Annotated in this window: 51 protein-coding genes and 1 tRNA gene (1 of these 52 running past the window's edge); 27 read left to right on the forward strand and 25 right to left on the reverse strand. The window is 65.1% G+C overall.

All coding sequences use genetic code 11. The annotated features are described in order from the left end of the window. Window positions 1-139: 139 nt before the first annotated feature. On the reverse strand, window positions 140-1,093 hold the full coding sequence (locus AC6LJ2_RS10165) for an MBL fold metallo-hydrolase (RefSeq protein WP_263909670.1): 954 nt from the start codon (window positions 1,091-1,093) through the stop codon (window positions 140-142). Window positions 1,094-1,353: 260 nt separating this feature from the next. Continuing rightward, on the reverse strand, window positions 1,354-2,181 hold the full coding sequence (gene mutM / locus AC6LJ2_RS10170) for a bifunctional DNA-formamidopyrimidine glycosylase/DNA-(apurinic or apyrimidinic site) lyase (RefSeq protein WP_263909672.1): 828 nt from the start codon (window positions 2,179-2,181) through the stop codon (window positions 1,354-1,356). Between mutM and AC6LJ2_RS10175 the strand changes: the two genes are divergently transcribed. Both AC6LJ2_RS10175 and lolB read left to right on the forward strand, forming a co-directional pair. Next, window positions 2,180-4,066 (forward strand): tetratricopeptide repeat protein, encoded by a 1,887-nt coding sequence (locus tag AC6LJ2_RS10175; protein WP_498151304.1) that lies wholly within the window; start codon window positions 2,180-2,182, stop codon window positions 4,064-4,066. The two genes, mutM and AC6LJ2_RS10175, sit on opposite strands and share 2 nt — an antisense overlap. Then, on the forward strand, window positions 4,063-4,665 hold the full coding sequence (gene lolB, locus AC6LJ2_RS10180) for a lipoprotein insertase outer membrane protein LolB (protein ID WP_498151305.1): 603 nt from the start codon (window positions 4,063-4,065) through the stop codon (window positions 4,663-4,665). Before AC6LJ2_RS10175 ends, lolB begins: the two co-directional genes overlap by 4 nt. An 86-nt stretch (window positions 4,666-4,751) precedes the next feature. On the opposite strand, the gene AC6LJ2_RS10185 is transcribed toward lolB, so the two are convergent. Further along, window positions 4,752-4,976: a hypothetical protein gene (locus AC6LJ2_RS10185; RefSeq protein WP_498151334.1), complete on the reverse strand. Its 225-nt coding sequence runs from the start codon at window positions 4,974-4,976 to the stop codon at window positions 4,752-4,754. Here AC6LJ2_RS10185 and AC6LJ2_RS10190 point away from each other — a divergent pair. The 15 genes from AC6LJ2_RS10190 to AC6LJ2_RS10260 all read left to right on the forward strand — a co-directional run bounded on the left by AC6LJ2_RS10190 (window position 4,918) and on the right by AC6LJ2_RS10260 (window position 24,593). Then, window positions 4,918-6,516 (forward strand): methyl-accepting chemotaxis protein, encoded by a 1,599-nt coding sequence (locus tag AC6LJ2_RS10190; RefSeq protein WP_498151306.1) that lies wholly within the window; start codon window positions 4,918-4,920, stop codon window positions 6,514-6,516. The genes AC6LJ2_RS10185 and AC6LJ2_RS10190 overlap by 59 nt on opposite strands. Window positions 6,517-6,584: 68 nt before the next feature. Next, entirely contained in the window at window positions 6,585-7,502 is a 918-nt protein-coding gene (gene ispE, locus AC6LJ2_RS10195) for a 4-(cytidine 5'-diphospho)-2-C-methyl-D-erythritol kinase (RefSeq protein WP_263909679.1), read from the forward strand. Window position 7,503: 1 nt separating this feature from the next. Continuing rightward, window positions 7,504-7,580, forward strand: a tRNA-Gln gene (locus AC6LJ2_RS10200). Window positions 7,581-7,712: 132 nt separating this feature from the next. Next, on the forward strand, window positions 7,713-8,663 hold the full coding sequence (locus tag AC6LJ2_RS10205) for a ribose-phosphate pyrophosphokinase (protein ID WP_006227587.1): 951 nt from the start codon (window positions 7,713-7,715) through the stop codon (window positions 8,661-8,663). A gap of 147 nt (window positions 8,664-8,810) precedes the next feature. Next, window positions 8,811-9,431 carry a 50S ribosomal protein L25/general stress protein Ctc gene (locus AC6LJ2_RS10210; RefSeq protein WP_263909681.1) on the forward strand — a complete coding sequence of 207 codons (621 nt, stop codon included), beginning with the start codon at window positions 8,811-8,813 and terminating at the stop codon, window positions 9,429-9,431. Window positions 9,432-9,528: 97 nt separating this feature from the next. After that, window positions 9,529-10,125 (forward strand): aminoacyl-tRNA hydrolase, encoded by a 597-nt coding sequence (gene pth, locus AC6LJ2_RS10215; protein WP_263909683.1) that lies wholly within the window; start codon window positions 9,529-9,531, stop codon window positions 10,123-10,125. Further along, window positions 10,125-10,904: a CPBP family glutamic-type intramembrane protease gene (locus AC6LJ2_RS10220; RefSeq protein WP_498151307.1), complete on the forward strand. Its 780-nt coding sequence runs from the start codon at window positions 10,125-10,127 to the stop codon at window positions 10,902-10,904. The genes pth and AC6LJ2_RS10220 overlap by 1 nt, the downstream gene beginning before the upstream one ends. A gap of 141 nt (window positions 10,905-11,045) precedes the next feature. Beyond that, window positions 11,046-12,137, forward strand: a complete 1,092-nt coding sequence (ychF, locus tag AC6LJ2_RS10225; protein ID WP_263909687.1) for a redox-regulated ATPase YchF — start codon at window positions 11,046-11,048, stop codon at window positions 12,135-12,137. Between the two features lie 472 nt (window positions 12,138-12,609). Continuing rightward, window positions 12,610-14,112 carry a type I restriction-modification system subunit M gene (locus AC6LJ2_RS10230; protein WP_498151308.1) on the forward strand — a complete coding sequence of 501 codons (1,503 nt, stop codon included), beginning with the start codon at window positions 12,610-12,612 and terminating at the stop codon, window positions 14,110-14,112. Further along, complete coding sequence (locus tag AC6LJ2_RS10235) at window positions 14,109-15,632, forward strand: type I restriction-modification system subunit M (protein WP_498151309.1); 1,524 nt, start codon at window positions 14,109-14,111, stop codon at window positions 15,630-15,632. The genes AC6LJ2_RS10230 and AC6LJ2_RS10235 overlap by 4 nt, the downstream gene beginning before the upstream one ends. Continuing rightward, window positions 15,629-17,533, forward strand: coding sequence for an ATP-dependent nuclease (locus tag AC6LJ2_RS10240; protein WP_498151310.1), 1,905 nt, complete (start codon window positions 15,629-15,631; stop codon window positions 17,531-17,533). Before AC6LJ2_RS10235 ends, AC6LJ2_RS10240 begins: the two co-directional genes overlap by 4 nt. Continuing rightward, window positions 17,530-19,200, forward strand: a complete 1,671-nt coding sequence (locus tag AC6LJ2_RS10245) for a UvrD-helicase domain-containing protein (protein WP_498151311.1) — start codon at window positions 17,530-17,532, stop codon at window positions 19,198-19,200. Before AC6LJ2_RS10240 ends, AC6LJ2_RS10245 begins: the two co-directional genes overlap by 4 nt. After that, window positions 19,200-20,384 carry a restriction endonuclease subunit S gene (locus AC6LJ2_RS10250; RefSeq protein WP_498151312.1) on the forward strand — a complete coding sequence of 395 codons (1,185 nt, stop codon included), beginning with the start codon at window positions 19,200-19,202 and terminating at the stop codon, window positions 20,382-20,384. The genes AC6LJ2_RS10245 and AC6LJ2_RS10250 overlap by 1 nt, the downstream gene beginning before the upstream one ends. Beyond that, the gene (locus tag AC6LJ2_RS10255; protein WP_498151313.1) at window positions 20,385-23,372 is read left to right on the forward strand and encodes a type I restriction endonuclease subunit R; all 2,988 of its coding nucleotides are present in this window, start codon (window positions 20,385-20,387) and stop codon (window positions 23,370-23,372) included. A 78-nt stretch (window positions 23,373-23,450) separates the two neighbouring features. Further along, on the forward strand, window positions 23,451-24,593 hold the full coding sequence (locus tag AC6LJ2_RS10260) for a Fic family protein (protein WP_498151314.1): 1,143 nt from the start codon (window positions 23,451-23,453) through the stop codon (window positions 24,591-24,593). Window positions 24,594-24,816: 223 nt separating this feature from the next. On the opposite strand, the gene AC6LJ2_RS10265 is transcribed toward AC6LJ2_RS10260, so the two are convergent. Next, complete coding sequence (locus AC6LJ2_RS10265) at window positions 24,817-25,260, reverse strand: MarR family winged helix-turn-helix transcriptional regulator (RefSeq protein WP_498151315.1); 444 nt, start codon at window positions 25,258-25,260, stop codon at window positions 24,817-24,819. A gap of 3 nt (window positions 25,261-25,263) precedes the next feature. Beyond that, the gene (locus AC6LJ2_RS10270) at window positions 25,264-26,862 is read right to left on the reverse strand and encodes an MDR family MFS transporter (protein ID WP_263909706.1); all 1,599 of its coding nucleotides are present in this window, start codon (window positions 26,860-26,862) and stop codon (window positions 25,264-25,266) included. A gap of 334 nt (window positions 26,863-27,196) precedes the next feature. Between AC6LJ2_RS10270 and AC6LJ2_RS10275 the strand changes: the two genes are divergently transcribed. Then, a complete protein-coding gene (locus AC6LJ2_RS10275; protein WP_263909708.1) occupies window positions 27,197-29,692 on the forward strand; it encodes an AsmA family protein in 2,496 nt (831 codons plus the stop codon). Next, complete coding sequence (locus AC6LJ2_RS10280; protein ID WP_263909710.1) at window positions 29,689-30,072, forward strand: MOSC N-terminal beta barrel domain-containing protein; 384 nt, start codon at window positions 29,689-29,691, stop codon at window positions 30,070-30,072. Before AC6LJ2_RS10275 ends, AC6LJ2_RS10280 begins: the two co-directional genes overlap by 4 nt. Before the next feature lie 41 nt (window positions 30,073-30,113). Here AC6LJ2_RS10280 and AC6LJ2_RS10285 read toward each other — a convergent pair whose 3' ends face one another. The 4 genes from AC6LJ2_RS10285 to rsmD form a co-directional block, all read right to left on the reverse strand. Further along, window positions 30,114-31,337, reverse strand: coding sequence for a benzoate/H(+) symporter BenE family transporter (locus AC6LJ2_RS10285; RefSeq protein ID WP_498151316.1), 1,224 nt, complete (start codon window positions 31,335-31,337; stop codon window positions 30,114-30,116). Further along, entirely contained in the window at window positions 31,334-31,585 is a 252-nt protein-coding gene (locus tag AC6LJ2_RS10290) for a YfhL family 4Fe-4S dicluster ferredoxin (RefSeq protein ID WP_006385941.1), read from the reverse strand. The genes AC6LJ2_RS10285 and AC6LJ2_RS10290 overlap by 4 nt, the downstream gene beginning before the upstream one ends. 183 nt (window positions 31,586-31,768) lie before the next feature. Further along, on the reverse strand, window positions 31,769-32,272 hold the full coding sequence (gene coaD, locus AC6LJ2_RS10295; RefSeq protein WP_006385942.1) for a pantetheine-phosphate adenylyltransferase: 504 nt from the start codon (window positions 32,270-32,272) through the stop codon (window positions 31,769-31,771). A gap of 58 nt (window positions 32,273-32,330) precedes the next feature. Then, entirely contained in the window at window positions 32,331-32,897 is a 567-nt protein-coding gene (gene rsmD / locus AC6LJ2_RS10300; RefSeq protein ID WP_263909715.1) for a 16S rRNA (guanine(966)-N(2))-methyltransferase RsmD, read from the reverse strand. A 367-nt stretch (window positions 32,898-33,264) separates the two neighbouring features. Between rsmD and ftsY the strand changes: the two genes are divergently transcribed. After that, complete coding sequence (gene ftsY, locus AC6LJ2_RS10305; RefSeq protein ID WP_498151333.1) at window positions 33,265-34,344, forward strand: signal recognition particle-docking protein FtsY; 1,080 nt, start codon at window positions 33,265-33,267, stop codon at window positions 34,342-34,344. Window positions 34,345-34,432: 88 nt separating this feature from the next. On the opposite strand, the gene AC6LJ2_RS10310 is transcribed toward ftsY, so the two are convergent. From AC6LJ2_RS10310 to AC6LJ2_RS10340, 7 genes are all read right to left on the reverse strand, one after another. Continuing rightward, window positions 34,433-36,091, reverse strand: a complete 1,659-nt coding sequence (locus tag AC6LJ2_RS10310; protein WP_498151317.1) for a CYTH and CHAD domain-containing protein — start codon at window positions 36,089-36,091, stop codon at window positions 34,433-34,435. Window positions 36,092-36,671: 580 nt separating this feature from the next. Continuing rightward, a complete protein-coding gene (gene phnE, locus AC6LJ2_RS10315) occupies window positions 36,672-37,496 on the reverse strand; it encodes a phosphonate ABC transporter, permease protein PhnE (RefSeq protein ID WP_498151318.1) in 825 nt (274 codons plus the stop codon). Next, entirely contained in the window at window positions 37,493-38,356 is an 864-nt protein-coding gene (gene phnE, locus AC6LJ2_RS10320; protein WP_263909721.1) for a phosphonate ABC transporter, permease protein PhnE, read from the reverse strand. The genes phnE (AC6LJ2_RS10315) and phnE (AC6LJ2_RS10320) overlap by 4 nt, the downstream gene beginning before the upstream one ends. Window positions 38,357-38,385: 29 nt before the next feature. Continuing rightward, window positions 38,386-39,156, reverse strand: coding sequence for a phosphonate ABC transporter ATP-binding protein (phnC, locus tag AC6LJ2_RS10325; RefSeq protein WP_263909723.1), 771 nt, complete (start codon window positions 39,154-39,156; stop codon window positions 38,386-38,388). Between the two features lie 5 nt (window positions 39,157-39,161). Continuing rightward, on the reverse strand, window positions 39,162-40,160 hold the full coding sequence (phnD, locus tag AC6LJ2_RS10330; protein WP_263909725.1) for a phosphate/phosphite/phosphonate ABC transporter substrate-binding protein: 999 nt from the start codon (window positions 40,158-40,160) through the stop codon (window positions 39,162-39,164). A gap of 193 nt (window positions 40,161-40,353) precedes the next feature. Next, window positions 40,354-41,169 (reverse strand): IclR family transcriptional regulator, encoded by an 816-nt coding sequence (locus AC6LJ2_RS10335; RefSeq protein ID WP_445657510.1) that lies wholly within the window; start codon window positions 41,167-41,169, stop codon window positions 40,354-40,356. A 10-nt stretch (window positions 41,170-41,179) separates the two neighbouring features. Next, window positions 41,180-41,995, reverse strand: a complete 816-nt coding sequence (locus tag AC6LJ2_RS10340) for an HAD-IIB family hydrolase (RefSeq protein WP_263909729.1) — start codon at window positions 41,993-41,995, stop codon at window positions 41,180-41,182. A gap of 147 nt (window positions 41,996-42,142) precedes the next feature. Here AC6LJ2_RS10340 and ribBA point away from each other — a divergent pair, with 147 nt between their 5' ends. The 6 genes from ribBA to AC6LJ2_RS10370 all read left to right on the forward strand — a co-directional run bounded on the left by ribBA (window position 42,143) and on the right by AC6LJ2_RS10370 (window position 46,761). Then, the gene (ribBA, locus tag AC6LJ2_RS10345; RefSeq protein ID WP_263909730.1) at window positions 42,143-43,318 is read left to right on the forward strand and encodes a bifunctional 3,4-dihydroxy-2-butanone-4-phosphate synthase/GTP cyclohydrolase II; all 1,176 of its coding nucleotides are present in this window, start codon (window positions 42,143-42,145) and stop codon (window positions 43,316-43,318) included. Between the two features lie 10 nt (window positions 43,319-43,328). Beyond that, window positions 43,329-43,859, forward strand: coding sequence for a 6,7-dimethyl-8-ribityllumazine synthase (ribH, locus tag AC6LJ2_RS10350; protein ID WP_006391339.1), 531 nt, complete (start codon window positions 43,329-43,331; stop codon window positions 43,857-43,859). After that, the gene (gene nusB, locus AC6LJ2_RS10355) at window positions 43,828-44,319 is read left to right on the forward strand and encodes a transcription antitermination factor NusB (protein WP_025139473.1); all 492 of its coding nucleotides are present in this window, start codon (window positions 43,828-43,830) and stop codon (window positions 44,317-44,319) included. Before ribH ends, nusB begins: the two co-directional genes overlap by 32 nt. Window positions 44,320-44,542: 223 nt before the next feature. Next, entirely contained in the window at window positions 44,543-45,574 is a 1,032-nt protein-coding gene (thiL, locus tag AC6LJ2_RS10360; RefSeq protein ID WP_498151319.1) for a thiamine-phosphate kinase, read from the forward strand. Window positions 45,575-45,691: 117 nt separating this feature from the next. Further along, complete coding sequence (locus AC6LJ2_RS10365; RefSeq protein WP_263910242.1) at window positions 45,692-46,198, forward strand: phosphatidylglycerophosphatase A; 507 nt, start codon at window positions 45,692-45,694, stop codon at window positions 46,196-46,198. After that, window positions 46,195-46,761 (forward strand): CinA family protein, encoded by a 567-nt coding sequence (locus AC6LJ2_RS10370; RefSeq protein ID WP_263909736.1) that lies wholly within the window; start codon window positions 46,195-46,197, stop codon window positions 46,759-46,761. The genes AC6LJ2_RS10365 and AC6LJ2_RS10370 overlap by 4 nt, the downstream gene beginning before the upstream one ends. A 15-nt stretch (window positions 46,762-46,776) precedes the next feature. Here the strand turns inward: AC6LJ2_RS10370 and pyrF are convergent, their stop codons facing one another. From pyrF to AC6LJ2_RS10385, 3 genes are all read right to left on the reverse strand, one after another. Next, complete coding sequence (pyrF, locus tag AC6LJ2_RS10375) at window positions 46,777-47,595, reverse strand: orotidine-5'-phosphate decarboxylase (RefSeq protein ID WP_025139477.1); 819 nt, start codon at window positions 47,593-47,595, stop codon at window positions 46,777-46,779. Between the two features lie 23 nt (window positions 47,596-47,618). Continuing rightward, window positions 47,619-48,935, reverse strand: a complete 1,317-nt coding sequence (locus tag AC6LJ2_RS10380; protein WP_445659214.1) for an NAD(P)/FAD-dependent oxidoreductase — start codon at window positions 48,933-48,935, stop codon at window positions 47,619-47,621. A 68-nt stretch (window positions 48,936-49,003) separates the two neighbouring features. After that, window positions 49,004-49,402, reverse strand: a complete 399-nt coding sequence (locus AC6LJ2_RS10385) for a diacylglycerol kinase (RefSeq protein WP_025139479.1) — start codon at window positions 49,400-49,402, stop codon at window positions 49,004-49,006. Between the two features lie 234 nt (window positions 49,403-49,636). On the opposite strand from AC6LJ2_RS10385, the gene AC6LJ2_RS10390 reads away from it, so the two are divergent. Continuing rightward, window positions 49,637-51,241 (forward strand): mannitol dehydrogenase family protein, encoded by a 1,605-nt coding sequence (locus AC6LJ2_RS10390; RefSeq protein WP_445657508.1) that lies wholly within the window; start codon window positions 49,637-49,639, stop codon window positions 51,239-51,241. Between the two features lie 76 nt (window positions 51,242-51,317). On the opposite strand, the gene AC6LJ2_RS10395 is transcribed toward AC6LJ2_RS10390, so the two are convergent. The 6 genes in view from AC6LJ2_RS10395 to AC6LJ2_RS10420 are tightly spaced (at most 54 nt apart) and all read right to left on the reverse strand, a layout consistent with a single transcriptional unit that may run on beyond the window. Next, window positions 51,318-52,118 carry an ABC transporter ATP-binding protein gene (locus AC6LJ2_RS10395; RefSeq protein ID WP_445657507.1) on the reverse strand — a complete coding sequence of 267 codons (801 nt, stop codon included), beginning with the start codon at window positions 52,116-52,118 and terminating at the stop codon, window positions 51,318-51,320. Continuing rightward, entirely contained in the window at window positions 52,115-52,918 is an 804-nt protein-coding gene (locus tag AC6LJ2_RS10400; protein WP_498151320.1) for an ABC transporter ATP-binding protein, read from the reverse strand. Before AC6LJ2_RS10400 ends, AC6LJ2_RS10395 begins: the two co-directional genes overlap by 4 nt. Beyond that, entirely contained in the window at window positions 52,915-53,901 is a 987-nt protein-coding gene (locus tag AC6LJ2_RS10405) for a branched-chain amino acid ABC transporter permease (RefSeq protein ID WP_498151321.1), read from the reverse strand. Before AC6LJ2_RS10405 ends, AC6LJ2_RS10400 begins: the two co-directional genes overlap by 4 nt. 10 nt (window positions 53,902-53,911) lie before the next feature. Continuing rightward, window positions 53,912-54,832, reverse strand: a complete 921-nt coding sequence (locus tag AC6LJ2_RS10410) for a branched-chain amino acid ABC transporter permease (protein WP_498151322.1) — start codon at window positions 54,830-54,832, stop codon at window positions 53,912-53,914. 54 nt (window positions 54,833-54,886) lie between these two features. After that, the gene (locus AC6LJ2_RS10415; protein WP_445657505.1) at window positions 54,887-56,062 is read right to left on the reverse strand and encodes an ABC transporter substrate-binding protein; all 1,176 of its coding nucleotides are present in this window, start codon (window positions 56,060-56,062) and stop codon (window positions 54,887-54,889) included. A gap of 54 nt (window positions 56,063-56,116) precedes the next feature. Beyond that, window positions 56,117-56,510 carry the end of an amidohydrolase family protein gene (locus AC6LJ2_RS10420; protein ID WP_498151323.1) on the reverse strand. It continues 608 nt past the right edge of the window, so only the last 394 of its 1,002 coding nucleotides appear in the window; its start codon lies beyond the right edge, outside the window — the gene reads right to left on this strand; its stop codon occupies window positions 56,117-56,119.

Below are 56,510 nucleotides of genomic sequence, written 5' to 3' on the forward strand. Positions count from 1 at the left end.
AAAATAATTGGTCAATTAAAAGAACATATGTTACTGTTGTTTTTGTTAAGGCAAAAGCCGGCATACGATATGACCCAACAGGTCTCGTGGGTTCGGGGATGGGTATAAGAGACAGCCGCCAACCCGCCCCGATTCGGGATCAGCCCTCGAGCTGGGCCCACATTTCCAGGTCGCGCTTGTCGGTCCAGATGCGCGGATGGACGTGGCCGGTGGCTTCGTCGTAGGCGCGCGACACGTCAAACGGCATGCAGTGGTCGAAGATGACCCAGTCGCTGTAGCGCGGCTTCATGAAGTCGTAGACCTCGCGGTAGATCGTCTTCAAGTCCTTGCCTTCGGCCACGCCGCGGTTCACGGCGCCGTACAGGTCGGTCAGGAATGCGCGGGTGCCGGCCAGGCCCTGGCGCACTTCGGTGGCGTTCTTCAGGGCCGGGCCACGGCCGGGCACCATCTTTTCGGCTTCAAAGCCCGACAGCGCGTCCAGTGTGCTGGGCCAATCGCGGAAGTAGGCGTCGCCGCAGTAGGGCGTGGACTGGTATTCGACCAGGTCGCCCGCGAACAGGATCTTTTGTTCGGGCAGCCAGGCAATGGTGTCGCCCTTGGTGTGGCCGCGGCCCACCTGCAGCAGCTTGACTTCCAGGTTGCCCAGGTTGACGGTCATTTCGCCCTTGAAGGTCATCGTGGGCCAGACCAGGCCGGGCGGAATCGATTCGGCATTGCGGAACAGGCGCGGGAAACGGCCGATTTCGCTGGCCTTGTCCTGCTCGCCGCGTTCGGCGATGAGGTCGTAGGTGTCGCGGCTGGCCAGGATTTCCTGGGCGTCGTAGGCCGACGCGCCGAACACGCGCACGGCGTGGTAGTGCGACAGCAGGATGTACTTGATGGGCTTGTCGGTGACTTCGCGGATGCGGCGGATGACGTCCTGCGCCATGACCGGCGTGGCCTGGGTGTCGACCACCATGACCGCCTCGTCGCCGATGATCACGCCCGTGTTCGGGTCGCCTTCGGCCGTGTAGGCATAGGCGTTGTCGGACAGTTTTTCAAACGAGACGACCTTGTCGGACAGGTCGGCGTGCGAGGCGAATTGCTTGCTCATGACTGGCTCCTTCCACTTTTATAGGAATAGGGTGTGTGGAAGGAATATAGCGTGGCGTTAGTGCTTATGCAATACGTTTGCTATTGACTAATGGTCTGGTTTTTTCAGGGATTACACCAGGGTGGCAGGCCCGAGCGCCCACGGCAAACCGGGCCGCATGGCGGCCCGCAGGGGGAATCGTCAGGGGGAACTTTCGGGTCGGGGGCGGCTCTGACCGCCAGCCTGCACGTCTGGCCTGGCCGCGGGCCAGGCCAGAGGCGCTAGGTTTTCTGGCACTTCGGGCAGTAATAGGTCGCGCGCTGGCCCTGGACGATGCGACGGATCGGGGTGCCGCACACCTTGCAGGGCTGGCCTTCGCGTTCGTAGACCGCGGCGTGGATCTCGAAGTAGGCGCCCGGTTCGCCGCTGGCGCCGACGTAGTCGCGCAGCGTGCTGCCGCCCGAGGTCAGGGCGTCGGCCAGGGTGGCGCGCACCATGTCCGCCAGGCGGTCGCAGCGGGCGGCCGACAATTTATTGGCCGGGGTCTTGGGATTGATGCGGGCCCGGAACAGGCTTTCAGAGGCGTAGATATTGCCCACGCCCACGACCGCCATGCCAGCAAGCAGCACCTGCTTGACCGCCGCGCCGTGCCGCTTGAAGTGCCGGTGCAGCCAGGCGCCGTCAAAGCGCGGGTCGAAGGGTTCGATGCCCAGCTTGGCCAGCAGCGGGTGGTTTTCGATGGGGCCGTCGGCGTCGGGGTGCCACAGCACCGCGCCGAACCGGCGGGGATCGTGCAGGCGCAGGACCGCCTGGTCGAAGATCCATTCGACGTGGTCGTGCTTGCGCAGGAACTCACCCGGCGCCGTGCTCCGCAGCGAGCCGGACATGCCCAGGTGCACGATCTGGGTGCCGTGGTCAAAGCGCAGCAGCAGGTATTTGCCCCGGCGGCCGCATTCCAGCACGGTCCGGCCGCCCAGCAGGTCGGGCAGATCGGCGGGGATGGGCCAGCGCATCCGGGATTCATGGACGACCAGCCGCGAGAGGGTCCGGCCGGTGATGACGGCGTCTATTCCCCGACGCGTGGTTTCGACTTCAGGCAGTTCCGGCATGAGCCAGTGTAAGATCATCAATTGCGTGTACGAAGATTGTGCCATCAACCGGACGGGCCGCGTGAAGTCGTCTTTCAAACAAATGAATATCGGGTTTGCCACGCTGGCGCTCGCGTTGGCCGCCATCCTGGCCCCTCAGGCCCAGGCCGCCGACAGCCGGACGCGCGACGCGACCGGCCCGCGCATGGCGCCCCAGAGCCGTCAACCTGAAACCGAGGTCATCCGCCTGCGCCCGGGGCAATTGCCCTATGTGTCGCTCACGGCCGACATCTTCTATCGCGTCCTGGCGTCCGAAATCGCCGCCCAGCGCGGCATGTACGGCACCGCCGCCAACACCATGGTCGGCCTGGCTCGCGATACCGGCGATCCCCGCCTGGCGCGCCGCGGCCTGGAATTCCAGCTGGCCGGCGGCAACCTGCCGGGCGCGCTGGACGCGGCCCGTGTCTGGGCCCGCCTGTCGCCCAACGACCTCGAAGCCAGCTCCACCGAACTGGCGCTGGCCGCGGCCAATGGCCAGACCAAGGGTCTGTCGCAGGCGCTGCGCAATCGCATCGATGCCTCGCGCGACAAGCCGGCTGCCATCGGCCAGGCCCTGGCCGTGCTCAGCCGCCTGAACGACCGCCGCCTGGCGCTGCGCATCCTTGACGAATCCCTCAGCGATAGCGTGCGCAAGCTGCCCGCTGCGCATCTGGCGCTGGCCGACGTGGCGTCCGCGTCCGGCGACAACCAGCGCGCTTCCCAGGAAGCCCGCGCCGCGCTGGCCGCCGACCCCAAGTCCGAAGCGGCCGCCCAACGCGTGCTCGAATACGGCGCCAAGGTCGATCCCCAGCGTGCCCAGGCCGACGCCCGCGCCTATATCAGCCGCAATCCCAATGCCCGCAAGGTGCGCCTGATGCTGGCCGGCCAAATGGCCGATGCCGGCGATTACGCCGGCGCCCTGGCCGAATTGCAGGCCAGGGCGCGCCGTTCGCCCGAAGACTTCGATCTGCTCTTCATGCAGGCCCAACTGGCCTACAAGGCCGGCCAGTTGCCGCAGGCCAAGGCCTTCCTGCAGCAGTACCTGGATGTCCAGAACCAGCGCCAGCGCGCCATCGTGCCGGGTGCCACCGACGCCGGCGCCGCCGCGGCCGACGCCCACGTGCTGTTGTCGCGCATCGCCGAAGACCAGGGCCAGTACGACGAAGCCATCGCCGAACTCGGCCGCATCGACGACCCGTCGCTGCGGTTCTCGGCCAGCATGCGCCAGGCCGTCCTGCGAGCCAAGTCCGGCCGGGTCGACGACGCCATCAAGATGGTCGATACCGCCTCGCCTCAAGATGAGGAAGAGCGCACGCTCGGCATTTTGACCAAGGCCCAGATCCTGCGCGATGCCGACCGCATCGGCCAGGCCGTGTCCACGCTGGAAGCCGCTGACCAGGCCCTGCCCGACACCGTCGAAATCAAATACGAACTGGCCATGCTGTACGAGCGCCAGGACCGTCTGGCCGACCTGGAGCGCATGCTGCGCCAGGTCATTGCGCTGGATCCGGACCACGCCCACGCCTACAACGCGCTGGGCTACACGCTGGCCGACCACAACCAGCGCCTGCCCGAAGCGCTGGACCTCATCACCCAGGCGCTGGAACTCTCGCCCAACGATCCGTTCATCCTGGACAGCATGGGCTGGGTCAAATTCCGCATGGGCGACCAGATCGCGGCGGCCGACTACCTGCGCCGCGCCTACAGTGTGCGCCCCGAGGCCGATATCGCCGCCCACCTGGCCGAGGTCCTGTGGGCCCAAGGCAAGCGCGACCAGGCCACCGACCTGCTGCGCGCCGCCCTGCTGAAAGCCCCCAAGAACAAGACTGTGCTCGACGTCGTCAAGCGCCTCGGGGTCAGCCTGTGACGGCAGGGGTACGCCGCTTGTACGACGGCGCGGCCGCGTTGCGCTGGGCGCTGCTGGCCCTGCTGGCCTTCGTGCTGGCGGCCTGCACCACCACGCCCAAGCCCATCGAAGGCACGTCCGCCGACGCGTTTTCCCGCATCGGGCGGTTTGCCATCACGGTCAACGAAGAAGGCGGCAAGCAAAATGCCGTGCAGGGTGGGTTTTCCTGGTCGGACGACGGCCGTCGTTACGTGCTTGACCTGACCAACCCATTGGGGTCGACCGAAGCCCGCGTCGAGGGCCAGCCCGGCGCCGCCAGCCTGACCAAGGCCGACGGCACCCGCCTGGTGGCCGACAATCCCGACGCCCTGGCCGAAGACGCCCTGGGCAGCAGCATGCCGGTTTCCGGCCTGCGCGATTGGCTGCGCGGCAAGCTGCCGGGTCATCCCGAAGCCACCGACGTTTCCAACGACGAACTCGGCCGCCCCGTGGCCTTCGAGCAGGGCGGTTGGCGGGCCAACCTGTCACGCTACGACACCCTGGGACCGCGCATGCTGGTCCTGGAACGGCAAGAACCCGGCCGCCGCATCACGGTGCGGCTGGTCGTCAACCAGCCCTGATCTTTCCCTGATTTGCCTGGCCCGATGGCCGCTGCGCCCCTTGTTTCAATCCCGGGGCGCCGCGGCCATCGGCGTTAACACGTCCGTCATTTTTCAATCGGGCAAATAAACGCGGCAAAATCCGTTGTGTTACGGCTTGAAATATCTTGTTTAGCCTGAATAATTCTCCCGAGACCCGCGCGCGCGACCAGCCTGCGCGGCTTGCAAGACCGGCGGCCGCGGATCGCGCCGCCGATTTTTTGGAGAATGGCTATGTTCAGGAACACACGAATCGCGACGATGCTTTTGGGGATCATCGCGATCTTTTTCACTTTCCAGCTGCTTGTCGGCGGCATGGGCTTCATCGCCCTGCGCCAGACCAATCAGGACGTCGGCCAGCTCTATCGCCTTTCTTCGCAGCAGGTCAACGCCGTCAATTCGGCGGCGCTGTCGCTGGTGGCGGCCCGTACCGACCTGAGCCGCTACGCCACCCGGGTGGCCCAGGGCAATTCCAGCGACACCACCGCGCTGCGACTGGCGCGCCAGCGCATCGCCGCGGGTGACCGTGCGTTCCAGGGCTTCTCGGGCGGCCTGTCGGCCGACGAGCGAACCGCCTCCAAGGACCTGATCGAAGCCTACGGCAACCTCAGCGCCAACTTGCAGAACGTGGGCAAGGTGCTCGAGGCGGGCGACATGGATGCCTATTTCAAGCAGGGCACGCAGCAGGTGCAGGAACTGCTGGTGTCCGAGCGCGACGCCTTCATGCGCCGTGCCGAGGAAACCGGGCAGGGCGTCATGGACGAGATCTCGCTGTTCCACAGCGTGTTCACCTACCTGCTGGGCGGCATCCTGGCCCTGGGGCTGGCGATGGCCATCGGCGCGCACGTGCTGATCCGCCGCATGATCGTGCGCCCGCTGCTGGAAGCCGGCGAGGTCTTCCGCCGTATCGCCGAAGGCGACCTGACGCGCCGCGTGGCCGATCGTGGCCGCAACGAAATCGGTGCGTTGTTGAACGCGTTGCGTGCCATGCAGGACAGCCTGGTGCGCACGGTGTCCACCGTGCGCCGTGGCGTGGATGAAATCAACGTCGGCGCGCGCGAGATCTCGTCGGGCAACACCGACCTGTCCAGCCGCACCGAAGAGCAGGCGGCCTCGCTCGAGGAAACCGCCGCCAGCATGGAAGAATTGGCGTCCACGGTGAAGCAGAACGCCGACACCGCGCGCGAGGCCAACCGCATGGTCGCGGCGTCAGCCGCGGTGGCGCAGCGCGGCGGCGATGCCGTGTCCAGCGTGGTGGAAACCATGCGCGCCATCTCGGGCAGCTCGACGCGCATTTCCGACATCGTGGGCGTGATCGACGGCATCGCGTTCCAGACCAACATCCTGGCGCTGAACGCCGCGGTGGAAGCCGCGCGTGCCGGCGAGCAAGGCAAGGGCTTTGCCGTGGTCGCCAGCGAAGTGCGCACGCTGGCCCAGCGCAGCGCCGCCGCCGCCAAGGAAATCAAGCAGCTCATCGAAGATTCGGCGCAGAAAGTCGGCGTCGGTTCGGCGCAGGTGGAAACCGCTGGCGCCACCATGCGCGAGATCGTCGATTCCGTGCAGCGCGTGACCAGCCTGATGGGCGAGATTTCCGCGGCCTCGGAAGAGCAGGCCAGCGGCATCGACCAGGTCAATCGCGCGGTCACGCAGATGGATGGCGTGACGCAGCAGAACGCCGCCTTGGTCGAGCAGGCCGCTGCCGCCGCAGGCGCACTGGAAGAGCAGGCGCGCCAGTTGGCCAGCGCCGTGGCCGTCTTCAAGTTGCCGGAAGGGCAGGTCATCGAGGCGCCCGCCGAACGCCTGGCCGGCCGGGCCGCGCCGCAGATCGCCTGATCCTTGGCCACGTCCGGTCGCGCGCGGGTCGTTAAAATCGGCGCCTGCTTCCCTTTTTACGATCCGCCGTGACTCTCTACGACGTTCCCGCGCCCGCCAAGCTGAACCTGTTCCTGCACGTGGTGGGCCGTCGCCCAGACGGCTACCACCTGCTGCAGACCGCGTTCCGTTTCATCGACCTGTGCGACACGCTGCATTTCGAGGTGCGCGCCGATGGCGTCATCAGCCGCGCCACGGACCTGCCCGGCGTGTCCGAGGCCGACGACCTGACCCTGCGCGCCGCCCGCGCCTTGCAGCAGGCCACCGGCACGCGCCAGGGCGCCCAGATCGCGCTGGAAAAGCGTATTCCGCAGGGGGGCGGGCTGGGCGGCGGGTCCAGCGATGCGGCCACCGTGCTGATCGCGTTGAACCGGCTGTGGGGCACGGGCCTGACCCGGCGCCAGTTGATGGACCTGGCCCTGCCGCTGGGCGCGGACGTGCCGGTATTCGTGTTTGGCCAATCGGCTTTCGCCGAGGGCGTGGGTGAAAAACTGACCGCGCTGGACCTGCCCGAGCGCGCCTATCTGGTGGCCCAGCCGGACGCGAGCGTGCCGACTGTTGGAATTTTTTCCGCACCCGATTTGACAAGAGATTCTTCTTACATCACAATAGCGGACTTTCTTGCTTCGCCTACTTTCTGCTTCGGCAGGAACGACTTGGAGCCGGTAGTCTTCCGTCTTTATCCTGAAGTTTTCAGGGCATCGCGGTGGCTGAGTGAACAGGATGCCCTGAAGTCTCGTGGAATCCCAGTTCGCATGTCGGGATCTGGCGCGTGTTTATACGCCGAGTTTTCCGAACTTCCGGAGGCCGTTTTGGCGAAAACGGAAATTACCGCTACAATGCGCGGCGCTGTTAAAACAAACAGCACAACGCATCCACGGTTTCGGTTAGTGCAGGCTTGTCCTGGGTTGACTGAACATCCGTTGCGGAATTGGATTGCAAGATAGTTGGGGAGTCGCCAAGCTGGTTAAGGCACCGGATTTTGATTCCGGCATGCGAAGGTTCGAATCCTTCCTCCCCAGCCAACCGAATACATAAAAAAGCTGTTGAACACGCCTGTAAGACACTGGCCCGGGTTCAGCAGCTTTTTTATTTTCCGGTCCGCAGGTTCTCGCATCACCTCGTCAGTGTCTTAAACGACCATCGCATCATCCATCATGGCAAACGATAGCTTCATGATCTTCACGGGCACGGCCAACACTCGGCTGGCCGTGGACGTAGTCAACCACCTCGATATGTCCCTGGGCAAGATGACCGTCGGTCGCTTCTCCGACGGCGAGGTGATGGTCGAAATCAACGAGAACGTGCGTGGCAAGGACGTCTTCGTCCTGCAGCCTACCTGTGCGCCTACCAATGACAACCTGATGGAAATCATGGTCATGGTCGATGCCCTGCGCCGCGCTTCGGCCGGCCGCATCACCGCCGCGATTCCCTATTTCGGCTATGCCCGCCAGGATCGCCGCCCGCGTTCGGCGCGCGTGGCCATCTCGGCCAAGGTCGTGGCCAACATGCTGCAAGTGGCTGGCGTCGACCGCGTCCTGACGATGGACCTGCACGCCGACCAGATCCAGGGCTTCTTCGACATCCCCGTGGACAACATCTACGCCGGTCCGATCTTGCTGGGCGACATCTGGCGCCGCAATTTCTCGAATCTGGTCGTGGTGTCTCCCGACATCGGCGGCGTGGTTCGCGCCCGTGCGCTGGCCAAGCAGCTGGAAGCCGACCTGGCCATCATCGACAAGCGTCGTCCGCGCGCCAACGTGTCGGAAGTGATGAACATCATCGGTGAAGTCGACGGCCGCACCTGCATCATCATGGACGACATGGTCGACACCGCCGGCACGCTGTGCAAGGCGGCCCAGGCCCTGAAAGACCGCGGCGCCGGCGCCGTCTACGCCTACTGCACGCACCCCGTGCTGTCGGGCGGCGCCATCGACCGCATCGAAGCGTCGGAACTGGACGAACTGGTCGTCACCGACACCATTCCGCTCTCCGAGCAAGGCCAGGCCAGCGGCAAGATCCGCCAGCTGTCGTGCGCCGCGCTGCTGGGCGAGACCATCCTGCGTATCTCGAACGCCGAATCGGTCAGCTCGCTGTTCGTCGACTGACGCCTGGCGTCGGTCGGGCCTTCAGCCCACCCCCGTTTTTTTGTGTCTTGCTGGTCGCGGCAAGGCACAAGCAACACGGCGCACCTGTTGTGCGCCGTGCTTTAACCGGCGAAGCCTCTTCGCTATTTTTTGTTTTTGGAGTTTTCCATGAAATTCATCGCCACTGCGCGTAGCGTCCAGGGTTCGAGTGCGAGCCGCCGCCTGCGCCGCGCGGGCCGCGTTCCCGCCATTGTCTATGGTGGTACGGCTGCCCCTCTGAACATCGAACTCGACCACAACGAGATCTACCACGCGCTGCGCAAGGAAGAATTCCACGCATCGATCCTGCAAATGCAGCTCGAAGGCGCCAAGGAAGAACAAGTTCTGCTGCGTTCGGTTCAATGGCACGCCTACAAGCCGCAAGTCCTGCACGTGGACTTCCAGCGCGTGGACGCCAACCAAGCCCTGCGCACCAAGGTGCCGCTGCACTTCGTCAACGCTGAAATCTCGCCGGCCGTGAAGCTGTCGGGCGCCATCATCAGCCACGTGACGACCGAACTGGAAGTGACCTGCCTGCCGGCAGCGCTGCCCCAGTTCATCGAAGTCGACCTGACCAACATCCTGGCCGGCGCTTCGATCCACCTGGCCGACATCAAGCTGCCGATGGGCGTGACCTACGTCCCGCACGGTGGCGAAGACAACCCGCTGCTGGCCGCTGCAGTCGTCAAGGGCGGCGCTGCCGCTGACGACGCTGCCGACGACGCCGCTCCGGCTGCTCCCGCCGCCTGAGGCCTGCCGGAAAGCTTCGGCTTTCCTGCGGCTTTGTGCCCGAAACCCTGCGTGTGCATTTGCATGCGCAGGGTTTTTTGGTTTAAACACCCCCATCATGTCTACTCCCATACGCCTCATCGTGGGATTGGGTAACCCCGGTCCCGACTACGAAACCACCCGGCACAACGCCGGCTTCTGGCTGGCCGACCACCTGGCGGACGACCTGCGCACTTCTTTTGCGCTCGAGAAATCGTTTTTCGGCATGGTGGCCAAGGCCCGCCTGGGGGCCGACAACGTGCTGCTGCTCAAGCCCAACACCTACATGAACCGGTCTGGTCAGGCGGTCGGGGCGCTGGCGCGCTTCTACAAGCTGACGCCCGAGCACGTGCTGGTGCTGCACGACGAACTGGACCTGATGCCGGGCCAAGTCAAGCTCAAGCAGGGCGGCGGCCACGCCGGCCACAACGGCCTGAAAGACATCCAGGCCGCGCTGGGCAGCCCGAATTTCTGGCGCCTGCGCATCGGCATCGGCCATCCGCGCACGCTGAATCTTGCGCAGCAGGTGGCCGACTTCGTGCTGCATCCGCCGCGCCGCGAAGAGCAAAAGGAAATCGAAGCCGTCATCGACCGCTGCCGCGCCGTGGTGCCGGCCATGCTGGCCGGGGATTTCGCGCTGGCCACGCGCCAGTTGCACAGCGGCAACGACGCCTGATGCACCCCAGCCCCGGCGCCGTGTCCGTCCGCAAACCGCGCTTTCGCACCGAGTTGGTGGATTTCTGGCGCTTCGTGCGCCGGCCGCATCCCCTGCGGCGCCTGCCCGGGCGCACCGCCGCGATCGGCTGGGTGTCGGACTGGTGGCCGGGTGTCGGCCCCGGGCGCATTCTCGCCTGGGCCAGCGTGCTGTGGCTGGTCAACCTGCTCGTGCTGGGGCCGCTGGCGGTCGCCGCGGCCGGGGCGGGCGGGGTGACCCATCGGCTGGACCCGGCCAACATTCCCTGGCTCACCGCCATCATCTGGGCGCCCCTGGTCGAGGAAATGCTGTTTCGCTATGGCCTGCGCCGCCCCAGGCAGGCGCTGTGGTTCTGCCCCGCGCTGCTGCCCGTGGTCCTGTACGGCCCGCGTATCTGGACCGGCCTGCTGCTGGCCGCCTTCGTGCTGCTGGCGTGCTGGGCGCTGCGACCCAAGGCCGAACCGCTCCGGGGCTGGAACACCGCCTGGCGGCGGCATTACCTGAAGCACTTCGGCTGGGTGTTCCATCTGGTGGCGCTGACGTTCGCCGCCGTGCACCTGACCAACTTCGTCTTCAGGGACACCCCTTACTGGCTGCTGCCGCTGCTGGTGCTGCCGCAGTGGCTGACCGGCCTGGTGCTGGGCTGGATCCGCGTACGCCGCGGCATCGGCGCCGCGATCGCGCTGCACGCCACCTTCAACGCTGGCCCCATTTTGTTGATCTGGGCGGTGATGCGGTGGCTGCCCGCCGCCGCGCAGTAGCAAAGCCGAGTCGCCGGCCAGGCCGCCTGCGCGGCCTTCTTGGGTCGCCGACCCGCGCCGGCCGGGCGCCTGCCTTGCCGTAACCCCTGGCGGGGTAAACTAGAACGTTAACGCTCAATACCGTACTTACACAGGATTCCCATGGCTCTGCAATGCGGCATCGTCGGCCTGCCCAACGTTGGCAAATCGACACTCTTCAACGCTCTGACCCGCGCCGGCATCGCCGCCGAGAACTACCCGTTCTGCACCATCGAGCCCAACGTGGGCGTCGTCGAGGTGCCGGATCCGCGCCTGCAGAAGCTGGCCGAGATCGTCAAGCCCGAGCGCATCCTGTCCGCCACGGTCGAATTCGTGGACATCGCCGGCCTGGTGGCCGGCGCCAGCAAGGGCGAAGGCCTGGGCAACCAGTTCCTCTCGCACATCCGCGAAACCGACGCCATCGTCAACGTGGTGCGCTGCTTCGAAGATCCCAACGTGATCCACGTGGCCGGCAAGGTCGACCCCATCGCCGACATCGAAGTCATCGAAACCGAGCTGGCCCTGGCCGACCTGCAGACCGCCGAAAAGGCCCTGCTGCGCCACCAGAAGACCGCCCGTTCCGGCGACAAGGAATCGCAACGCATCGTGGCCGTGCTGGAAAAGTGCGTGGCCCAGTTGAATGAAGCCAAGCCCATTCGTGCGCTGGACCTGACCCCCGAAGAGCAGGCCGACATCGCCCAGCTGTGCTTCATCACCGCCAAGCGCGCGATGTACGTGGGCAACGTGGCCGACGACGGCTTCACCAACAACCCGCTGCTGGACCGCCTGACCGAATTCGCCGCCGCCCGCAACGCGCCCGTCGTGGCCATTTGCGCCGCGATCGAATCGGAAATCGTCGACCTGGACGACGCCGACCGCCAGGCCTTCCTGTCCGACATGGGCATGGAAGAACCCGGCCTGAACCGCCTGATCCGTGCCGCCTTCAAGCTGCTGGGCCTGCAAACGTACTTCACCGCCGGCGTGAAGGAAGTGCGCGCCTGGACCGTCGCCATCGGCGCCACCGCGCCGCAAGCGGCGGGTGTGATTCACACCGACTTCGAACGCGGCTTCATTCGTGCGCAGACCATCGCGTATGAAGACTACATCGCCTACAAGGGCGAGCAGGGCGCCAAGGAAGCGGGCAAGATGCGGGCTGAAGGCAAGGAATACATCGTGCAGGATGGCGATGTGATGAATTTCTTGTTTAACGTTTAAGCCGTTTTATCGATTTCACGGCATCTCGTGAAACTCGGTGAAATGATGGGTGCCAGGGAACCGCGTTTTTGCGCGGTTTCCTGGTTTCTGGGGGGAGGTTTGTGCCCCCTCGCCCCAATGCTGCCTGTGTTGCACGTGGGTCAGTTCGGTGTCAGAGACCTTGCGCTGTGCGGGGCTTTGTTCCCTGGTGCTCTTTCCAGATGGATGATGGCTTTCGATTTTCTTGTAAGAAAAGTCACGCGCAGTACATTGGCAGTACATGCCAATCTGAGACCTATATGCCGCGCCGTAAGGACGAGACTCTCTCTATACGTACATCTTCCGAGATTAAACATCTCCTGCAACTTGCTGCCGAACGCGAGCGGCGGTCCGTTGCCTCGATGGTCGAAGTACTAGTGCTGCAATATGCCGAACTGCATAAATTGATGCCCGATGAGCCAAGTCTGTCTCCGGCTAAGAGGCCATCATCCAAATGACCGACTCTTCTGCAAAAATTACCGCGAACCAACTAGAAAGCCACCTTTGGGAATCCGCCAACATTCTGCGCGGCCCGGTGGATGCCGCTGACTTCAAGACCTACATTTTTCCGCTGCTGTTCTTCAAGCGCATCTGCGATGTCTGGGATGAAGAGTACCAGGATATCGTCGATGAGACTGGCGACGAGCAACTGGCCTGGTTTCCAGAATCGCACCGCTTCCAGATCCCCGAAGACTGCCACTGGAACGACGTTCGCACCAGGGCCAGCAATGTCGGGACGGCCCTTCAGCGCGCGATGCGCGAGATCGAAAAGGCCAACCCCGACACCCTGTACGGCGTGTTCGGCGATGCCCAGTGGTCGAACAAGGAGCGGCTGTCTGATGCCCTGCTCAAGGACTTGATCGAGCACTTCTCCAAACTGCCGTTTGGCAACAAGAACGTCGACTCGGATCTGCTTGGCGACGCCTACGAGTACCTGATCAAGAAGTTCGCCGACGCCACCAACAAAAAAGCAGGCGAGTTCTACACCCCGCGCAGCGTGGTGCGGCTGATGATCGACATGCTCGATCCCAAAGAAGCCCAGACCATCTACGACCCGGCCTGCGGCACCGGGGGTATGCTGCTGGCCGCCGTCCAACATGTAAAGGAACAGCACGGCGACGTGAAGCGCCTGTGGGGCAAGCTGTATGGGCAAGAGAAAAACCTCACGACCTCATCCATCGCGCGGATGAACCTGTTCCTCCACGGCATCGAAGATTTCCAGGTGGTGCGCGGCGACACGCTGCGCAACCCAGCCTTCTTCGAGGGCGACCGACTGGCCTCGTTCGACTGTGTGATCGCCAATCCGCCCTTTTCGCTGGAAAAGTGGGGCGAGGACCTGTGGCGGAACGATCCTTTCGGCCGCAACTTTGCTGGCCTGCCGCCCTCATCCAGCGGTGACTTCGCCTGGGTCCAACACATGGTCGGGTCGATGGCCGACGTCAGCGGCCGGATGGCCGTGGTGCTGCCCCAGGGCGCCCTGTTCCGCAAGGGGGTAGAAGGCAGCATCCGCCAGAAGCTGCTGGAAATGGATCTGGTCGAGGCCGTGATCGGCCTGGCACCCAACCTTTTCTACGGCACCGGCCTCGCTGCGTGCATCCTGATCTTGCGCAAGCGCAAACCGGTCAAGCACAAGAAGAAAGTACTGATCGCCGATGCGTCACGCCTGTTCCGCCGGGGCCGCGCGCAGAACTATCCGGAACCCGAGCACGCAGCCGAGATCCTCGGCTGGTATCGCGGCTTTGTCGATGTGCAGGACGCGGTCCGCGTGGTCAGACTCGACGAGATCAAAGCCGAAGACTGGACGCTGAACATTTCGCGCTATGTCCTGCCGCCATTACAAGAAGACATTCCACCGCTGCCCGACGCAATCGCGGCATTCAAGGAAGCGCTCACCCGCTGCCGCGAGGCCGAAGGACGGCTTGCACAGGTCATGACTGAAGGGGGAGGGCTGCAATGAGTCACCAAAACAAACGCATCAGCCAAAAAGAACTCGAAAGCTACCTGTGGGGCGCCGCCGTATTGCTCCGTGGTCTCATCGACGCCGGCGACTACAAACAGTTCATCTTTCCGCTGCTGTTCTACAAGCGCGTCTCGGACGTTTGGGACGAGGAATACCAGGCGGCGCTGGCCAACTCGAAGGGCGACCTTTCTTATGCCCAGTTCGCCGAGAACCACCGCTTCCAGATCCCCCAAGGCGCTCACTGGACCGATGTGCGTCAGACGCCGAAGAACGTGGGCGCAGCCACCCAGAAAGCCATGCGCGCCATCGAGTCGGCAAACCCGGACATGCTCGATGGCATCTTCGGCGATGCCCCGTGGACCAACCGCGAGCGTCTGCCCGATGAAACACTGAAGAACCTGATCGAGCACTTCTCAACCCAGACACTCTCGGTAGCCAACGTTCCCGAGGATGAGCTAGGCAATGCTTACGAATACCTGATCAAGAAGTTCGCCGACGACTCGGGCCACACGGCTGCCGAGTTCTACACCAACCGCACCGTCGTGCATCTGATGACGCAGCTTTTGGCGCCGCAGGCGGGCGAGTCGATTTACGACCCCACCTGCGGCACCGGTGGCATGCTGATCTCGGCCTTGGATGAAGTGAAACGCTCGGGTGGCGAATACCGCACCCTCAAGCTTTATGGGCAGGAGCGCAACCTCATTACCTCATCCATCGCCCGAATGAACCTGTTCCTGCACGGGGTGGAAGATTTCGAGATCAGCCGCGGCGACACCCTGGCCGAACCCAAGCACATCGAAGGCGACCGCTTGCGCCAATTCGATGTGATTCTGGCCAACCCGCCGTACTCCATCAAACAGTGGAACCGCGAGGCCTGGAGCAGTGACAAGTGGGGCCGCAACTCCCTGGGTACTCCGCCACAGGGCCGCGCCGATTACGCCTTCCAGCAGCACATCCTGACCAGCCTCAGCGCCAAGGGACGTAGTGCTGTGCTCTGGCCCCACGGTGTGCTGTTCCGTAACGAGGAACAAGCCATGCGCGCCAAGATGGTCGAACAGGACTGGGTCGAGGCCGTCATCGGCTTGGGGCCCAACCTGTTCTACAACTCCCCGATGGAGTCATGCATCGTCATCTGCAACCGCAAGAAGGGCGCCAATCGCAAGGGTAAGGTGATCTTCATTGACGCGGTGAACGAGGTCACCCGGGAACGGGCGCAGAGCTTTCTCAAGCCCGAGCACCAGCAGCACGTCCTGACCGCCTACAAGACCTTTGCGGACATGCCCGGTTTCGCCAAGGTCGCGACCCTGGCCGAAATCGGCGCAAATGCCGGCAACCTCTCGATCCCGTTGTACGTGAAGCGTATTGCCGCCGCCGTTGCCACCGACAGCAATGGCGAAGCGGTATCGCTACGCTCTACCTGGGACCAATGGCAAACCGAAGGGCGTGCATTCTGGCTGCAGATGGACGCATTGGTGGAAACGCTGGATGGCCTTTCCAAAGCTGAGGAGGCCCAATGAAGCTTCAAACGATCCGGCTCTCGAACTTTCAGTCATTCGGAGCAGCGCCCACCGAAATTCGGCTGGAGGAGATTACTTACCTCATCGGCCCTAACGGCTCAGGCAAGACAGCCGCACTTCAAGCCCTGTGCCGTCTGTTTGCCTTTGATCCTTCACTGCGCCGAATCTTGCGCTCGGACTTTCATGTTCCATTCAGCGAGGCAGCACCGCCTGCTGAGCGTCGGCTATGGATCGAAACCGACTTCCTGTTCCCGGAACTTGGCGACGACGACGACAACAGCACGGTAGCTCCTCATTTCGGCCACATGCGCCTTGACGAAATCGATGGCACACCGCGCGTGCGATTCCGCCTCACCGCCACCATGGGCTTGGATGGGGACATAGAAGAAAGCATGGTCTATGTGCTGAACATCAATGCAGATGGCTCGCCACTGACCACTGCTCAGGTCCCCCGATCTGAACGTAACCATATCCACGTTCACTACCTACCTGCACGCCGTGATCCCGCCGATCACATTGCCTACGGCGCCAATGCATTGCTGGGGCGCATGCTGCGTGCGGTGAACTGGGATGCAGAGCGAACTGTCATCAAGGGTCTGACCGACCAGATCAGCGACAGCTTGGCGGCCAATCCATCAATCAATGCGTTCAGCACTAGCTTGAAAACGGCATGGAGCGTTTTGCACAAGGGAAGCTTCTTTGCCGACCCCAAGCTTACTTTTGTTGCGTCTGAGATTGAAACCTTGCTACGACACATGTCGGTGTCATTCACGCCGGGCCATGACGAGCACTTGGTCGACTTCTCGCGATTGAGCGATGGTCAGAAGTCGATGCTTTATCTCTCGCTCGTACTGTCCTCGCAAGCCATCGGTCGCGCGGTCCTGGCTGAAGAAGACAATTCTTTCGACGCATACAAGCTGCGCCCGCCCGTGTTTACGGTAGTGGCGGTCGAAGAGCCCGAAAACAGCCTCTCGCCGCACTACCTTGGACGGATCGTCACAGTGCTCAACGCGATGACCAGCGATGGTGACGCTCAAGCACTGATTGCAACCCATGCGCCCTCGATGCTGCGGCGCGTCGCTCCGGAAGGTATCCGCTATCTACAGCTGACCCATGAGCGAACATCGCGCGTCAAGCATATCAAGCTTCCAGATGCCGATGACGAGGCTCACAAGTTTGTGCGCGAGGCAGTGCAAGCCTTTCCGGAAGTCTATTTCTCGCGGCTTGTAGTGCTCGGCGAAGGCGATAGCGAAGAGATCGTTTTGCCACGGCTGCTGCAGGTCAAGGGGGCGCCCGTTGACGAGTCCGCCGTCACGATTGCGCCTTTGGGCGGTAGGCACGTTAACCATTTCTGGCGCCTTCTTTCCGCCCTTCAAATCCCTTATCTGACGTTGCTTGATCTCGATGTGGCGCGCCACCAGGCTGGGTGGGGGCGGATCAAGTACGTGAATGATCAGCTCGAAAAGTATCGGCCAGAACAAAAATTACCGAAGGACCACGGCATTCCAAAATGGGATTCAACAAAGGACATGGTGCGTGAGTACGAAAACTACCTTGATCTGCTTGAGGATCGAGATGTTTTCTTCTCATACCCCATGGATCTAGATTTCGCCATGTTGCTTGCGTACCCAGATGCGTATGGCGTGACAGAGGAAGATCCTGAGGACGCCACGATCAAAGCTGTCTTGGGCAAAAGTCACCACGACTCCAGCCAGTACAGCAAAGACGAACAGAAGCTGTTCAGCACCTATCATCAGCGCTTCAAGCTTGGTAGCAAACCCGCAGCCCATATTGACGCACTGGCTCAGCTGACAGATGAAGAGTTGCTGACTAACATGCCAGAATCGCTGAGCAGATTGGCTGATGCCGTCATTGCCAAGCTCGCGGAGTTGCCGGAATGATTGCAGTCGATGCCTGGAAACCTGCGGATGGGCTGACTCTTGAGCCGAATGCATTGCTGGGAGCTAAGGAGCGTACGCGCAGTCTCGCGCTGACAGCAGGGCCAGGAGCGGGCAAGACCGAAATGCTTGCGCAGCGAGCAGACTTCCTGCTGCGCACGGGGACGTGTCGTTACCCCAAACGGATTTTGGCAATTTCGTTCAAAGTTGATGCCAGTAGCAACCTGAAAGAGCGAGTAAAGCGGCGCTGTGGTTCCGAGCTTGCCTCGCGGTTTGACAGCTATACCTTTCACGCTTTTGCCAAGCGCGTCATTGATCGCTTCCGTCCGGTGCTGACGGGCGAGTATGCGCTGGATGTTGGGTACAAAATTGCCGATCGAAAGCCCGCCCCATCTCGAACCTTGATCGAGTTTTCCGATCTGGTGCCGTTTGCGATTCAGATTCTGCGACAGTCTGCAGCAGCGCGGAACGCCATTCGGCAAACCTACACCGACGTCTTCCTCGACGAATTCCAGGACTGCACCAACCTGCAGTACGAGTTGCTCAAGCTCGCCTTTCAAAGTACGAGCATTCGATTGACCGCTGTGGGTGACACCAAACAGAAAATCATGGGTTGGGCAGGAGCCATGGACGGCATCTTCCAAGCGTTCGTTGCCGACTTTGCCGCTGTCCCGCTCAATTTGTACCGTAACTTTCGCTCAAAGCCGCGACTGCTTCGCCTACAGAACGAGATCATTCGCAAGCTTGATCCACCTTCCATCATGTCTGATGAGCAGCTTGCCGGCGACGAAGGCGAGGTATTTGTATGGCGCTTCGACGATAGTCGTCAGGAGGCTGACCACCTCGCAGGTTTGATTGAAGATTGGATAACGACCGAGCAGCTGCCACCTGCGGAAATTGCGGTCCTGATTCGTAATCAGCTCGACCTGTACGCCGATCATCTGATGGCGGCATTGGAGGCGCGCGGCATCCCGTTCCGTAACGAGCAGCAGATGCAGGACATCACGGTCGAGCCGGCCGCACGTTTAATCGTGGACTATCTCTCTTGCCTCTATGGCCAGCGCGAGCCAAATGCTTGGATTCGGCTCATGAATCAGCTCATCCCTTTTGCTGATGAAGAGATTCAGTCGAACGCGCGCAAGGACCTGGATCGGCTCGTCAAGCAGCAGCGAAATGGGATAGCCATTGCCGAGCTGATCGATGAGCCGTTTTCCGGCCGGTGGAAGTTTGTTCAGGCATTTCTGAAGCAAGTCAGTATAGAAACACTGGTGTCGCTCTCGCCGGACTACGAATCGCATGATCGGTTGAGAGAGGTGGTTCGTGATACTAAGGCTAGGATCGAGGAACTGTTGAAGCTAGAGCCTAACTTGCCCAAAGCCCTTGAGCGATTCTCAGACGACCAAGCGGTACGAATCCTGACCATCCATAAGAGCAAGGGCCTTGAGTTCGATTCAGTCATCATCATGGCCGTCGAAAACCAAATATTTTTTGGAAGTCAGGATGAAAATCGATGCGCCTACTTCGTCGGCGTTTCCCGCGCGAAAAAGCGACTTGTTCTTACCCATGTAGATCAACGGGAACGCCCTGCTGGCGCAAACAACTGGCGAGTTTGTCGCACTCCCCAAGCCGAGTACCTGGATTATGCAATGCCACTTGTGAGACAAGAATAATGAATAACGAGACTTTGAAGCCCGGCTGGCGTCGGGTGAAATTAGGCGACGTGGTGCGCCTCTCGAAATCTCGCAGCCAAGATCCGCTAGCCGATGGTTTTGAACGCTACGTCGGTCTGGAACATCTCGAACCAGGTGATTTGCGCATTCGCAGTTGGGGCAGCATCGCTGACGGCGTGAGCTTCACCAGCGTGTTTCAACCTGGACAGGTGCTGTTCGGCAAGCGACGCGCTTACCAGCGCAAGGTGGCTGTGGCGGACTTCTCCGGCGTGTGTTCCGGGGATATCTACGTGATGGAGACCAAGGACGCGCTGGTCTTGCTGCCGGAGTTGCTGCCCTTTATTTGTCAGACCGACGCATTCTTCGATCACGCGGTGGGTACGTCGGCAGGCTCCTTAAGCCCGCGCACGAACTGGACAAGTTTGGCGGGCTTTGAGTTCGCCTTGCCGCCGCTGGATAAGCAGGAGTCACTTGTAAGGCTGCTTCGTACTGTGACTGATGCCAGTCAAGCTCAAAGGAACAGCATCAAAGCAGCCGAGTGTTTGCTCCAGTCATTCAAGAACGAGGCGATTGGAAATAACACTGCAGGCGTCGCCAAGAATGCCCTCCTCGGCAACGTACTGCTGGGGTCCCCAGATAGCGGATGCAGTGCGCCTCCGAGAGATGCTGAGACTGGCTATTTCGTCTTGGGGCTTGCTGCGCTGTCACGGCATGGTTACGTGACGGGCGACTTCAAGCCCGTGGAACCTACCAGAAAAATGCTTTCGGCAAAGCTGTCAAAGGGAGATTTGCTCATTTCGCGTTCCAACACACCAGACAGAGTTGGCTACGTCGGAATTTTTGATGATGAACGAGATGATGTGTCGTTTCCAGACACGATGATGAGGTTGAAGCCGAATCCGGACGTAGTTGACCCGATCTACCTCGAGGCCGTACTTCAGACCACCTCCTCCCGCGAGTTTCTGATGCGAATCGCTGCGGGAACAAGCGCGAGCATGAAGAAAATCAACCGCGCCAATTTGCTGAAAATGCCTTTCAGACTTCCGAGTCTTGATGCTCAGTGTGCTGTACTTGAGCAACTACACGATCTAAGAGCTGCGGTGGTCCTCCAGCGCGACCGAATGGCTGCAACACGCTCGCTCATCACACAAGTATCTGCGGCAGCGTTGGCTGGGGGCAAATGAATGTTTAACGAATCCAACACCGTCGAAGCCTACGTCCGCGATCTGCTCGCCGGTCCGACCAAGGTTGTCCCGACCAACTCCGTCCATGAATCCCAACCCAGCTACGGCCCTAGCCCTAAGGGCATCGGCTGGCGCTACGCTCCGCCGGCTGAGGTGCCGCGCCAGATTCAGGAGGTGCTGGTCGAGCCTTGGCTGCGCGAGGCGTTGATTCGCCTGAACCCGGAGATCGCTGCCCAGCCCGACCGCGCCGAAGAGGTACTCTACAAGCTGCGCGCCATCGTGCTGTCGGTGCGCTCGGATGGCCTGATCCGAGCCAACGAGGAAATGACCGCGTGGATGCGTGGTGAGCGCTCGATGCCCTTCGGCCAAAACAACGAGCATGTGCCGGTGCGGCTGATCGACCTGGACGACCTCGCGCAGAACCAGTACATCGTCACCCAACAGTACACCTACCGGGCGGGCTCCACCGAGCGCCGAGCCGATCTGGTGCTCTTGGTCAACGGTCTGCCCTTGGTGCTGATCGAGGCAAAGACCCCGGTCAAGAAGTGCATCAGCTGGGTCGATGGTGCGGTGCAGGTGCACGACGACTACGAGAAGTTCGTGCCGGAGCTCTTTGTTTGCAACGTGTTCTCAGTGGCCACTGAGGGTAAGGCCTACCACTATGGTTCCATCGGGCTACCGGTCAAGGACTGGGGCCCTTGGCATCTGGATGGCAATGGCGACGATGGGCAACATCATCCGCTCAAATCGCTCAAGCTTTCCGCCGAAAGCATGCTGCGGCCGCAAGTGGTGCTGGATATCCTGGGCAGTTTCACCCTGTTCGCCACCAACAAGAAAAAGCAGCGCATCAAGATCATTTGCCGTTACCAGCAGTTTGAAGCGGCCAATAGGATTGTCGAGCGCGTGCTAGCGGGTTACCCGAAAAAAGGGCTGATCTGGCATTTCCAAGGTTCGGGAAAATCGCTACTAATGGTATTTGCAGCGCAGAAGCTGCGCATGCATGCCGGGCTGAAGAACCCCACCGTCCTCATCGTTGTGGACCGGATCGACCTCGACAGCCAGATCACCGGCACGTTCACCGGTGCTGACATCCCGAATCTGGAAAAGGCCGACAGCCGCGAGAAGCTGCAGCAGCTATTAGCGCGCGATGTGCGAAAGATCATCATCACGACGATCTTCAAGTTCGGTGAGGCTACTGGCAGCCTGAACGACCGCAGCAACATCATCGCCTTAGTCGATGAAGCACATCGCACTCAGGAAGGTGATTTGGGCCGCAAGATGCGTGAGGCCCTGCCAAATGCGTTTTTATTTGGCCTGACTGGCACGCCCATCAACCGTGCTGACCGCAACACCTTCTACGCCTTCGGCGCCGAGGAGGATGAGAGGGGCTATATGAGCCGTTACGGCTTCGAGGAGTCGATCCGCGACGGTGCCACGCTGAAGCTGCACTTCGAACCCCGCCTGATTGACCTGCACATCGACAAGGCGGCGCTCGATGCCGCCTACAAGGACCTGACCGGCGGCCTTTCAGATCTGGACAAGGACAACCTCGCCAAGACCGCTGCCAAGATGGCCGTTTTGGTGAAGACGCCCGAGCGAATCCGCAAGATTTGCGAGGACATCGTCGAGCACTATCAGTCCAAGGTGGAACCCAACGGCTTTAAGGGGCAGATCGTCACCTTCGACCGGGAATCCTGCCTGCTGTTCAAGGCCGAGTTGGACAAGCTGCTGCCGCCCGGGGCCACGGACATCGTCATGTCGGTGCAGGCCGCGGACAAGAAGGAGCATCCAGAGTACTCGCCCTACGACCGAAGCCGCGACGAAGAAGAGCGACTGCTGGATCGCTTCCGTGACCCGGCCGACCCGCTCAAGCTGATCATCGTCACGGCCAAGCTGCTGACCGGCTTCGATGCGCCCATTTTGCAGGCCATGTACCTGGACAAGCCGTTGCGCGATCACACGCTGTTACAGGCTATCTGCCGGGTCAATCGTACTTACTCCGAGCAAAAGACCCACGGCCTGATCGTCGACTACCTCGGCATCTTCGATGATGTGGCGGCAGCGCTGGAATTTGACGACAAGAGCGTCAAACAAGTGGTCAGCAATATCCAGGAGCTAAAAGATAAGCTGCCTCAGGCCATGCAGAAGTGTTTGGCCTTCTTTGTCGGTTGCGACCGGACTTTGCTGGGCTATGAGGGCTTGATCGCCGCGCAGCAATGCTTGCCCAATAACGAAGTGCGAGATGGCTTCGCTGCCGAGTACAGCGTGCTCAACAAGATTTGGGAGGCGCTGTCGCCAGATGCGGTTCTAAACCCGTTCGAAGCAGACTACAAGTGGTTGTCGCAGGTGTATCAGTCGGTGCAGCCATCGAGCGGTCACGGCAAGCTGATCTGGCATTCGCTAGGTGCCAAGACTATTGAGTTGATTCATCAGAACGTGCATGTGGATGCGGTGCGGGATGATCTCGACACATTAGTTCTAGATGCGGATTTGCTTGAGGCGGTGCTCTCGAATCCCGATCCGAAAAAGGCCAAGGAGATCGAGATCAAGCTTAAGCGCAGGCTGCGCGGGAAGGGAGTGAATTCAAGGTTCAAGAAGCTGTCGGAGAGGCTTGACGCTCTGAGAGATCGATTCGAGTCTGGACAGATAAATAGCGTCGAATTTCTGAAGCAGCTACTCGAAATTGCTAAGCAAACGCTGCAAGCCGAGAACGAGCTGCCCCCCGAAGAAGACGAGGATCGAGGCAAGGCGGCGTTGACCGAATTGTTCAACGAGGTCAAAACATCCGAAACTCCCATTATGGTGGAGCGCGTAGTGGCAGACATAGATGAGATCGTGCGTCTAGTCCGCTTTCCTGGTTGGCAAAGTACTCAAGCGGGGGAGCGAGAGGTCAAGAAGGCACTGCGCAAAGCCCTCTTCAAATACAAGCTTCATGCAGATGAAGATTTGTTTGAGAAAGCATATAACTACATTCGGCAGTACTACTAAGGGTGGTTGGATTAAATTCACCGCATCTCCTGCGGCGAATTACTTGCGAATGCAGCAAATCGGCTCGATAATCACCGCATGAAACGCGGTGATTGCCTCTACCTCTGGCAAGCCCCGGAATGGCCGGACTGGCGCTACGACCTGGCCACAGTGGCCGAGCCGATGGCGCGCGTCAGCCGCGCGCAGGGGCTGTTGCTGGGTCGGCTGGCTGACGTCGGCCTGGGTCTACAGGGTGAAGCGAGTCTCGCCGCCCTGACGGATGACGTCATCAAAACCAGCGAGATCGAAGGCGAGCATCTGAATGTCGCCTCGGTGCGCTCATCCATCGCGCGCCGTCTTGGCGTGGATATCGGCTCGCTGGCCCCCGTGGACCGCAATGTGGAAGGCGTGGTCGAGATGGTGCTGGACGCCAGCGCCAACTACGCCCAGCCGCTGACGGTGGAGCGCCTGTTCGGGTGGCATGCCGCGCTATTTCCCACGGGCTACTCCGGCCTGAGCAAGATCACCATTGGCGACTGGCGTGACGACGCGCATGGGCCGATGCAGGTGGTATCCGGGCAGGTCGGGCGCCAGAAGGTGCACTACGAAGCGCCGCCCGCGAGGCGTCTGCCTGCCGAGATGGCGCGCTTTCTGGATTGGGTCAACGTGCCGGATACGCCGGAACCCGCCCTGGTGCGCGCTGGCCTGGGCCATCTGTGGTTCGTGACCCTGCATCCCTTTGACGATGGCAACGGCCGCATTGCTCGCGCCGTGGGCGATCTGCTGCTGGCGCGCGCGGATGGCAGCCCACAACGTTTCTACAGCCTGTCGGCGCAGATCCAACGTGAGCGCAAGCAGTACTACGACATCCTTGAGCGCACGCAAAATGGCACGCAGGATGTGACCGAGTGGCTGCTGTGGTTTCTGCGGATGCTGGACGAGGCCCTGAGTCACGCGCACCGCACGTTTGACGCGGTGCTGGGCAAAGCGCGATTCTGGCAACGCGTGTCGGGCGCCGCGTTGAACGAGCGGCAGGTGAAGGTGCTCAATCGTTTGCTCGATGGCTTCGAAGGCAAGCTGACCAGCAGCAAATGGGCAGCGCTGGCCAAGTGTTCGGCGGATACCGCGCTGCGCGATATCAATGAGCTGATGGCGTTGGGCGTGCTTGAACGCTCAGGCGCAGGCGGGCGTAGCACGAGCTACGAGTTGACTCCGCTTTCCGCGGAACACGAGCCAATCTGAGAACGTATTTCCAAGTGCGGGGATGAAATCTCGTCCAGGCCTGGCCAGAGGGCCAAATTGTGCAAGAGGCTATTGCACAATTGCTCCCGGGCCACAATCTGGTGTTGCTGAGTCGTTTGAAAGCGCCAACGGAGCGCCTGGCCTATGGCTGCGCCGCCATCGACATGGCTGGTCGGGCAATGGGCTGAACAGTCATATCGAAAGGTATGAAACTCGCGCCTGATCAAGCGCCCTTATCCCCCGCCCCACGCACGAAATTCTCTTCCAGTACGCTCAACACCCGGTTCAGCGTATCGATATCCGCCGCCGACAACCCCTTCAACGACTCATCAAAGAACGCCGCCCGCTTCGGCAGCGCTTCATCCACCACCGTTTGCCCTGCGGGCGTCAATCGCGCATTGGTCAGTCGGTTGTCGTTGGCATCGACCGCGCGGGAGATCCAGCCCAGTTTCTGCATGGCCTGCAGCTGACGCGTGAGGGATGCCGGGTCGAGCCGGCAACGTTCGGCCAGGTGCTTTTGCGAACACTGCCCGCATTCGTGCAGCGCCAGCAGGATGCGCCAGCGCGGTAGCGCGTGGCCGACCTTGGCGCTGAAGGCGCTTTGCATGACGCGGTAGGTCTGGCCCATGTGCTGGATGACCTGCAGGCCTTGTTGTTGTTTGGGCAAAAGCTACTCTCCGACGCCGGCGGGCTCCGGTTTGGGAACGCGCGCCAATTGCACCAGGGGGACGCGCCGCACGCACCACAGCGCCAGCACCGCGACCGCCAGGGCAATGAGCTGCCCTTCGTGGATGGCGCCGACCAGCGCCACGCGCGCGATCTCGATCAGCGACGCTCCATCCTGGCCTTGATGGGCCAATTGTGCCAGGAACTGCGTCTGGGCTACGGGATTGACCAGCATCTGCGGGTCGTCCAGCTGCGGCAGCCACTGGGCCGATGTGCCGCGCAGGGTGGATTCGACGCCGCTGAAGTAGCTGTGGTTGACCATGGTGCCGACGACGGCGGTGCCGAGCATGCCGCCGATCATGCGCAGGGATTGCAGCAGGGCCGTGGCGATGCCCAGGTGGGTGCGGCCGGCGGTCTGCTGGGCGAAGACGGTGAGGTTGGGCATGATGAAGCCCATGCCCAGGCCGGCCATCATCATGTAGCCGGCAATCAGCCAGTGCGGGGTGTAGTTGTGGGTGGTGACGATGCCCATACAGGACGCGGCCATCAGCATGAAGCCGGCGTACAGCATGCGGTTGGGGTTGCGGATGCGGGTGATGATGCGGCCGTTGATGATGCTGCCCACGGTGATGAAGACCACCAGCGGCGTGATGAGCAGGCCGGCGTCCTGCGGCGACAGGCCAAAGCCGCCTTGCAGCAGCAGGGGCGCGTAGAACAGCATCGAATACATGGTGACCCCGACCAGCAGCGCCAGGATGAACAGCGTGGCCAGGCCGCGGTTGCGGAACATGTCGAAGGGCAGGAGCGGGTGCGGGCAGCGGCGTTCCCACCAGAAGAGCAGGGCGAACGCGGCGGCGCTGCCGATGCCGAGCAGGGCGATGGTGAGGCTGGCGCCTTCCTTGGGCAGCAGTTCCACCAGCAGTTGCAGGCCGCCCAGTGCGGCGGCGATGAGCAGGGCGCCTTGCCAGTCCAGGCGCACCTTGCCGGCGGTGTGGTTGCGCAGGTGGGGCAGGTAGCGGGCCACGAAGAACACACCGAGGATGCCGATGGGCAGGTTGACGTAGAAGACCGAGCGCCAGCCGTAGTGCTCGGTCAGCGCGCCGCCCAGCGACGGGCCGACGGCGTTGGCGATGCCGAAGGCGGAACTGAGCATGACCTGCCAGCGCAGGCGCACGTGGGGGTCGGGAAACAGGTCGGGGATGGAGGCGAAGGCCGTGCCCACCAGCATGCCGCCGCCGATACCCTGCAAGGCCCGCGCCAGCACCAGGGTCAGCATGCTGTCGGCGGCGCCGCACAGGACCGAGGCCAGGGTGAACAGCACGATGGCCGCGACCACGAAGGGTTTGCGGCCGTAGTAATCGCCCAGGCGGCCGAAGATCGGCACGGTGATGACCGAGGTGAGCAGGTACGAGGTCGCCACCCAGGCGTACAGCTCGAAGCCCTTGAGTTCGGCCACGATGGTGGGCAGGGCGGTGCCGACCACGGTCTGGTCGATGGCCACCATCATCATGACGAAACACATGCCCAGCATGGCCAGCAGGGTCTGCCGGAAGGGAAGCACCTGGCCGGGCGAATAGGGGGTGCTTGGGTTGGGGGCGGGCATTGTTGGATGCGTCAATGATTGATGGATCAATAATTCTAGCCCTACAATCACCCAGACAGAAAACCGTCAGTTTTCGAGTTGGCGCGCAGGCCGGCCCGATTTGTTACGATAGCGGTATCTGCACGCAGGCCATGCCCGCGTCTTCAGCCCGTCTTTCCTTGGTAGATCCCCCCTTTCAAGCGACCCGGCCCCAGGCCCGGCGCACGCGGCGGCATGCCATGCAAGACGGCCAGATCAGGATGCCGGGCGGCAAGCCACGGCAAAGCGTCACTGTCGCGCCCGGCGCGGCGGGTGGCATTCAAGGATTACCAGTCGAGGGTCCGACGGGGCGGCAATGAAAACGTGGTTCAAGCGCATTCTGATAGGCCTGGTGGTGTTGGTTGTCGTGGCCGTCGTTGGCCTGGCCATCTTTTTGCTGACGTTCGACCCCAACGCGTACAAGTACAAGCTCGAAGAGCTTGTCCAGGAACGCTATCACCGCACACTGACGATCGACGGCGAAATCGAGCTGTCGCTGTTCCCGCGCATCGGCCTGTCGGTGCAGGGCGTGTCGCTGTCCGAAGCCAATAGCACCGAGAATTTCGCGTCCATCGAAAGCACCCGCCTGGCGGTGGCCGTGTGGCCGTTGCTGTCGAACAGCTTCGTGGTGGACCACGTGGCGATCAGCGGCTTCAAGGCGCGGGTCGTGCGTGGCAAGGACGGCCAGTTCAATTTCAGCAATCTGGTCGGTGGCACGGCCCCGGTGGTGGCTACGCCCGCCAATCCGGCCGAAGCCATTGCCGGTGCGGCCCAGACCGCGGCGCAGGCGCTCACCAATGGCACTTCGCCGGCGGCGCGCAACAACATGCAGATCGACATTGCCGGCCTGGACCTGAAAGACGGCGAAGTGCTGTTGCAGGACGAGATGTCGGGCATGGCGGTGGCGGTCACCAAGATCAACGCCAACACCGGCCGCGTGACGTTCAACCAGCCGTTCGACGTGCGCCTGACGGCCCGCGTCGAAGGCGGCAACCCGCGCATCGATGCCAACCTGACGGGCCAGGCGCTGCTGACGCTGGATCCGTCTGCCAAGCGCTATGCCGCGCAGAAGCTGGACCTGCGCATGGACGGCAAGCTGCCGGGCGCCGAGGCCAAGAGCCTGGCGATGCGTGGCAACCTGGCCTTCAACGGCCAGAAGTCGGCGCTGGACGTGGCCGGCCTGGAACTCGTCTTCCAGGGTGACATCACCGATCCGGCCGCGCGTGCCACCGGCGTCGAGGCCAGCGTGGCGATGCCCAAGCTGTCGATCGACCCGCACAAGAGCCAGTTGCAGATCGAAAAGCTGGCCGTGCGCGCCAAGGGCGGCGTGGCCGATGGTCCGTTTGAATTCGCGGTGGACGCGCCAGCGCTGAACATTTCGCCTACGCAGGCCACGGGCGAAGCCCTGACGGGACGCGTGCGCATCAGCGGCCTGGACGCCAGCTTCGGCCTGAACGGCATCAGCGGCAATGCGGCCGAGCTGGACATCAAGGAAGCCAAGCTGGACAGCACGTCCAGGAAGGGCGACCGCATCGTCAAGCTGACCTTCGCCTCGCCGCTGTCGTTGAACCTGCTGCAACGCAAGGGCGGCCTGTCCGGGCTGCGCGGCGACGTCAACATCACCGACCCCAGCCTGCCCAAGGGCAGCCTGCAGATTCCGGTGATCGGCAGCCTGAACGTCGACCTGCTGAAAGACCAGGCCAACAGCAAGATCAACGCGGTGCTCGAAGGCGGCAAGTTCGATCTCAGCGCCGACATCACCAAGCTGAGCGACGCGCCGCAGGTCAATTTCGCGCTGGCGGTCGATACGCTGGATCTGGACAAGCTGGTGCCGCCGGTTGCGGCCGCGCCTGCCAAGCCGCCGGCGGACGGCAAGAAAGACGAAAACAAACCCGCCCAGCCGGCCCCGGCCAAGCCGGCGGACGACTCGATCAACCTGTCGGCCCTGGTCGGCCCCAGCGTGAACGGCACGCTCAAGGTCGGCAAGCTGGTGGTGCGCGGCCTGAAGGCCGACGACGTCGCCGCGGCCGTCAAGCTGGACCGCGGCAAGCTCGATATCTCCAGCCTCACGGCGGGCCTGTACGGCGGCAAGCTGGCCGGCGCCTTGTCGGTGGACGCGGCGCAGGGCAACCAGCTGGCCACGAAGATGTCGCTGGCGGGTATCGCCATCGAACCGCTGTTGATGGACCTGGCCCAGAAGAATGTGCTGTCCGGCACCGGCAGCCTGGCGCTGGACCTGAAAACCGGCGGCGCCAACGGCTACGCCATGAAGAGCAACCTGGGCGGCACGTTGCAGGTGCGCCTGCGCGATGGCGCGGTCAAGGGCATCAACCTGACGCAGACCCTGCGCGAACTGAGGGCGGCGCTCAAGCCCGAATCGCAAGACGAGACCGTGGCGGCCGACACCAGCAAGCAGACCGCCTTCTCGGAAATGGAAGCCGACCTGGCTTTCACCAAGGGCGTGGCCAGCGTCAAGCGCCTGAACGTCGTGTCGCCGCTGCTGCGCGTGACGCAAGGCGAGCCGGCCACCATCGACTTCGTCAAGGAAGAACTGGACCTGGTGGCGCGCGCCCGTGTGGTCAACCCGGCCGCCGACCCCGAAGGCAAGGAATTGATCGACCTGAAGGACGTGACCATTCCCGTGCACGTGAAAGGCCCGTTCGACAAGCCCACCTATACGTTGCTCTGGAAAGACGCCATCGGCGGCATTCTGAAGCGCAGCCTGGAAAACAAGCTGCGTGAGGCCGTGACGGGCAAGGGCAAGGGTGGCGCGGCGGTGGACAAGGCGCTCAAGGGCCTGCTCGGCAAATGAGCGACGCCTTCCAGCCCATCGCCCAGTGCGGCCATACGGCGCAGCCCGAGGCCGCGCCTTATCACCGGCAATGGCTGGTGGCCAACGATTCGGGCCAGTGGCTGAACCGCGAGCTGTGCCCGCGGCTGGCTGACGTGACCGTTGAATTGCGCCTGGGGTACCTGGTGCTGCGCGCGCCCGGCATGCTGCGCATGGATATTCCGCTGGATGTCATCGAAGACGACGACAGCGTGCGCTACAGCATGAAGGTGGGCGAGCAGACCATCGACGTGGTCGACGAAGGTGAGCTTGCGGCCGCCTGGATCTCGAATTTCGTGCAGGTGCCGTGCCGCATCATGAAGGTGCATCCGGACACGCCCGTGTCCGCCTGGCCGGACTGATATTCCGTCAGCGTCGCGCGGCGACGCGCCCCGGCCCGGCCTTACAACACGGCCGGCTTGCGCTTGTATTCGAAGACGGTGTGGGCGATGAGGCCCGCGACCAGGCCCCAGAAGGCCGACCCGATTCCCCAGAAACTGAACCCGGACGCCGTGGCCAGCAGCGTGATGAGCGCGGCTTCGCGCCGTTGCGGGTTGGCCATGGCGGCGGCCATGCCGCCCATGATGGTGCCCAGCAACGCCAGGCCGGCCAGTGCGGCCAGCAGGGCGGAGGGCAGGGCCTGGAAGAACACGGCGACCGCGCCGGCCACGATGCTCAAGGCGAAATAGCCGATGCCGTAGGTGGCGGCGGCGATGTAGCGCTTGGACGGATCGGCATGGGCTTCGGGCCCCGTGCAGATGGCGGCGCTGATGGCGCCCAGCGTGACACTATGGGCGCCAAAGGGGGCTGCCAGCAGCCCCAGGAAGCCCGTGGCGGCGACCAGGCGCGAAGCCGGGGGGCGATAGCCCGCTGCCTGCAGGATCGCCAGCCCGGGCAGGTTCTGCGAGGCCATGGCCACGACGAACAGGGGAATGCCCAGGCTGATCGCAGCCTGCGTGCTGAAGGCGGGTGTGGTCCAGACGAATTCGGTCAGGTGCCAATCGAGCTGATCGACCCGCAACAGACCCAGGCCGGCCGCCATGCCGACGGCCACGACCATCACCATCAGCACGGCGTAGCGGGGCGCCCAGCGGCGGCATACCAGGTAGGCGACGCACATGGCCAGCACCAACGCGGGCTGCTTGCTGACGTTGGTGAAGACGCCCATGCCGAAATTGAGCAGCACGCCGGCCAGCATGGCGGCGGCGACCTCGCCGGGAATGCGGCGCAGGATGGGATCGATCCAGCCGAACAAGCCACAGGCCAGCGTCAAGGCGGCCGCCAGCACGAAGGCGCCGATGGCTTCGGGGAAGGGCACGCCGGCCAGCGCGGTGACCAACAGGGCGGCGCCCGGGGTGGACCACGCCATGACGATGGGCAGGCCCGTACGCAGGCTGTAGGCGGCGCCGCCGAAGCCCAGCACCAGGCTGAGCGAACCGATCCAGGAACCGATGCGGGCAGCATCCAGCCCCGCGGCGTGGCCGGCCTGCACCATCAGCACGGCCGTGCCGCCGAAGCTGACCAGCACGGCGACCAGGCCGGCGGCGATGGCCGAAGCGGACAGATCGCGGCGGGCGTTGGGGCGGGAGTCGGGAGGGTTGAAGCTGGGCTGCGCGGTGTCGCTCATGCGGCACCGGTCAGGCGGCGGTACTTGGCCATGAGCTGTTCCTGGCCTTCTTTCCATTGCGGGTGCAGTTCGATGCATTCCACGGGGCAGACCACCTTGCATTGGGGCTCGTCGTGGTGGCCGACGCATTCCGTGCAGCGGTCAGGGTCGATGACGTAGTAGTCCTCGCCCATGGAAATCGCGTCGTTCGGGCACTGGGGCTCGCAAACGTCGCAATTGATGCATTCTTCGGTGATGGTCAGAGCCATGATGGGCGGGGCAATGGAAATCAGGCAAGGGGCGCAGCCATTGTACTGCCGGCCCCGGGTACGCCCGGACAAGCCCCTGGCGCTGTCCTGCCATTGGCGTGGTGCGCAGGGCCGGGCGCCAGAACGCAAGAAGAGCGCACGAGGCGCTCTTCGGGGGATTCGGCGGCGGGGGAGCCTGCGGGGTCAGCCCGGCCAGGACTGTTCGCGGCGTTCCTTGGCTTTTTCCTGCAGCCAGCGTTCGACAGAGGGGAACACGAACTTGCTGACGTCGCCGCCCAGCTGGGCGATTTCGCGTACGATGGTGCCCGAGATGAACTGGTATTGATCCGACGGCGTCATGAAGAGGGTTTCGACGTCGGGCAGCAGGTGGCGGTTCATGCCGGCCATCTGGAATTCGTATTCGAAGTCGGACACGGCGCGCAGGCCGCGCACGATGACGCGCCCGCCCTGGTCGCGCACGAAGTCCTTGAGCAGGCCGCCGAAGCTTTGCACTTCCACGTTGGGATAGTGGCCCAGCACTTCGCGCGCGATGTCCACGCGTTCGTCGATGCTGAAGAAGGGCTTCTTGTTGCGGCTATGGGCGATACCGACCACGACTTTGTCGAAAAGCGTGGCGGCACGGCGGACCAGGTCTTCGTGGCCTCTGGTCAGCGGGTCGAAAGTGCCGGGGTAAACAGCGATGATCATGCGAGCTCCGTACCGTTATTAGTGGTGTACACCATCCTCCGAAGCTCGGATTATTGATCTATTTGCGCAATGCAGCAAATTTCAGGAGATGGTAGTGGACCGCCCCGGCCTTGTCCTGGCGCAATATCTCGAATCCGTCGGGGGCGTCGATGGCGTTTTCGGCCTCGACGTAGACCAGGCCGTCCTCGGCCAGGATGCCGGGCAGGATCGGCCACAGGCGCGGCAGCCAGCCTTGTCCGAAGGGCGGATCCAGAAGAATGAGGTCAAATCGGGACGCATCCATTCTTTCGGCGACCTGCATCGCATCGCCCACGTGGATGCGTATCATGTCGGCTTTGAGCTTGTCGCGTAGTGTCCGCAGCGCGGACGCGGCGGTCTTGTCCCGTTCGACCATCTGCACGTGCGCGACGCCGCGCGAGGCGGCTTCGAACCCCAGGGCGCCGCTGCCGGCGAACAAGTCCAGCACCTGCTTGTCGGCGAATTCGCCGCCCCACAGGTGATTGAGCCAGTTGAACAGCGTTTCCCGCACCCGGTCGGGGGTCGGGCGGAGCGTCTCCACGTCGGGCACGACGATAGGGGTGCGCCGGTATTGGCCCCCGACGATACGAATATACTTGTTACCCATGTTTAGCCGCTTCTTCAAGAAAAAATCCCCTCCGCCCGCCGCGCCGGCCCAGCCTGCGCCGCCGCCAGAGGGCGTGGACACCGCGCCCGGCCCGCAAGCCGGCGTCGAGGCGCCCGTCGCACCTGTCGAATCCCCCGCCCCGGTCCGCGAATTTTCGCCTGCCGCGCCGCCCGAGCTGACGCTGCCCGTGCCGGCCGCGTCGGTGCCCGCGCCGGCGCCGGCCAGCGTGCCGCAACCGCAACCCGCTTCGGTGCCGCAGCCGCCGCCCGCGCCGGCGTTTGCGCCGGCGGCGCAACCTGCCGCTGCTGCGCCGGTAGCGCCAGTTCCGGTCGCACCGGCTGCCGTGGCGCCGTCGCCGGCTGCGCCGGTGGTCGCCGAACCCGTCACTGCCGCGCCCGCTGCGGTCGCACCGGCTGCGCCGGCGCATCAGCCCGCCATCGTGCCGCCGCCGGTGACGGCCGCGCCGGTCAGCGCGCCGCCTGTTGCGGTGGCACCGCCGCCCGCGCCTGAACCCGAACCCGAACCCGCGCCCAAGAAGGCGTCGTGGCTGTCGCGCCTGAAGCAAGGCCTGTCGCGCACCGGTCAAAGCATTGGCGGCATTTTCGTCGGCGTCAAGGTCGACGAGAACCTGTTCGAGGAACTCGAATCGGCGCTCATTATGGCCGATGCCGGCCTGGAGGCCACCGAGAAGCTCTTGACCGCGCTGCGTGCGCGAGTCAAGAAAGAACGCATCGAAGACCCGGCCAAGGTCAAGGCGGCGCTGCGCCAGCTGCTGGCCGACCACCTGCGCCCGCTTGAACGGGCATTCGACCTGAAGCAGGCCAAGACGCTGGTGGTGATGATCGCGGGCGTGAACGGCGCCGGCAAGACCACGTCGATCGGCAAGCTGGCGCACACGTTCCAGCGCCAGGGGGCGAGCGTGCTGCTGGCCGCGGGCGATACCTTCCGCGCCGCCGCCCGCGAGCAATTGATCGAATGGGGCAGCCGCAATAACGTCACCGTGATTTCGCAGGATGGCGGCGACCCGGCCGCCGTGGCGTTCGATGCGGTCAATGCCGGCCGCGCGCGCGGCATGGGCGTGGTGATGGTGGACACGGCGGGCCGTCTGCCGACCCAGCTGCACCTGATGGAAGAGCTGAAGAAGATCCGCCGCGTGATCGGCAAGGCCGATGCGGCCGCGCCGCACGAAGTGCTGCTGGTGGTGGACGGCAATACCGGCCAGAACGCGCTGGCGCAGATTCGTGCGTTCGATGCGGCCATCAACCTGACGGGCCTGGTCGTGACCAAGCTGGACGGCACCGCCAAGGGTGGCACGTTGGCGGCAGTGGCGGCGGGCAGCCAGGGCGTGCGCCCGATTCCGGTGTACTGGATCGGCGTGGGTGAAAGCCTGGAAGACCTGCAGCCATTCGTGGCGGATGAGTTCGCCGGGGCCTTGCTGGCCGACTGATCGCTCTGGATGCCGCCGCGCCTGGCGGCACAGAAAAACGCGCCCCACGTGTCCGTTGCCGGATGCGTGGGGCGCGGTGTTTTTGGCCTTACTTCCAGAACGGCTTGCTGCCCGCCAGGTCGTCGAAGGCCTTTTGCGCATCGACGGCCAGTTCTTCCAGGCGAGCGCTGATCCAGCCCAGCGCAAACCAGGCTTGCGGGTGCGTGACCGTACACGCTTCGTAGTAGTCCTTGGCGACGGCCAGGTCGTTGATTTCGCCCAGGATGTCCTGCACGCGCGACAGCAGCTTGCGATAGCCGCGCAGCTTGGCGGCGGGCAGCAGCGATTCGGCGAAGGCCAGGCTGTAGCGCAGGCGTTTGCCGCGCTTGCGCAGTTCGTGGCGGGTAGGGATGTCCAGCGCGGCGAACCGGGTGCCCTGGTCCGCCACCTTGCTGTGCCAGCGGTGCAGGCGCCGGGCGAGTTGCTTGTGCAGCCGCTGGGGGGCCGGCTCGGGCGTCAGCATGGGGATGATGGTGGGCTTGACGCTGGGGCCGGCAACGCCGCCTTGCAGGCGGATGGCGGGCTCGGGCGCGGCTTCGCTGGGCACGCCGTTGGCGACGGGCAGGCCGTCGGCCAGGGGGACGGCGGGCGGCACGTCCAGGCTCCATTCCAGCAGGTCCAGCAGCCAGGCCTGGAAGGCCTTGCCGCCGGCGATGGCGCGGGCGTCCTGTTCGGGCGGCGCGGCTTCCATGGGAATGACGGGCATGCCGGCGCGCATCAGGGCAGGGGCGACGGTTTCGTTCAGGACGTCCTGGTCGCGGTTGGCGCCGAAGGCGGCGAAGTGCGCGCGCACGCCTTGCAGCAGGGCATCGGGCACGGGGGCGATCCAGCCGTCGAAGAGTTTCCAGCCGGAGCGCAGGCGGCGGATGCCGACGCGCAGCTGGTGCACGTGTTCGGAGTTGCCGGCGCGGTAGACGCCTTCGGTGTCGACTTCGGCCAGCACGGCGGCGTTACGGGCGATCTGGTCGAGGCATTCGGCGGCGATGCGGCCCATGGCCTGGGGCGCGGTCATGTCGTCGCGCAGTTTGACGGAGGCGGCGCCGCGGGGGGCCCAGAAGAGGGCGATGGCGCGGGCGCGGCGGGCTTCGAGGTCGTCGCCGGGAATGGCGTCGACGTCGGCCAGGCGCTGGGCGAGCTGGGCGAGGGCGTCGCCGCGTTCGGATTTGCTGCGCGGGTCGAGGACGAGGCCGTGGCGCTGCTGCCAGCCGCGGGCGACGGCGAAGATGGCGGCGGGGCGGCCGGAGACGAGTTCGAATTCGAGTTCGGAGATGGGCAGTTCCAGGGCGCCGGCGCGCAGGATGCCGGTGTCGTAGGCGAGTTCGACGGTGCCGTAGCGGGTGCGGACTTTGCGCAGCATGCGCTGGACGTCGGTTTCGTAGCGCAGGCCGAGTTCGCCTTTGATGGCGGCCAGGGCGGCTTCGACCTCGGTGCCGGCGTAGACGGACAGGTCCAGGACGGGGCCGGGGCGGGGGTGGTTCAGTTCGATGCGGGTGATGGCGTTGATGCCGGGCATCTTGAGGGTCTGGACCCAGTCGCGGCCTTCCTGGCGCAGGCGGATGGCGATGCGGGCCCGGGCGAGTTCGCGCTCGGGGGTGTCGAAGTACATGGCGTGCAAGCGGATGCGGGTCGCTTCACGTTGCTTGACCTCTCGAAGCACGGCCTGGCGGGACGCCGTGGGCACGTGCAGCTTCAATTCCTGTTCCGACATGGCGGGGGTGTCCGACGGCAAAAGCCGAGATCTTAGTCAATCGGAGGGGGGGTTTTGATGACGGGTCATATTTTGTTCACATTGAGCTTAGACGGGGTTGCGGTGTGTCAACAAGGGGGGCTTGGGGGTTCTTGAGCCGCGCGTGGCGGGGCAGGCGGGTGAGGGCGGGGCTACGATTGCGGTCCGGAGCCTTCGCTCCGGACTGCCCCGTGCTCATCCTCGTCACCGCCTTCGGCGGTTCCTTCGGATTCCGCCGGGCGCATCTACACGCCCCGCCCTCACCCGCCTGCCCCGCCACGCGCTCTTGATGAGGCTTAGTCACGGGCCCTGGGGCGGGGGGTGTGCTTGGCGTTTTTGTTGACGGCACCTTGGGGATGGAGGATTTTGCGGGGCCCGCCTCGCGCCGGCCGCGCGGGCGGCCTTGCGAGGCTTACGCGGTGTCTTGCGTCGTGGGGTGACGCTGCGCGCTTGCCGGGAGGGTGGGTCGGCAAGCTGGGGTTTGATCGGGGGGGGCGTTTTGCGAAAAAAAAACCGCCCGTTTCCGGGCGGCGCAAAGGAACGTTCGAAGCGCTGTATTCGGTCAGAGGATGCGTTTGCGGGCTTGGGTGATGATCACTTCGGCCAGCACCACCACCACGAAGATGGCGGCTAGCACCAGGGCCACGCGGTCCCACTGGAAGAGGTTCAGCGCGGTGTCCAGGGCCATGCCGATGCCGCCGGCGCCGACCAGGCCCAGGACGGCGGATTCGCGGACGTTGATGTCCCAGCGCAGCAGCACGATGGACCAGAAGGCGGGGCGGATCTGGGGCCAGTAGGCGTACCAGATGACCGAGGCCTTGCTGGCGCCGGTGGCGGTGACGGCTTCGATGGGGCCGCGCTGGGCTTCTTCGATGGCTTCGCCGACCAGCTTGCCGACGAAGCCGATGGAGCGGAACGCGATGGCGAGCGTGCCGGCCAGGGCGCCGGGGCCGAAGATGGCGATGAAGAGCAGGGCCCAGACCAGCGAGTTGACCGAGCGGCTGGAGACGAGGATCAGCCGGGCCAGCATGTTGATGGTTTTGCTGGGGGTTAGGTTGTTGGCCGCGAGCAGGCCGACGGGGACGGCCATGAAGACGGACAGGATGGTGCCCAGGGTGGCGATGTGCAGGGTCTCGACCAGGGCGTTGTGGACGCCGTCGGGGTAGTAGGCCCAGTCGACCGGCCACATGCGCTGGAACAGGTCGGCCATCTGCTCGGGCGCGTCGTAGAGGAACTCGGGGATGACCTCGACGCCGCGGATGGCCTGGACGATGGCGGCGACAACCAGCAGGTAGAGGGCGAAGCGCAAGAGGCGCTGGCCCAGGCTGTAGCGTTGCCAGACGCGGGGCGCGGCGGTGTCGCGCAAGGTGGGGGCGTGGGCGTTCATTGGTCTGCCTCCGCCTTGTTGACGACGGGCTTGGCCGTCCTGGGCTGGCTGGAACCGATGCCGCGGGCGCCGGCGAAGCGGCTTTGCAGGATGCGGTCAAAGCCCAGGTTGTCCAGGAAGACGGCGCGCACGAAGCCGGCCAGGATTTCGCCGAGCATGATGATGGCGATGAGGGTGAGCAGGATGGCGCTGACGAAGTCGTAGTCAAAGCGCTGGAACGCCGAGAACAGCGTGCCGCCCACGCCGCCGGCGCCGACGATGCCGACCATGGTGGAGTTGCGCAGGTTGGAGTCGAACTGGTAGGTGGCAAAGCCGATGAAGCGGGCGAACACCTGGGGCAGCACGCCGAAGACGATGACGTTGGCGAACGAGGCGCCGGTGGCGCGCACGGCTTCGACCTGCTTGAGCGAGATTTCCTCGATGGCTTCGGTGAAGAGCTTGCCGATGAAGCCGATGGAGGCGACGGTCAGGGCCAGGATGCCGGCCAGGGCGCCGAAGCCGACGGCCTTGACGAACAGGATGGCGACGATGACGGGGTGCAGGGCGCGGCACAGGGCGACGAGCGAACGTGCGGGCCAGGAGACCCAGGCGGGCATCATGTTGCGCGCGCCGAGCAGGCCGACGGGCAGGGCCAGGAAGATGCCCAGCACCGAGGCGAGCACGGCGATTTCCAGGCTTTCGGCGATGCCTTTCCACAGCGTGGCGGGCTTTTCGAAGTTGGGCGGGAACATGCGCGCCAGGAAGGTGGACGCGTGGCCCATGCCGGACTCGAAGCGGCTCCAGCTGAAGTCCAGCTGGGCAGCGGCGTAGACGGTGTAGAGCACCAGCAACAGCAGGCCGGCTTTCGCGCGGCCGGACATGGCGAAGGGGCGCGGGCCCCGGGGATGCGTTATTCCAGCCAAGACTCGCCTCCGTAGATGGTCTTGAGCATGGCGGCATCCAGGCCGCGGCCGTCGCCGTCATAGACGACGTGGCCGCCGGACATGCCGACGATGCGGCTGGCGTAGCGGCGCGCCAGTTCGACGTCGTGGATGTTGACGATGACGGGGATGCCGGTGGCGTTGCCCTGGGCGGCCAGCAGCTCCATGATTTCGACCGAGGTCTTGGGGTCGAGCGACGAGGTGGGCTCGTCGGCCAGCAGCAGCTGCGGGCGTTGCATCAGGGCGCGGGCGATGCCCACGCGCTGGCGCTGGCCGCCCGACAGGGCGTCGGCGCGCTGGTCGGCAAAGCCGGCCAGGCCGACGGTATCCAGCAGCGAATAGGCGTGCTCGATGTCTTCGGCTTCGAAGCGGCGGGTCCAGGCCTTGAAGGCGCTGGTGTAGCCCAGTCGTCCGGTCAGCAGGTTTTCCATGACGGTCAGGCGTTCGACCAGGTTGTATTCCTGGAACACCATGCCGATGCGCCGGCGGGCGCGGCGCAGCGACGCGCCGCGCACCCGGGCGAGATCGACGGCGCCGTCGCCGGCTTCCAGCACGATTTCGCCGCGGGTCGGCTCGATCAGCCGGTTGATGCAGCGCAAGAGCGTGCTCTTGCCGGTGCCGGACGGCCCGATGATGGCGGTGAGGCCCTGGCCTGCAATCTGCAGGTCGATGCCGTTCAGTACCGGCCGGCCGGCCCGGTATTCCTTGACCAGGCCGGAAATGCGTAGCGACGTCGTCATGCTGATTACTTCTTGCTCTTGGCGGATTCGCGGTCGTAGGCGGCGCGGTTGAAGCTTTCGCCACCGGATTCGGCGACCTGGCGCACGATGGCCCAGTCCTTCTGGTAGGTCACCGGGTAGAAGCGGTCGGCGCCGTCGAAGGCCTTGGACATCTCGGCCGGGAAGCGGTAGTCGTAGAAGCACTTGAGCATCTGGTCACGGAACTTCGGCTCCAGGTCATGCGCGTAGGCGAACGACGAGGTGGGGAATTTCTCGCTCTTGTAGATGACGCGGAAATCGGCTTCCTTGACCTGGCCGCGTTCGACCATGCGCTTGAACACGTCGGAGGCGACGGCGGCAGCGTCGTAGTCGCCGGAGTTGACGCCCATGACGGACTGGTCGTGCTTGCCGGAGAAGACCACCTTGTAGTCCTTGTCGGGCGTCAGGCCTTCCTTGGGGAACAGCGCCACGGGCGCCATGTGGCCGGAATTGGACGAGGGCGCGGTGTGCGCGAGCTTCTTGCCCTTCAGGTCGGTCAGCTTCTGGTAGGGGCTGTCTTTCTTGACGATGACGATCAGGTTGTAGCCCTGGAAGCCGTCGGCGTAGCCCTTGACGGCGAACGGCACGGCGCCGGCGATGTTCACGGCGAAGGCGGTGGGGCCGGTGGAAAAGCCGCCCACGTGCAGGCGGCCCGAGCGCATGGCTTCGATTTCGGCGGCATTGCTCTGCACCTGGTAGAACACCACGCGCTTGCCGGTGCATTCGGACAGGTGCTTGGTGAACGGCTTGAAGATGTCTTCGTACACCGCCGGGTCTTCGACCGGGGTGTAGGTGAAGACCAGCGTCGACGGCGTTTTCTGCTTGGACGCGTCGGTGGGCGTGTCGGCCACCAGGTTCTTGTCGGCGTCGCAATACATCTGGTCGAGGTCGCCCCGGTTGGGGCAGGTGTCGGCGGCCTGGGCGGCGGACGCCCCGAAAGCGAACGCGGCCAGCGAGGCCGCTTGCAGTAGACGCAGAGCGCGCATCGTATGTCTCCTCTTATGGGTATGAATATGACTAGTAACTGAATTCAAACATACGTGGGCAGGACGCGCACTCGGGAAAGTCCCTGCCTTTCTTTTCGAGTTTTGTTCGTTTTGTTCGCTATGCGTTCGTTTTTGCGCGAAAAAAAGCCCCCGGACGGGCGTCCGAGGGCCTTGTTGCTTGCGCGGCTGGCGGTCAGGCCCGGTAGCCCAGCTTGCGTGAAATCTCGTGGGCGCAGGCCAGCAGCGGACGGGCGATGGCGCCGTCCCAGGACACGTCGAACAGCCCGGTGGGGCCCAGGCTGGTCAGGGCCAGCACGATGTTGCCGGTGTTGTCGAAGACGGGCACCGACAGTGCGTCCACGCCTGGCAGCGGGTTGCCTATCGCACGCGCCATGCCGTGCACGCGGATGTCGGCCAGTTGCGCATCGATATTGGCGCGGCTGGCCTTGCGCGGGGGCGGCACGCTGGCGATGACGGCCGTGTCGCCTTCTTCGCGGGCAATGTAGTGCTCGCTGACCTTGGGCGGCAGCCAGGCCGCGAACACCAGGCCGGTGGCCGTGTGCAGCATGGACATGACCGTACCCTTGCGCATGTTCACGTGCACCGGGTAGCTGGCTTCGGTCATGTGGATCATGGTGGGGCCGTGCGAGCCCAGCACCGCGATGCCCAGGGTGTGGCCGATCTCGGATTGCAGCTTGGCGATCTCGGGCATGGCGATGCGCACCGGGTCCAGCCGTTGCAGGCTGACCAGGCCCATCTGCAGGGCGAAGGGGCCCAGTTCGTACTGGCCGGTGATGCTGTCCTGCTGTACCAGGCCGACGCGGATGAAACTGACCAGGTAGGGGTGGGCCTTGGCCGACGTCATGCCGGCGCCGGCGGCCAGGTCGCGCAGGGTCAGCGGCTTGGCCGCATCGACCAGCGCGGCCAGCAGCGGCACGCCCACTTCGATGGACTGGATGCTGCGGCGGCCGTCGTTGGCGGCCGGGGCGGGTGTCTTGGCGGTGGCCACGGTGCGCGCCTTATGCCGTCAGCGCGCGCGGGGCGCGGGCGGCCAGCAGGCGATCGGCCATTTCCTTGAAGCCGCCGCCGCCATGGAAGGCGGCCACATACGCGGGCCGGTGCGTCAGGCGGTGCAGCTGCGACTGGATGTTGGCCACGCCGACCGAGACGGGGAAGAACGCGAACATGGGTTCGTCGTTGGGCGAGTCGCCGATGAACAGGGTGCTGTCCAGCACGTGGGCCACGTCCAGGCCGAATTCGCGCTGGAACAGGGTGCGGGTCATGGTGAGTTTGTCGTAGTCGCCGAACCAGCCGTTGACGTGGATGGAACTGACCTTGGCCTGGGCGCCGGCGTCCTGGAAGATCTGGACGATGCGGCCGATGTCGGCCTCGGGCAGGGCGGGCACGTCTTCGCAGAAATCGATGGCCAGGTCGGCCACTCGGTAGTCCTGGTCGCTGGCCACGGCGGCGCCGGGCACTTCGGCCAGCACGCGGTCGCGGATGGCGTCCAGTTGCTTGCGGCTGGCCTGGCGCGAGGCCGCGTCGGTCCAGTAGTGGGTGGTCATGCGACGGGCCTGGCGGTCGTAGGCGTAGTAGAACGCGCCGTTTTCGCCGACCACGGCGCGCACCGGCCACATGCGGGCGATGTGGTCGCACCAGCCGGCCGGGCGGCCGGTGATGGGCACGACCTGGATGCCGGCCTGTTCCAGGCGTTCGAGCGCCGCGTAGGCGTCGGCCGGCAGGCGGCCATCGGTGGTCAGCGTGTCGTCGATGTCCGTCAGTACGACGCGTATCCCCGCCGCGACGTTCAAAGGCATGGCCGCAAGGGCTTGCATGGCGTTTTTCCTTGGTTTTATAGGGTGTTCTCCGGGCGAAAGTTTAACCGGATGGCCCTGTTTGGGCGGGCCCGTCGCACCCCGGTAGGGGTTCTGGCGCCGGGGGCGGTAAAATCCGGGCTTTCCTGCCTGGTTTACGCGTCCGCCATGTCCGTCCAGTTGTCCTCCTTGCCCGGCTCCGAGCCGGAATCCTTCGATATTGCCTCGGTCGCCGAGATCATCGCCGAGCTGCGCGCCGGCCGCATCGTCATCCTGGTCGACGAAGAAGACCGCGAAAACGAAGGCGACCTGGTCATGGCCGCCGAATTCGTCACGCCCGAAGCCATCAACTTCATGGTCACCCACGGCCGCGGCCTGGTGTGCCTGACCCTGACCGAAGACCGCTGCCGCCAGCTGGACCTGCCGCTGATGGCCGCCCGCAATGGCACGCGATACGGCACCAATTTCACGCAGTCGATCGAAGCCGCCGAAGGCGTCGAAACCGGTATTTCGGCCGCCGACCGCGCCCGCACCATCCAGGTGGCGGTGGCGCGCGACGCCAAGCCGTCCGACCTGGTCCAGCCCGGCCACATCTTCCCGGTGCGCGCCGTGCCCGGCGGCGTGCTGGTGCGCGCCGGCCACACCGAAGCCGGCTGCGACCTGACCGCCATGGCCGGCCTGACCCCGGCCGCCGTCATCTGCGAAATCCTCAAGCCCGACGGCACCATGGCGCGCCTGCCCGACCTGGTCGAATTCGCCCGCGAACATGGCCTGAAGATCGGCACCATCGCCGACCTGATCCAATACCGCAGCGAGCACGAATCCATCGTCAAGCGCGTGGGCAAGCGGCCCATGCAGACCGCCTGGGGCGTCTTCGAGGCCGTGGCCTACGAAGACGCGGCCACCGGCTCGGCCCATCTGGCGCTGGTGCATGGTACCGTGACGCCGGACGTCGAAACGCTGGTGCGCGTGCACGAGCCGGCCTCGGTGCTGGACGTGCTGGACACCGGCGCCAGCCCGCACAGCTGGGGCGTGGCGCAGGCCCTGCAGACCATTTCCCAGGCGCCGGCCGGCGTGCTGGTGCTGATGAATTGCCAGTCGTCCACCGAACATCTGTTTGCGCAGATCGCGGGCTGGAGCGACCCCAAGGCCAATGCCAACCCCGCCAACGCCGACCGGTTCGGCCTGCGCACCTACGGCATCGGCGCCCAGATTCTGCGCGACCTGAACGTGGGCCAGATGAAGCTGCTGGCCCGTCCGCGCAAGATGCCCAGCATGGCGGGCTTCTCGCTCACCATTACGGGTTACGATTGCGACCCTCTGCATACTCCCGCAACACACTGAAGGCCGACACATGAACCCTTACATCCTTACCCCCGACCTGAACGGCGAAGGGCTGCACATCGGCATCGTACGCGCCCGCTTCAATGAAGAAATCGGCCAGGCCGAACTCGAAGCGTGCCTGAAGGAACTGGCCGAACTGGGCGTGGACGAGCGCGACGTGATGGTCGCCACCGTGCCCGGCGCCCTGGAACTGGGCGTGGCCCTGTCGCACATGGCCGAAACGTTCGAATTCGACGCCCTGATCGCGCTGGGCGCCGTCATCCGCGGCGAAACCTATCACTTTGAAGTGGTCAGCAATGAAATGGCCACTGCAATCACCCGCATCTCCCTCGAAACCGGCATTCCGGTCGCAAACGGCGTGCTGACCGTGGACACCGACGAGCAGGCGCAAGCCCGCGCCGCCGGCAAGGGCCGCGACTGCGCGCAGGTGGCCGTTGAAATGGCCAACCTGGTCGCGGCACTGGAGCCCGAGGAAGAAGACGAAGACGACGAAGACGAGGACGAAGATTTTGACGACGAAGAAGACGACGACCAGCGCTGATAGCGCGGCGCAAGCCCGCGCCAACGCGCGCAGCGCACGCCGCCGTGCACGCGAATTCGCGTTGCAGGGCGTTTACGCGTGGCTGCTGCGCGGGGGCCAGGGCACGCAGGACGCCGGCGAGATCGACGCCCATCTGCGCGACACCGAGGATTTTTCCGAGGCCGACGCCCAGTGGTTCAAGACCTTGCTGCACGGTGTCCTGCGCGAAGCGCCTACGCTGCGCGAGCGGTTCACGCCCTACGTCGACCGTCCGCTGGCCGAGTTGTCGCCCGTCGAACACGGCATCCTGCTGATCGGCAGCTTCGAACTGATTCATCACGTCGAAGTACCGTACAAGGTTGCCATCAACGAAGCCGTGGAGCTTGCCAAGTCGTTCGGCGGCACCGATGGCTTCAAGTTCGTCAACGGCGTGCTCGACAAGCTGGCTGCCGACGTGCGCGCGCACGAAATCAAGAGGTAGTTTCCACCCCCCCGAAGCGCTGCGCGCTTCCCTCCCAGGGGGGCGCCGCAGCGGACCGGCGGAGCCCGGATCCGCGCGGCCCGGGTCTGGGGAGACCCGTTTTTTGGGGGGGCGTGCATCCCTGGGGGCTTGCTTCCCGTCCCTTGCTGGAGCGGTCCTCCCTTTGGAACGTGGCTCCGGTGTGGGAGTCAATACCGGCGCTGCGCCGGACTGCGGAGTTGCCGTGGCGTCCGAATTCGACCTGATCGCGCGCTATTTCACGCGCACCGCTCCGACCGGCCTGCTGGGCGTGGGCGACGACTGCGCGCTGTTCCCTGTGCCGCCGGGCGAGCAGGTGGCCACCAGTACCGATCTGCTGCTGGAAGGCCGGCATTTCTTTCCCGACGTTGATCCCAAAGCCCTGGGGCACAAGGCCCTGGCCGTGAACCTGTCCGACCTGGCCGCCATGGGCGCGCGCCCCATCGGCTGCGTGCTGGGGCTGGCGCTGCCCAGGCTGGATGAACCGTGGCTGGCCGCCTTTGCCGAGGGCTTTCATGCGCTGGCCGCTGCCCACGGCTGCCCGCTGATCGGCGGCGACACCACGCGCAGTTCCCATGACCTGGCCATCAGCGTGACCGTGTTCGGTGCGGTGCCCGCGGTCGCCGCCTTGCGCCGCGACGCGGCGCAGGCCGGTGACGACATCTGGGTGTCGGGCGAATTGGGCGCTGCTGACGTGGCGTACCGGCTGCTGGACGGCCAATACCCGACCGCCCCCGATCGCCTGGCCGCCACCCGTGGCGCGCTGGAGTGGCCCGAACCGCAGGTGGCGCTGGGCCTGGCGTTGCGCGGCATCGCGCATGCCGCCATCGATATTTCCGACGGCTTGCTGCAGGACCTGGGCCATATCCTGACGGCCAGCCGGGTGGCTGCGGTGCTGCATGAGGATCGCATGCCGGTCGCCGCCGCGCTGGCCGGCCTGCCGGTCGATGCGCAGCGCCGCGCGGTGCTCGGCGGTGGGGATGTCTACCAGCTTTGCTTTACGGCGCCTGCTGCCGGCCGCGCCGCCGTGCTGGCCGCGGCGCAAACGGCGGGGGCGCGGGTCAGCAGGGTGGGCGAGGTCGTGGCGCAAGCGCCGGTTCCCCCGCCTACCCAAGCCCAGCCTGCCGGTCAGTCCACGGCCCAGCCCCAAGCGCGACCCCGCCTGACGGTGTTGGACGCCGCCGGCCAGCCGCTGGCGCAATTGCCGGCGGGTTTCGATCACTTCCCTGCAGGTTGACGGGACGCGGTTGCCGCCATCATCTCTCGCTGCCGCATTCCAGCCACCTCGCCTGAACCTCTACCCCTCCCCGCGACCTCCCAACCCATGCCGTCTTCCTCCCCCCGTTCCCCGTCGATGCGCGAGCGCTCGCGCGCCGTGTACCCGTCCCTGGCCTGGGTGTGCCGTGATCCGGGTCGGCTGATCGCCTTTGGCCTGGGTAGCGGCCTGGTGCGTCCCGCATCGGGCACCTGGGGCACGTTGCTGGCCTGGGCCATCTGGGTGGCGGCCGCGCCCGCCGCGTCCGACCTGGCCATCGGCGTCTTCCTGGCGCTGGCCTTTCTTTACGGCTGCTGGGCCTGCGACCGCGTGGGTCGCGAACTCCAGCAGCCCGATCATGTCGGAATGGTGTGGGACGAGATGGTGGCCTTCTGGCTGGTGCTGTGGCTGACGCCGGCCGGCCTGTTGTCGCAGGCCTTGGCGTTCGTGCTGTTTCGCACGTTCGACATCGTCAAGCCGCCGCCCATCAAGTTCTTCGACGCCCGCCTGAAGGGCGGCTTTGGGGTAATGTGGGACGATATCGTCGCGGCCGGATATGCCTTGCTGATCATGGCGCTGGTCGTGCGCACAGGAGTCTTGGGATGAACCAGCAATACGAAAGCACGCGGTCCAATCTGTCAGCCGAACAACTGGCGCACGCCACGTCGCTGGGCCTGGCCGAGCGGGTGGGCGATACGCTGCGGCGCCAGGGCCTGGTCATGGCAACGGCCGAATCCTGCACCGGCGGCCTGCTGGCGGGCGCGGTGACGGCGGTGGCCGGGTCCAGCGAATGGTTCGACCGGGGCTTCATCACCTACAGCAACGAGGCCAAGGTGGCCGAGTTGGAGGTTTCGCCCGACGCCTTGCATCACTTTGGCGCGGTGAGCGAACCGGTGGCGCTGGAAATGGCCAACGGCGTGCTGCTGGCGGCGCCTGCTGCCCAGGTGGCGGTATCCACCACCGGCATCGCCGGCCCGGGCGGGGCCACGCCGGGCAAGCCGGTGGGCATGGTGTGCTTTGGTTTTGCCATGCGGGTAGGCGAGGGCATCAGCAGCCGCGCGGTGACCCATGTGTTTCCTGGCGACCGGGCGCAGGTGCGCCAGGCGGCCGTGGAATTCGCGCTGCGCGGCGTCTTGGAATTGCTGGGCGCGCCGGTCAACCGGCGCTGAGCCGCAGCGTGCCGATCAACGTACCGCGTTGATCGCGTCGCGCAGGCCGCGGGCGGCCTGGCCGGCGGCGTCGCGCCAGTCGTCGCCGCCGCTGGCGTAGATGATGGCGCGCGACGAGTTGATCATCATGCCGCTGCGCGCGGCGTTGGCGCCGGCGTTGACCGTGGCGGTGATGTCACCGCCCTGGGCGCCGATGCCGGGCACCAGCAGCGGCACCGCGTCGCCGATGCGCTGGCGCACGGCGGCCAGCTCGTTCGGGAAGGTCGCGCCCACCACCAGGCCGCATTGGCCGTTGGCATTCCATTTGTCGGCCACCAGCCCCGCCACGTGCAGGTAGAGGGGTTCGCCGTTATCCATTTTCAGGAATTGCAGGTCGGAGCCGCCGGGGTTGGACGTGCGGCACAGCACGATCACGCCGCGGTCGCGCCAGGCCAGGTAGGGCTCGACCGAATCCAGGCCCATGTAGGGGCTGACGGTCAGGGCGTGCGCCTGGTAGCGCTCGTAGGCTTCGCGGGCGTAGTTTTCGGCGGTGGAGCCGATGTCGCCGCGCTTGGCGTCCAGCACGATGGGCAGGTCGGGGTGCTTGTCGCGGATGTGCTGGCACAGGGCTTCGAGCTGGTCTTCGGCGCGGTGGGCGGCGAAGTAGGCAATCTGGGGCTTGAAGCTGCAGGCGTACGGCGCGGTGGCGTCGACGATGTCGCGGCAGAACTGGAAGATCGCGTCGGGCTTGTCCTGCAGTTCGCGCGGGAAACGCTGCGGATCGGGGTCGAGCCCGACTTGCAGCAGCGAGTTGCGGGAGGTCCAGGCGTGTTCGAGTCTTTGGAGGAAATTCATGGGGAAGTGATTATTAACAGGCCCTAGTGCAGTTTGACCCGGGGACGCGTGCGCCGCATGAGCAGGCGGGCCAGGGCCAGGGAGGCGGTGCGCGAGATGCCCAGCACCGCTTTGTGGTGCATCAGGTGCAGGCTCATGTACATCAGGCGCGCCAGTGTACCGCTTACGAAGAGGCCCCGTCCGGCCAGCTTGCCCATCAGGCTGCCCACGCCGGCGTCCTGGCCCAGCGACACCAGCGAGCCGTGGTCTTCGTAGACGTAGGGCGTGGTGGGTTCAGCCGTGCCGCGCAGGCGGGCGGTGATTTTCTTGGCCAGGTAGTCGGCCTGCTGGTGGGCGGCCTGGGCGCGGGCGGGCACCGTGCGGCCGTCGCGCCAGGGCGCGGCGCAGCAGTCGCCCAGCGCCAGGATGTGCGGGTCGGTGGTTTCCAGGCGTTCGTTCACTTCGACCTGGCCCAGCTTGTTCAGGGGCAGGTCCAGGTCGGCCAACAGCGCCGGGCCCTTGATGCCCGCCGCCCACATGCAGAGCTGGGCGGGGAAGGTACGGCCGTCGGCGGTCTTGACCGAATCGGCGGTGACTTCGGACACGCGGCAGGCGGTTTCGACGCGGATGCCGAGTTCGGTCAGGCGGGTGGTGGCCGCGGTGGAGATCTTTTCGGGCAGCGCCGACAGGATGCGCGGCGCGCCTTCGACCAGCGTGATGGCCAGGTCGCGTTCGGCGCGGAAGTTCGGCAGGCCGTAAGCACTGACGACGTGGCTGGCTTCGGTGAGTTCGACCGCGAGTTCGACGCCGGTGGCGCCGCCGCCGACGATGACGAGATCGAGGCGGGCGGACGGATCGCGCACCTTGGCCTGGTCGACCAGCGCCATGGCCTTGAGCATGGTCAGGCGGAACTGCTCGGCGTTTTCGGTGGTGTCCAGCGTCACGGCGTGGTCGGCCGCGCCGGGGGTGTTGAAGAAGTTGGACGTGCTGCCCAGGGCCAGCACCAGGGTGTCATAGGCCAGCTCGCGGCGTGGCAGGACTTCCTGGCCTTGGGAATCGGACACCGGGTCGACGGTGACCAGGCGGCGCTCGCGGTCGACGCCGACGAGCCGGCCCTGCGCGAACGAAAAGCCGTTCATGTGCGCCAGCATCAGGTAGGACAGGCCTTCCTGGTGGATATCAAGCGTGCCGGCCGCTGCTTCGTGCAGCGACGGCTTCCAGATGTGGAATGGACGGCTGTCGACCAGGGTGATGTGCTGGCGGCCGTGGATGCGGCCGAGCTTGGCGGCAAGTTCGAGGCCGCCGGCACCCCCGCCGACGATGACTATGCGTTCCGGGGAAGCGGGCTTGGTGTTGGGCATCATGGCTCCCAGTATAGAGGCGCCGGTACGGGCGCGGGGGCCGGGGCGGGCAAGCCGGCGTCCGACTTTCAGTGCATGACGAACCGGCTGACGGCCACGCCGACCCATACGGCCACCGTGAACAACAGCAATAGCATAACGGCGGCGCTGCCCAGGTCCTTGGCGCGGCCCAGCAGCGGGTGGGTGTCGACCGACAGCGCGTCGGCCAGCGCCTCGACTGCGGAATTGAGCAATTCCACCGCCAGCACCAGGATCACGGTGCCGATCAGGAAGAAGACTTCGACCGTGGTGCGCCCCAGGAAGAACGCGGCGGGGATGAGCAGCACGGCCAGCGCCAGTTCCTGGCGAAACGCCGCCTCGTACTTGATCGCGGCCTTCAGGCCCTGCAGCGAATAGCGCAGCGCGTTCAGGATGCGGCGCAGGCCGCCTGTGCTTTTATAGGGCGAGTGGTGCGGATTCGTGGACATGGGGGTGCGTAATAAGGCCGGGGGTGGCGGCTTTTTAACAGATATGGATTGCCACCGTGGTTCGGACTTGCGGTCTTGCGGCCGCCGCCGTCACGGAACGCGTTTTGACGTAATACTACGTTACGTTTTGCCTTCGCCGCAGCCATACGATACGCTGGCGCGAATTCCCACCCACGCGCCCGTCTGCTGGCCTGTCGGCAGACGCACCACGGCGACTTTTTGGCACTGCAATCCATGCTCGAACGTTTGAATACGGAGTCGTTGACGCGTCTGCCCGCAGACGTGGAGAAACCCGCCTATGACCGCAGCCGGCTCACACCGGGCATCGTGCACCTGGGGTTGGGGGCGTTTCACCGGGCGCACCAGGCGGTGGCCACCGATCTGGCCATGGCCGCCAGCCAGGACTTGTCGTGGGGCATCCTGGGGGTGTCGCTGCGCAGCGCCGCCACGCGCGATGCGCTGGCGCCGCAGGACGGGCTGTATACGCTGGCGTTGCGCGACAGCGCGCCAGACGGCGAGCCGCGCGAACAGTTGCGCGTGGTCGGGGCGGTGCAGCGCGTGATGGTGGCCGAGGAAGACCCCAACGCGGTGCTTGAGCGCATCGCTTATCCGCAGACCCGCATCGTCAGCCTGACGATCACCGAGAAGGGCTACAGCCACGAGCCGGCCACGGGCCACTTGCGCTGGGACGACCCGGACATCCTGCACGACCTGGACAACCCGATTCGGCCGCGCAGCGCGATCGGCCTGTTGGTCTACGGCCTGGCGCTGCGCCGCGAGCGTGGCCTGCCGCCGCTGACGCTGCTGTCCTGCGACAACCTGCAGGCCAACGGCGACACCCTGCGCAGCCTGGTGCTGGCCTTTGCGCTGCGCATCGACGTGGGGCTGACCGGCTGGATCGACAAGCACTGCACGTTCCCCAATTCCATGGTCGACCGCATCGTGCCGACCACCCGCGACGAAGACCGCGCGCGCATCGCGCAGCGGCTGGGCGTGGAAGACGCCTGGCCGGTGGTGGGCGAGCCCTACCTGAACTGGGTAATCGAAGACAGATTCGCCGCCGGTCGCCCCGCCTGGGAGGCCGCGGGCGTGACCTTCGTGGCCAACGCCGCGCCCTACGAGCGCCTGAAGCTGCGCATGGTCAATGGCCCGCATTCGGCGCTGGCCTACCTGGGGGGCCTGCTGGGCATTGCCACGGTCGGCGAGGCGGCCGCGCTGCCGGCGCTGCGCGATTTCGTGGACGACCTGATGCGCTGCGAGATCGCGCCGACGCTCAAGGGCATTCCGGACGTGGGGCTGGAAGGCTACCGCCATCGCTTCCTGGCGCGCGTGGCCAATCCCGCCTTGCCGCAGTGGACGCGGCAGATCGCCACGGACGGCTCGCAGAAGCTGCCGCAGCGCTTGCTGCCGACCATTCGTGAACGCCTGCGTGGTGGCGACGACATTCGCCGGCTGACGCTGGTGGTGGCTGCGTGGCTGCACTATCTGCGCGGCCAGGACGAGACGGGCGCACATCATGCCATCCAGGACCCCCTGGCCGCGCCGTTGGCCAAGCTGCTGGCGCGGGCCGACGTGGCGGCGCGCGCCTCGGCGCCGAGCCAGGCCGCGCATCGCCGCGCCATGGTGCTGGCAGGTTATCGGCCCGTGTTTGGCGACCTGGGCAAGAAGCCGGTGTTCATCGCCGCGCTGGCCGCGCAGCTGGAAACGCTGCGCGAGCATGGCGTGCTGCATGCACTGCAGGCGGTCGCGCACGAGCCGGAAGCTGCGGCCCCGATCCCGGACGAAAGCGAAGCCGCCGTGGCGGCATCATTGCGCGAGCCCGCCGGCGTCGGCGCCTGAACGGCGGACCTCTGTGCGACGCATCGGGCGCTTGCAGGCGCCCGATTTTTCTTGGGGCGCACTGCGTCCCTGGCCGCTACACCCCCAGGTATTGCAGCAGGCGCGGTTCGTCGTCGATGAAGGCCTGCGAGGTGCCCGTCCAGGCCACGCGGCCCTTTTCCACGATGGCATGCCGATCGGCCGTGGCCAGCAGCGGCTCAAGGTTCTTGTCGATGCACAGGACCGCCAGGCCGGTGCGCTTCAGGCTTTCCAGCGCCTGCCAGATTTCCTCGCGCACCACCGGCGCCAGGCCTTCGGTGGCTTCGTCCAGGATCAAGAGGCGTGGGTTGGTGAGCAACGCCCGGCCGATCGCCAGCATCTGCTGTTCGCCGCCTGACAGATGGCTGCCCAGGTGGCGCGCGCGTTCGCCCAGCCGTGGGAACAAGGCGTAGACCCGGTCCAGCGTCCAGGGGGCCGCCAGGCCCTGGCGATTGTGGGCGGTGGCGACCAGGTTTTCGCGTACCGACAGATTGGGGAACACGTGGCGGCCTTCGGGCACCAGGCCGATGCCGCACTGCGCCACCTTGTACGAGGGCAGCGGCGTGATGTCGCGGCCGTCGAACGCGATGGCGCCACGGCTGGCGCGGTTCAGGCCCATGATGGCTTTGACGGTGGTGGACTTGCCCATGCCGTTGCGGCCGAGCAGCGTCACGAATTCGCCGGGTCCGATGTCCAGGTCGATGCCGAACAGCGCCTGGCTGGCACCGTAGTGCGCGGTGACGCCGCGCAGTGACAACAAGGGGGCCGGGCGGTCGCTGCGGGGGCCGGCTTGCGATGCGCGGGCAGCCGGGTCGCCGATCGCTGCGCCATTCACGAGACTGCCTGGCACGCGGCTCATGCGGCGGCTCCCGTCGCGGCCTGTGCCTGGGCCGCTTGCGCACGGCGGCCGGCGTGGCCCCGTTCGCTGCCCAGGTAGCATTCGCGCACCTGCGGATCGCGGCGGATGTCGTCGGCGTTGCCGCAGGCCAGGGCGCGGCCATACACCAGCACGGTGATGCGGTCGGACAGGGCAAAGACGGCTTGCATATCGTGTTCCACCAGCAAGATGGTGTATTGCCCGCGCAGCCGTTGCAGCAGCCGCGTCATGGCTTCGGATTCGTGCTGGCTCATGCCCGCCATGGGCTCGTCCAGCAGCAACAGGGTGGGCTGGCACGCCAGCACCATGGCCAGCTCCAGCTGGCGCAGCTCGCCGTGCGCCAGTTCGCCGGCCGGGGTGTTGGCGCGGGCGGCCAGCCCGGCCAGTTCCAGCGCCTGGTGCGCCGGATCGCGCAGCGCGGGCGTGGCCAGCACCGGCCGCCAGAAACGAAAGCTGTGGCCGCGCCGCGCCTGCACCGCCATGATGACGTTTTCCAGCGCGGTGAAGGGCTTGAACACGGAAGTGATCTGGTACGAACGCGCCAGGCCGTGGCGTACGCGCTTGTCGACCGGCATGCAGGTCACGTCCAGCCCGTCGAGCAGCACGCGCCCGCCGTCGGGCCGCAGTTCGCCGCTCAGCTGGCCGATCAGCGTGGTCTTGCCGGCGCCGTTGGGGCCGATGACGGCGTGCAGTTCGCCGCTGGGCACGTCCAGCGACAGGTCGTCGGTGACGGTCAGGCCGCCGTAGCGCTTGACCAGGTTTTCCACGCGCAGGGTGCTCATCGCGGTGCTCCGGTGGGGCGCGGCGTGGGCCGCAGGCCGCCCAGGCGCCAGGGCTTGGCTGACAGGCCGCCATACAGGCCGCGGCGCGACACCAGCACCACGCCCACGATCAATAGACCCATCACCAGCATCCAGTGGTCGGTCAGCAGCTTCAGGCCTTCTTCGAGCAGCAGGAACGCCAGGGCGCCGGCGACGGGGCCGAACAGCGTGCCCAGGCCGCCCAGCGCCACCATCACGATCAGTTCGCCCGACGTTGTCCAGGCCAGGTAGGACGGCGATACGTACAGCGTCAGGTTGGCCAGCAGCACGCCGGCCACGCCGCACACCATGGCCGAAATCACGTAGGCCGCCAGCCGGTAGCGCAGCGTGGCAAAGCCCAGCGCGCGCATGCGCCGCTCGTTGGCCTGACAACCGCGCAGCGCCATGCCGAAGGGCGCGTGCACCAGCCGGTGCAGCGCACCCAGCGTGCACAGCAGCACGCCAAAGGCGGCGATGTACAGCGCCAGCGGCGTATCCAGCCGGAACAGGCCGAAGTCGCTGCCCGAGAACAGCGACATGCCGTCGTCGCCGCCAAAACCTTCCAGCCCCGTCGCCAGGAAATAGAACATCTGCGCGAAGGCCAGGGTGATCATGATGAAGGCGATGCCGGACGTGCGCATCGCGACGTAGCCGCTGACCACCCCGACCACGGCGCACGCGCCCAGCGCCGCCGCCAGGTGCAGCCAGCCGTTGTCGATGCCGTAGTGGTTCAGCACGCCCACGGCATAGGCGCCCAGGCCCAGGTACAGCGCATGGCCGAAGCTGACCATGCCGCCATAGCCCAGCAGCAGGTTCAAGGCCAGCGCCGCGATGCCGTACACCAGCACGCGGCCGAACAACGCCAGCAGGAAGGGCTCGCCTTGCCACTGCGCATACAGCGGCACCAGGGCCAGGACCAGCAACAACAGGCCGGCGGCCAGTTTGCGCGCAGAGAGTTCAAGCATGGTGCGCCCCTTATCCGTGCCGTACGGGAAACAGGCCTTGCGGCCGCAGCGCCAGCACCAGCGCCATGACGATATAGATCAGCATCGATGCGATCGCCGGGCCGGCCGCGTTGGCGGCGGCGGGCGACAGCGCCGCGCGCAGCAGCGCCGGCAGCAGCGCGCGGCCCAGCGTGTCGATCAGCCCCACCATCAGCGCGGCCAGGAAGGCGCCGCGCACCGAGCCGATGCCGCCGATGACGATCACCACCAGCGTCAGGATCAGGATCGGTTCGCCCATGCCGGTCTGCGCCGACAGGATCGGCCCGGCCATCAGCCCCGCCACGCCGGCCAGCACCGCGCCCAGCACGAACAGCAGCGTATTCAGCCGCGCGATGTTCACGCCCAGTGCACCCACCATCATGCGGTCGGTCGATCCCGCGCGGATCAGCATGCCCAGCCGGGTACGGTGGATCAGGACGTAGCAGCTCGCGGCCACCGCCAGGCCCGCCACGATGATGAGAAAGCGGTAGAGCGGATACGTGACGCCCAAGAGGTCGATGGTGCCGGACAGCCACGACGGCAGTCCCATGCTGATGGGCGCGGGCCCCCAGATGATGCGCGTGAGCTCGTTGAAGAACAGGATGAAGCCGAAGGTGGCCAGCACCTGGTCCAGGTGTTCGCGCGGATACAGTCGCGCCAGCGCGATGCGGTCCAGCAGCAGCCCCAGCAGCGCCATGCCGGCCACCACGGCGGCGGCCGCCAGCAGGAACGAGCCGGTGTGGCGGAACACGGTGGCCGCGATGAAGGCGCCCATCATATACAGCGAGCCGTGGGCAAGATTGATGAAGTTCATGATGCCGAACACCAGCGTCAGGCCGGCGGCCAGCAGGAAAAGCAGGATACCCAGTTGCAGGCCGTTCAGGGCCTGTACCAGCAGCAGCGTCGCGGACATGGAGCCTTACCTCTCATCTGCCTCGGCGGCCCGGTTGCGCGGGCCGCCAGGGCTTCATTTCATGACGCACTGCGTGGCGTACTGGTCCGATACCTTGGACAGGTCGGGAAAGATGGGGCCCTTGTTGACGAAGCCCACCTTGCCGTCCGCGCCCTGCGCCACGTCGGCACGGAAGAAGCCGGCCACCGGGAAGTGATTCGGCTGGTAGCGGAATTCACCGCGCACCGATTGGAAATCGGCGGCTTCCAGCGCGCGGCGCAGCGCGTCCTTGTCGTCGACCTTGCCGCCGGTGCGCTTGAGCGCCGATCCGATCAGCTGGGCCGCATCCCACGATTGGGCGGCATAGCTGGAGGGCTCGCGACCGTATTTCTGCCGGAACGCGGCCGCAAAGGCCTTGTTGGCGGGGTTGTCCAGGTCGGGCGAATAGGGCACGTTGGTGACGGCGCCCAGGGCGTCCTGTCCCAATGCAGGCAGGGTGGCGCCGTCGATGGTGTCGACCGACAGCAACGGGATCTTGCCGAACAGGCCCGCCTGGCGGTACTGCTTGACGAAGTTCACGCCCATGCCGCCGGGAAAGAACACGTAGGCCGCGTCGGGTTTGGCGTCGGCCAGGGCGGCCAGTTCCACCGAGTAGTCGGGCTGGTTCACCTGGGTGAAGACTTCGTTGACGACTTCGCCCTTGAAGAAGCGCTTGAAGCCGGCCATGGCGTCCTTGCCGGCCTGGTAATTGGGCGCCAGCAGGTAGACCTTCCTGAAGCCCATCTGGTTGGCCATTTCGCCGCTGCCTTCGTGGCGCTGCGTGTTGTTCCACGAGCTCGAAAAAAAGAAGGGCGAACAGTCCTTGCCGGCCAGGTTGGTGGGGCCGGCGTTCGAGCCCACCAGGAACACGCCGGCACTGGTGACGGGCCGGGCCACGGCCAGCATCACGTTGGAATACACCACGCCGGTGATGATCGGCACCTTGTCGCTTTGCACCAGCTTGCGCGCGGCCTGCACGCCGACTTCGGGCTTGAACTGGTCGTCTTCCTTGATGACCTGCACGGGCACGCCGCCCAGCTTGCCGCCGCCTTGCTCCACGGCCAGCATGAAGCCGTCGAGCTGGTCCTGCCCCAGCACCGAGCCGGGACCGGTCAAGGTGGTGAGCAGGCCGATCTTGACGTCGGCCCAGGCGGGCGCGCCGTGGGCCAGGCCCAGGGCCGCCAGGGCGGCCAGCAGATGGATGCGTTTCATGGTGATTCCCCTTGCGTTGCCGTGTCTCACGGTCATGTGGTGACGATGCGGCGTTCAGCGGCCCAGGCCGAAGAACGTCACGGTGTTGCCGAACAGAATCTTTTGCTGCACGGCCGGCAGCAGGTCTGAGTGCGCAACCAGCTTGCCGACTTCCTGCTCGCCCAGCGGATACGGGTAGTCGGACCCCAGCAGCACGCGGTCTTCGCCCATGACGTCGATCAACAGGCGCAGCGAGCGCGGGTCGAACACGGCGCTGTCGACGTAGAAGCGGTCGGTGTAGGACGAAGGCAGTTGCGGGCAGTCTTGGCGGATGATGTCGCGATGGCGCCAGGCGTTGTCGACGCGGCCCAGCAGAAAGGCAAAGCTGCCGCCGCCGTGGGCAAAGCACAGCTTCAGGCTGCGCGGAATACGCTCGAAGGCGCCGGACAGGATCAGCGACAGGATGCCG

Source organism: Achromobacter sp. 1014246743 (assembly GCF_059760725.1).

Excerpts from the sequence above, each read along its gene's own strand:
- AC6LJ2_RS10285 (WP_498151316.1), bottom strand. The coding sequence starts at position 31,337 with ATGAGCGACACCGCGCAGCCCAGCTTCAACCCTCCCGACTCCCGCCCC.
- AC6LJ2_RS10385 (WP_025139479.1), bottom strand. The coding sequence starts at position 49,402 with ATGTCCACGAATCCGCACCACTCGCCCTATAAAAGCACAGGCGGCCTG.
- AC6LJ2_RS10240 (WP_498151310.1), top strand. The coding sequence starts at position 15,629 with ATGAAGCTTCAAACGATCCGGCTCTCGAACTTTCAGTCATTCGGAGCA.
- AC6LJ2_RS10210 (WP_263909681.1), top strand. The coding sequence starts at position 8,811 with ATGAAATTCATCGCCACTGCGCGTAGCGTCCAGGGTTCGAGTGCGAGC.
- AC6LJ2_RS10290 (WP_006385941.1), bottom strand. The coding sequence starts at position 31,585 with ATGGCTCTGACCATCACCGAAGAATGCATCAATTGCGACGTTTGCGAG.
- AC6LJ2_RS10340 (WP_263909729.1), bottom strand. The coding sequence starts at position 41,995 with ATGCAAGCCCTTGCGGCCATGCCTTTGAACGTCGCGGCGGGGATACGC.
- AC6LJ2_RS10380 (WP_445659214.1), bottom strand. The coding sequence starts at position 48,935 with ATGCCCAACACCAAGCCCGCTTCCCCGGAACGCATAGTCATCGTCGGC.
- AC6LJ2_RS10165 (WP_263909670.1), bottom strand. The coding sequence starts at position 1,093 with ATGAGCAAGCAATTCGCCTCGCACGCCGACCTGTCCGACAAGGTCGTC.
- AC6LJ2_RS10405 (WP_498151321.1), bottom strand. The coding sequence starts at position 53,901 with ATGCTTGAACTCTCTGCGCGCAAACTGGCCGCCGGCCTGTTGTTGCTG.
- AC6LJ2_RS10280 (WP_263909710.1), top strand. The coding sequence starts at position 29,689 with ATGAGCGACGCCTTCCAGCCCATCGCCCAGTGCGGCCATACGGCGCAG.
- ribH (WP_006391339.1), top strand. The coding sequence starts at position 43,329 with ATGAACCCTTACATCCTTACCCCCGACCTGAACGGCGAAGGGCTGCAC.
- phnD (WP_263909725.1), bottom strand. The coding sequence starts at position 40,160 with ATGCGCGCTCTGCGTCTACTGCAAGCGGCCTCGCTGGCCGCGTTCGCT.
- AC6LJ2_RS10410 (WP_498151322.1), bottom strand. The coding sequence starts at position 54,832 with ATGTCCGCGACGCTGCTGCTGGTACAGGCCCTGAACGGCCTGCAACTG.
- AC6LJ2_RS10415 (WP_445657505.1), bottom strand. The coding sequence starts at position 56,062 with ATGAAACGCATCCATCTGCTGGCCGCCCTGGCGGCCCTGGGCCTGGCC.
- AC6LJ2_RS10270 (WP_263909706.1), bottom strand. The coding sequence starts at position 26,862 with ATGCCCGCCCCCAACCCAAGCACCCCCTATTCGCCCGGCCAGGTGCTT.
- pyrF (WP_025139477.1), bottom strand. The coding sequence starts at position 47,595 with ATGAATTTCCTCCAAAGACTCGAACACGCCTGGACCTCCCGCAACTCG.
- AC6LJ2_RS10230 (WP_498151308.1), top strand. The coding sequence starts at position 12,610 with ATGACCGACTCTTCTGCAAAAATTACCGCGAACCAACTAGAAAGCCAC.
- AC6LJ2_RS10220 (WP_498151307.1), top strand. The coding sequence starts at position 10,125 with ATGCACCCCAGCCCCGGCGCCGTGTCCGTCCGCAAACCGCGCTTTCGC.
- rsmD (WP_263909715.1), bottom strand. The coding sequence starts at position 32,897 with ATGGGTAACAAGTATATTCGTATCGTCGGGGGCCAATACCGGCGCACC.
- AC6LJ2_RS10275 (WP_263909708.1), top strand. The coding sequence starts at position 27,197 with ATGAAAACGTGGTTCAAGCGCATTCTGATAGGCCTGGTGGTGTTGGTT.
- AC6LJ2_RS10255 (WP_498151313.1), top strand. The coding sequence starts at position 20,385 with ATGTTTAACGAATCCAACACCGTCGAAGCCTACGTCCGCGATCTGCTC.
- AC6LJ2_RS10310 (WP_498151317.1), bottom strand. The coding sequence starts at position 36,091 with ATGTCGGAACAGGAATTGAAGCTGCACGTGCCCACGGCGTCCCGCCAG.
- AC6LJ2_RS10205 (WP_006227587.1), top strand. The coding sequence starts at position 7,713 with ATGGCAAACGATAGCTTCATGATCTTCACGGGCACGGCCAACACTCGG.
- AC6LJ2_RS10400 (WP_498151320.1), bottom strand. The coding sequence starts at position 52,918 with ATGAGCACCCTGCGCGTGGAAAACCTGGTCAAGCGCTACGGCGGCCTG.
- AC6LJ2_RS10175 (WP_498151304.1), top strand. The coding sequence starts at position 2,180 with ATGAGCCAGTGTAAGATCATCAATTGCGTGTACGAAGATTGTGCCATC.
- AC6LJ2_RS10190 (WP_498151306.1), top strand. The coding sequence starts at position 4,918 with ATGTTCAGGAACACACGAATCGCGACGATGCTTTTGGGGATCATCGCG.
- AC6LJ2_RS10235 (WP_498151309.1), top strand. The coding sequence starts at position 14,109 with ATGAGTCACCAAAACAAACGCATCAGCCAAAAAGAACTCGAAAGCTAC.
- phnE (WP_263909721.1), bottom strand. The coding sequence starts at position 38,356 with ATGTCCGGCCGCGCGAAAGCCGGCCTGCTGTTGCTGGTGCTCTACACC.
- AC6LJ2_RS10395 (WP_445657507.1), bottom strand. The coding sequence starts at position 52,118 with ATGAGCCGCGTGCCAGGCAGTCTCGTGAATGGCGCAGCGATCGGCGAC.
- ribBA (WP_263909730.1), top strand. The coding sequence starts at position 42,143 with ATGTCCGTCCAGTTGTCCTCCTTGCCCGGCTCCGAGCCGGAATCCTTC.
- AC6LJ2_RS10250 (WP_498151312.1), top strand. The coding sequence starts at position 19,200 with ATGAATAACGAGACTTTGAAGCCCGGCTGGCGTCGGGTGAAATTAGGC.
- ychF (WP_263909687.1), top strand. The coding sequence starts at position 11,046 with ATGGCTCTGCAATGCGGCATCGTCGGCCTGCCCAACGTTGGCAAATCG.
- AC6LJ2_RS10390 (WP_445657508.1), top strand. The coding sequence starts at position 49,637 with ATGCTCGAACGTTTGAATACGGAGTCGTTGACGCGTCTGCCCGCAGAC.
- AC6LJ2_RS10260 (WP_498151314.1), top strand. The coding sequence starts at position 23,451 with ATGAAACGCGGTGATTGCCTCTACCTCTGGCAAGCCCCGGAATGGCCG.
- AC6LJ2_RS10365 (WP_263910242.1), top strand. The coding sequence starts at position 45,692 with ATGCGCGAGCGCTCGCGCGCCGTGTACCCGTCCCTGGCCTGGGTGTGC.
- pth (WP_263909683.1), top strand. The coding sequence starts at position 9,529 with ATGTCTACTCCCATACGCCTCATCGTGGGATTGGGTAACCCCGGTCCC.
- AC6LJ2_RS10245 (WP_498151311.1), top strand. The coding sequence starts at position 17,530 with ATGATTGCAGTCGATGCCTGGAAACCTGCGGATGGGCTGACTCTTGAG.
- AC6LJ2_RS10370 (WP_263909736.1), top strand. The coding sequence starts at position 46,195 with ATGAACCAGCAATACGAAAGCACGCGGTCCAATCTGTCAGCCGAACAA.
- phnE (WP_498151318.1), bottom strand. The coding sequence starts at position 37,496 with ATGAACGCCCACGCCCCCACCTTGCGCGACACCGCCGCGCCCCGCGTC.
- phnC (WP_263909723.1), bottom strand. The coding sequence starts at position 39,156 with ATGACGACGTCGCTACGCATTTCCGGCCTGGTCAAGGAATACCGGGCC.
- coaD (WP_006385942.1), bottom strand. The coding sequence starts at position 32,272 with ATGATCATCGCTGTTTACCCCGGCACTTTCGACCCGCTGACCAGAGGC.
- mutM (WP_263909672.1), bottom strand. The coding sequence starts at position 2,181 with ATGCCGGAACTGCCTGAAGTCGAAACCACGCGTCGGGGAATAGACGCC.